General features: G+C 60.0%; 53 protein-coding genes and 1 tRNA gene (2 of these 54 cut by a window edge). 30 read left to right on the top strand and 24 right to left on the bottom strand.

Annotated elements, in window-relative coordinates:
- The 5 genes from can to ftsY form a co-directional block, all read right to left on the bottom strand.
- Positions 1-120, bottom strand: the 5' portion of a protein-coding gene (gene can, locus G5221_RS08600) for a carbonate dehydratase (RefSeq protein ID WP_005339998.1). It extends 540 nt beyond the left edge of the window; only the first 120 of its 660 coding nucleotides appear in the window; it begins with the start codon at positions 118-120; the stop codon falls past the left edge of the window.
- A 125-nt stretch (positions 121-245) separates the two neighbouring features.
- Positions 246-1,100 carry an RNA polymerase sigma factor RpoH gene (gene rpoH, locus G5221_RS08595; RefSeq protein WP_005339997.1) on the bottom strand — a complete coding sequence of 285 codons (855 nt, stop codon included), beginning with the start codon at positions 1,098-1,100 and terminating at the stop codon, positions 246-248.
- Positions 1,101-1,551: 451 nt separating this feature from the next.
- Complete coding sequence (gene ftsX / locus G5221_RS08590; protein WP_005339996.1) at positions 1,552-2,505, bottom strand: permease-like cell division protein FtsX; 954 nt, start codon at positions 2,503-2,505, stop codon at positions 1,552-1,554.
- Positions 2,505-3,173: a cell division ATP-binding protein FtsE gene (gene ftsE / locus G5221_RS08585; protein ID WP_005339995.1), complete on the bottom strand. Its 669-nt coding sequence runs from the start codon at positions 3,171-3,173 to the stop codon at positions 2,505-2,507. The genes ftsX and ftsE overlap by 1 nt, the downstream gene beginning before the upstream one ends.
- A 58-nt stretch (positions 3,174-3,231) precedes the next feature.
- The gene (ftsY, locus tag G5221_RS08580; RefSeq protein WP_421263103.1) at positions 3,232-5,157 is read right to left on the bottom strand and encodes a signal recognition particle-docking protein FtsY; all 1,926 of its coding nucleotides are present in this window, start codon (positions 5,155-5,157) and stop codon (positions 3,232-3,234) included.
- A 110-nt stretch (positions 5,158-5,267) separates the two neighbouring features.
- Between ftsY and rsmD the strand changes: the two genes are divergently transcribed.
- Complete coding sequence (rsmD, locus tag G5221_RS08575; protein WP_124930360.1) at positions 5,268-5,897, top strand: 16S rRNA (guanine(966)-N(2))-methyltransferase RsmD; 630 nt, start codon at positions 5,268-5,270, stop codon at positions 5,895-5,897.
- Positions 5,881-6,192 (top strand): DUF1145 domain-containing protein, encoded by a 312-nt coding sequence (locus G5221_RS08570; RefSeq protein WP_042052536.1) that lies wholly within the window; start codon positions 5,881-5,883, stop codon positions 6,190-6,192. The genes rsmD and G5221_RS08570 overlap by 17 nt, the downstream gene beginning before the upstream one ends.
- 852 nt (positions 6,193-7,044) lie before the next feature.
- Here G5221_RS08570 and G5221_RS08565 read toward each other — a convergent pair.
- From G5221_RS08565 to G5221_RS08545, 5 genes are all read right to left on the bottom strand, one after another.
- Entirely contained in the window at positions 7,045-8,031 is a 987-nt protein-coding gene (locus tag G5221_RS08565; RefSeq protein ID WP_421263102.1) for a helix-turn-helix transcriptional regulator, read from the bottom strand.
- A 290-nt stretch (positions 8,032-8,321) separates the two neighbouring features.
- Positions 8,322-8,708 carry a SirB2 family protein gene (locus tag G5221_RS08560; protein WP_421203295.1) on the bottom strand — a complete coding sequence of 129 codons (387 nt, stop codon included), beginning with the start codon at positions 8,706-8,708 and terminating at the stop codon, positions 8,322-8,324.
- Positions 8,705-10,561: a monovalent cation:proton antiporter-2 (CPA2) family protein gene (locus G5221_RS08555; RefSeq protein ID WP_005357666.1), complete on the bottom strand. Its 1,857-nt coding sequence runs from the start codon at positions 10,559-10,561 to the stop codon at positions 8,705-8,707. Before G5221_RS08555 ends, G5221_RS08560 begins: the two co-directional genes overlap by 4 nt.
- A 67-nt stretch (positions 10,562-10,628) precedes the next feature.
- Positions 10,629-11,225 (bottom strand): NAD(P)H-dependent oxidoreductase, encoded by a 597-nt coding sequence (locus tag G5221_RS08550; protein ID WP_005339958.1) that lies wholly within the window; start codon positions 11,223-11,225, stop codon positions 10,629-10,631.
- 101 nt (positions 11,226-11,326) lie between these two features.
- Positions 11,327-12,169 carry a LysR family transcriptional regulator gene (locus tag G5221_RS08545; RefSeq protein ID WP_164537854.1) on the bottom strand — a complete coding sequence of 281 codons (843 nt, stop codon included), beginning with the start codon at positions 12,167-12,169 and terminating at the stop codon, positions 11,327-11,329.
- A 142-nt stretch (positions 12,170-12,311) separates the two neighbouring features.
- On the opposite strand from G5221_RS08545, the gene G5221_RS08540 reads away from it, so the two are divergent.
- The 6 genes from G5221_RS08540 (at position 12,312) to G5221_RS08515 (ending at position 20,357) form a co-directional block, all read left to right on the top strand.
- Positions 12,312-13,034 (top strand): SDR family oxidoreductase, encoded by a 723-nt coding sequence (locus G5221_RS08540; protein ID WP_164537855.1) that lies wholly within the window; start codon positions 12,312-12,314, stop codon positions 13,032-13,034.
- Between the two features lie 88 nt (positions 13,035-13,122).
- Entirely contained in the window at positions 13,123-13,446 is a 324-nt protein-coding gene (locus tag G5221_RS08535; protein WP_204420131.1) for a hypothetical protein, read from the top strand.
- A 46-nt stretch (positions 13,447-13,492) separates the two neighbouring features.
- On the top strand, positions 13,493-13,924 hold the full coding sequence (locus G5221_RS08530; RefSeq protein WP_005339953.1) for a DUF411 domain-containing protein: 432 nt from the start codon (positions 13,493-13,495) through the stop codon (positions 13,922-13,924).
- 234 nt (positions 13,925-14,158) lie between these two features.
- Positions 14,159-16,312, top strand: coding sequence for a S9 family peptidase (locus G5221_RS08525; protein WP_421263101.1), 2,154 nt, complete (start codon positions 14,159-14,161; stop codon positions 16,310-16,312).
- 414 nt (positions 16,313-16,726) lie between these two features.
- Positions 16,727-17,698: a TAXI family TRAP transporter solute-binding subunit gene (locus G5221_RS08520; RefSeq protein WP_204382487.1), complete on the top strand. Its 972-nt coding sequence runs from the start codon at positions 16,727-16,729 to the stop codon at positions 17,696-17,698.
- Between the two features lie 103 nt (positions 17,699-17,801).
- A complete protein-coding gene (locus G5221_RS08515; RefSeq protein WP_227341536.1) occupies positions 17,802-20,357 on the top strand; it encodes a TRAP transporter permease in 2,556 nt (851 codons plus the stop codon).
- A gap of 75 nt (positions 20,358-20,432) precedes the next feature.
- On the opposite strand, the gene pmbA is transcribed toward G5221_RS08515, so the two are convergent.
- On the bottom strand, positions 20,433-21,776 hold the full coding sequence (gene pmbA / locus G5221_RS08510; RefSeq protein ID WP_040068810.1) for a metalloprotease PmbA: 1,344 nt from the start codon (positions 21,774-21,776) through the stop codon (positions 20,433-20,435).
- Between the two features lie 114 nt (positions 21,777-21,890).
- On the opposite strand from pmbA, the gene yjgA reads away from it, so the two are divergent.
- A complete protein-coding gene (gene yjgA, locus G5221_RS08505) occupies positions 21,891-22,415 on the top strand; it encodes a ribosome biogenesis factor YjgA (RefSeq protein WP_005336359.1) in 525 nt (174 codons plus the stop codon).
- 391 nt (positions 22,416-22,806) lie between these two features.
- Positions 22,807-23,589, top strand: coding sequence for a gamma-glutamyl-gamma-aminobutyrate hydrolase family protein (locus G5221_RS08500; protein WP_421263100.1), 783 nt, complete (start codon positions 22,807-22,809; stop codon positions 23,587-23,589).
- A 12-nt stretch (positions 23,590-23,601) separates the two neighbouring features.
- Here the strand turns inward: G5221_RS08500 and G5221_RS08495 are convergent, their stop codons facing one another.
- Positions 23,602-23,985, bottom strand: a complete 384-nt coding sequence (locus tag G5221_RS08495; RefSeq protein ID WP_040069030.1) for a hypothetical protein — start codon at positions 23,983-23,985, stop codon at positions 23,602-23,604.
- A 145-nt stretch (positions 23,986-24,130) separates the two neighbouring features.
- On the opposite strand from G5221_RS08495, the gene G5221_RS08490 reads away from it, so the two are divergent.
- Together G5221_RS08490 and G5221_RS08485 are read left to right on the top strand one after the other, a co-directional pair.
- A complete protein-coding gene (locus G5221_RS08490) occupies positions 24,131-25,657 on the top strand; it encodes a mechanosensitive ion channel domain-containing protein (RefSeq protein ID WP_421263099.1) in 1,527 nt (508 codons plus the stop codon).
- A gap of 45 nt (positions 25,658-25,702) precedes the next feature.
- Positions 25,703-26,101, top strand: a complete 399-nt coding sequence (locus G5221_RS08485; protein ID WP_421263098.1) for an STY0301 family protein — start codon at positions 25,703-25,705, stop codon at positions 26,099-26,101.
- 76 nt (positions 26,102-26,177) lie between these two features.
- Here the strand turns inward: G5221_RS08485 and G5221_RS08480 are convergent, their stop codons facing one another.
- The 6 genes from G5221_RS08480 to lptM all read right to left on the bottom strand — a co-directional run bounded on the left by G5221_RS08480 (position 26,178) and on the right by lptM (position 31,138).
- The gene (locus G5221_RS08480) at positions 26,178-26,888 is read right to left on the bottom strand and encodes an HAD-IA family hydrolase (RefSeq protein ID WP_421263097.1); all 711 of its coding nucleotides are present in this window, start codon (positions 26,886-26,888) and stop codon (positions 26,178-26,180) included.
- A gap of 32 nt (positions 26,889-26,920) precedes the next feature.
- A complete protein-coding gene (xerC, locus tag G5221_RS08475; protein ID WP_421263096.1) occupies positions 26,921-27,898 on the bottom strand; it encodes a tyrosine recombinase XerC in 978 nt (325 codons plus the stop codon).
- Positions 27,891-28,571: a DUF484 family protein gene (locus G5221_RS08470; protein WP_043821859.1), complete on the bottom strand. Its 681-nt coding sequence runs from the start codon at positions 28,569-28,571 to the stop codon at positions 27,891-27,893. Before G5221_RS08470 ends, xerC begins: the two co-directional genes overlap by 8 nt.
- A 91-nt stretch (positions 28,572-28,662) precedes the next feature.
- Positions 28,663-29,493 carry a diaminopimelate epimerase gene (gene dapF, locus G5221_RS08465; RefSeq protein WP_005336371.1) on the bottom strand — a complete coding sequence of 277 codons (831 nt, stop codon included), beginning with the start codon at positions 29,491-29,493 and terminating at the stop codon, positions 28,663-28,665.
- Between the two features lie 185 nt (positions 29,494-29,678).
- Positions 29,679-30,929 carry a diaminopimelate decarboxylase gene (gene lysA / locus G5221_RS08460; RefSeq protein ID WP_139460894.1) on the bottom strand — a complete coding sequence of 417 codons (1,251 nt, stop codon included), beginning with the start codon at positions 30,927-30,929 and terminating at the stop codon, positions 29,679-29,681.
- A gap of 32 nt (positions 30,930-30,961) precedes the next feature.
- Positions 30,962-31,138 carry an LPS translocon maturation chaperone LptM gene (gene lptM, locus G5221_RS08455; RefSeq protein ID WP_323915137.1) on the bottom strand — a complete coding sequence of 59 codons (177 nt, stop codon included), beginning with the start codon at positions 31,136-31,138 and terminating at the stop codon, positions 30,962-30,964.
- A gap of 73 nt (positions 31,139-31,211) precedes the next feature.
- Here lptM and cyaY point away from each other — a divergent pair, with 73 nt between their 5' ends.
- Both cyaY and G5221_RS08445 read left to right on the top strand, forming a co-directional pair.
- Positions 31,212-31,526 carry an iron donor protein CyaY gene (cyaY, locus tag G5221_RS08450; RefSeq protein WP_069554181.1) on the top strand — a complete coding sequence of 105 codons (315 nt, stop codon included), beginning with the start codon at positions 31,212-31,214 and terminating at the stop codon, positions 31,524-31,526.
- Entirely contained in the window at positions 31,523-32,176 is a 654-nt protein-coding gene (locus G5221_RS08445) for an alpha/beta hydrolase (RefSeq protein ID WP_421263095.1), read from the top strand. Before cyaY ends, G5221_RS08445 begins: the two co-directional genes overlap by 4 nt.
- Positions 32,177-32,242: 66 nt before the next feature.
- Here G5221_RS08445 and G5221_RS08440 read toward each other — a convergent pair whose 3' ends face one another.
- Positions 32,243-34,762: a class I adenylate cyclase gene (locus tag G5221_RS08440; protein ID WP_421263094.1), complete on the bottom strand. Its 2,520-nt coding sequence runs from the start codon at positions 34,760-34,762 to the stop codon at positions 32,243-32,245.
- Positions 34,763-35,085: 323 nt separating this feature from the next.
- Here G5221_RS08440 and hemC point away from each other — a divergent pair, with 323 nt between their 5' ends.
- The 4 genes from hemC to G5221_RS08420 are packed head-to-tail and all read left to right on the top strand — an operon-like array spanning position 35,086 to position 38,966.
- Positions 35,086-36,015, top strand: a complete 930-nt coding sequence (hemC, locus tag G5221_RS08435; RefSeq protein ID WP_139478429.1) for a hydroxymethylbilane synthase — start codon at positions 35,086-35,088, stop codon at positions 36,013-36,015.
- Entirely contained in the window at positions 36,012-36,746 is a 735-nt protein-coding gene (locus tag G5221_RS08430) for a uroporphyrinogen-III synthase (protein ID WP_421263093.1), read from the top strand. Before hemC ends, G5221_RS08430 begins: the two co-directional genes overlap by 4 nt.
- Entirely contained in the window at positions 36,743-37,792 is a 1,050-nt protein-coding gene (locus tag G5221_RS08425; protein WP_421263092.1) for a uroporphyrinogen-III C-methyltransferase, read from the top strand. The genes G5221_RS08430 and G5221_RS08425 overlap by 4 nt, the downstream gene beginning before the upstream one ends.
- Positions 37,793-37,802: 10 nt before the next feature.
- On the top strand, positions 37,803-38,966 hold the full coding sequence (locus G5221_RS08420) for a heme biosynthesis HemY N-terminal domain-containing protein (RefSeq protein WP_421263091.1): 1,164 nt from the start codon (positions 37,803-37,805) through the stop codon (positions 38,964-38,966).
- 70 nt (positions 38,967-39,036) lie between these two features.
- Here the strand turns inward: G5221_RS08420 and G5221_RS08415 are convergent, their stop codons facing one another.
- Positions 39,037-39,288, bottom strand: coding sequence for a YkgJ family cysteine cluster protein (locus tag G5221_RS08415; protein ID WP_005336384.1), 252 nt, complete (start codon positions 39,286-39,288; stop codon positions 39,037-39,039).
- Positions 39,289-39,422: 134 nt separating this feature from the next.
- Complete coding sequence (glpX, locus tag G5221_RS08410; protein ID WP_005336386.1) at positions 39,423-40,433, bottom strand: class II fructose-bisphosphatase; 1,011 nt, start codon at positions 40,431-40,433, stop codon at positions 39,423-39,425.
- Positions 40,434-40,651: 218 nt separating this feature from the next.
- Between glpX and G5221_RS08405 the strand changes: the two genes are divergently transcribed.
- The 8 genes from G5221_RS08405 (at position 40,652) to G5221_RS08370 (ending at position 51,020) form a co-directional block, all read left to right on the top strand.
- On the top strand, positions 40,652-41,713 hold the full coding sequence (locus G5221_RS08405) for a porin (protein WP_421263090.1): 1,062 nt from the start codon (positions 40,652-40,654) through the stop codon (positions 41,711-41,713).
- A 120-nt stretch (positions 41,714-41,833) separates the two neighbouring features.
- Positions 41,834-42,754: an ABC transporter substrate-binding protein gene (locus G5221_RS08400; RefSeq protein WP_216952722.1), complete on the top strand. Its 921-nt coding sequence runs from the start codon at positions 41,834-41,836 to the stop codon at positions 42,752-42,754.
- A gap of 33 nt (positions 42,755-42,787) precedes the next feature.
- Entirely contained in the window at positions 42,788-43,666 is an 879-nt protein-coding gene (locus tag G5221_RS08395; RefSeq protein ID WP_421263089.1) for an EamA family transporter, read from the top strand.
- Between the two features lie 435 nt (positions 43,667-44,101).
- The gene (yjeM, locus tag G5221_RS08390) at positions 44,102-45,568 is read left to right on the top strand and encodes a glutamate/gamma-aminobutyrate family transporter YjeM (RefSeq protein ID WP_421263088.1); all 1,467 of its coding nucleotides are present in this window, start codon (positions 44,102-44,104) and stop codon (positions 45,566-45,568) included.
- 258 nt (positions 45,569-45,826) lie between these two features.
- Positions 45,827-46,738 (top strand): D-alanyl-D-alanine endopeptidase, encoded by a 912-nt coding sequence (pbpG, locus tag G5221_RS08385; protein WP_110303977.1) that lies wholly within the window; start codon positions 45,827-45,829, stop codon positions 46,736-46,738.
- Positions 46,739-46,960: 222 nt separating this feature from the next.
- The gene (locus G5221_RS08380) at positions 46,961-47,998 is read left to right on the top strand and encodes an acyltransferase (RefSeq protein ID WP_421263087.1); all 1,038 of its coding nucleotides are present in this window, start codon (positions 46,961-46,963) and stop codon (positions 47,996-47,998) included.
- Positions 47,999-48,289: 291 nt separating this feature from the next.
- Positions 48,290-50,332: a TonB-dependent receptor gene (locus tag G5221_RS08375; protein WP_120416099.1), complete on the top strand. Its 2,043-nt coding sequence runs from the start codon at positions 48,290-48,292 to the stop codon at positions 50,330-50,332.
- Positions 50,333-50,396: 64 nt separating this feature from the next.
- Positions 50,397-51,020: a PepSY-associated TM helix domain-containing protein gene (locus tag G5221_RS08370; RefSeq protein WP_216952718.1), complete on the top strand. Its 624-nt coding sequence runs from the start codon at positions 50,397-50,399 to the stop codon at positions 51,018-51,020.
- Between the two features lie 237 nt (positions 51,021-51,257).
- Here G5221_RS08370 and G5221_RS08365 read toward each other — a convergent pair.
- Positions 51,258-51,343: transfer RNA gene (locus G5221_RS08365), tRNA-Leu, on the bottom strand.
- Between the two features lie 143 nt (positions 51,344-51,486).
- Between G5221_RS08365 and G5221_RS08360 the strand changes: the two genes are divergently transcribed.
- Positions 51,487-52,020, top strand: coding sequence for an RDD family protein (locus tag G5221_RS08360; protein WP_421172973.1), 534 nt, complete (start codon positions 51,487-51,489; stop codon positions 52,018-52,020).
- A 66-nt stretch (positions 52,021-52,086) separates the two neighbouring features.
- Here the strand turns inward: G5221_RS08360 and lptG are convergent, their stop codons facing one another.
- Both lptG and lptF read right to left on the bottom strand, forming a co-directional pair.
- Complete coding sequence (gene lptG / locus G5221_RS08355) at positions 52,087-53,157, bottom strand: LPS export ABC transporter permease LptG (protein WP_421263086.1); 1,071 nt, start codon at positions 53,155-53,157, stop codon at positions 52,087-52,089.
- Between the two features lie 26 nt (positions 53,158-53,183).
- The gene (gene lptF / locus G5221_RS08350; protein ID WP_005342794.1) at positions 53,184-54,296 is read right to left on the bottom strand and encodes an LPS export ABC transporter permease LptF; all 1,113 of its coding nucleotides are present in this window, start codon (positions 54,294-54,296) and stop codon (positions 53,184-53,186) included.
- Positions 54,297-54,468: 172 nt separating this feature from the next.
- Between lptF and pepA the strand changes: the two genes are divergently transcribed.
- The 3 genes from pepA to G5221_RS08335 form a co-directional block, all read left to right on the top strand.
- Positions 54,469-55,977, top strand: a complete 1,509-nt coding sequence (gene pepA / locus G5221_RS08345) for a leucyl aminopeptidase (RefSeq protein ID WP_005336423.1) — start codon at positions 54,469-54,471, stop codon at positions 55,975-55,977.
- 174 nt (positions 55,978-56,151) lie between these two features.
- The gene (locus G5221_RS08340; protein ID WP_005336425.1) at positions 56,152-56,607 is read left to right on the top strand and encodes a DNA polymerase III subunit chi; all 456 of its coding nucleotides are present in this window, start codon (positions 56,152-56,154) and stop codon (positions 56,605-56,607) included.
- A gap of 64 nt (positions 56,608-56,671) precedes the next feature.
- Positions 56,672-57,500, top strand: partial view of a valine--tRNA ligase gene (locus G5221_RS08335; protein WP_421263085.1) — the 5' end (the start) only. Its footprint extends 2,024 nt past the window's final position; 829 of the gene's 2,853 nt are visible here — the first part of the coding sequence; the start codon lies at positions 56,672-56,674; its stop codon lies off the right edge, out of view.

Genomic DNA, 57,500 nt, shown 5'->3' with positions numbered 1-57,500 from the left:
GATCCAGAGGTATTCGGGGGCCTGCTGGGCAGAAAGAGTGGCAAAGAAAGCGGGATCTTCGGCTTTGATCCGTTCGGCCCACTCACGGTTGTTGGTAAACAGGTCGTTCAACAGTTTCACTTCTGCTCTCCCTAATGTGGCAGTGGCGGCAACATAACACACTCAAGGGTAACCAAAGCAAGGCCGACCAGATCCTTGCGAAACAAAAACAGGGCCATCAGGCCCTGTTTTTATGAGAGGAAGCATCAGGCTTCCATGGCATCTTTCAGCTTCTTGAGTGCGTTTTTCTCAAGCTGACGCACACGCTCGGCAGAGACGCCGTAGGTATCGGCCAGCTCCTGCAGAGTGGTCTTGCTGTCATCATCGAGCCAGCGGGCGCGGATGATGTGTTGGCTGCGCTCATCCAGGGTGGCGAGGGCAGAGCTCAGACGACGGGTGGCATGATCGTCCCAGTTGTCATTCTCGATGGTCGCGGCCAGATCGGAGGATTTATCCTCCAGATAGTGAACCGGAGCGAAACCGCCCTCTTCTTCATCATCACCAACCAGATCGAACGCCTGATCGTAGTTGGCCATCCGCGCTTCCATCTCGGTCACGTCAGCGGCAGAGACGCCGAGATCGGCCGCCACGGCCTGAACCTCTTCGTGGTTCAGCCAGCCCAGACGTTTTTTGGATTTGCGCAGGTTGAAGAAGAGCTTGCGCTGGGCCTTGGTGGTCGCCACCTTGACCATGCGCCAGTTGCGCAGGACATATTCGTGGATTTCGGCCTTGATCCAGTGCACTGCAAAGGAGACCAGACGCACGCCGACCGTCGGGTCGAAGCGCTTGACCGCCTTCATCAGGCCGATGTTGCCTTCCTGAACCAGATCGGCCTGAGGCAGGCCGTAACCGGCATAACTCTTGGCGACATGAACGACAAAGCGCAGGTGCGACATAACCAGCTGACGAGCAGCCTCGAGATCGCCATCCTGCTGCAAACGCTCAGCCAGTTCACGCTCTTCCTCTGCGCTCAGCACAGGAATAGAGTTTACTGCCTGGATATAGCCTTCCAGACTACCTTGCGGAATCAGAGCCATAGTGCGCTGCAATGAAGTTCCCATCTGTTACCTCTTACTTTTCAATCGAATCAGTCTAACACCCTGAGAGGGTCTGTCTACTGACCGGATGCCATTCTGCGGCGTGTATCAAAGAACATGCCCAGTTTTAGACCGGCTTATCTTAAGCCTGCAGGATGAATCATGAATGAACAGTCAAAAAAAGGGGGTCACAATGAAGGACCCCCGAAAAGTAGCATGCTAAGTCCATTGTTGCGGAGCTCGCAACCTTCACATGCTTGCCAAGTCTGACGAGCAAGGCAGAGGGGCCACACCCGTATAAATGCTTCAGCTTTAATAGACTGCTTATAAATCAGAAGGTTCACTGGATCTCGCGAAGATCCGGAAGATCATTGTTATTCAGAATACTCTGACTATGGGGGCCAAGCCAGAAACGGCCCCTCTTTTACTTGATCCGACTCTCAAAATCCAGCGATTTACTTTGATGACAAAGTAATCAGGATGGTTCGATGTCGCGAATGTGGCGATGGACCGAGAACCAGGAGGCAATCAGCCCCAGCAGAGCGCCCAGCAAGATCAGATTGATCCCGTCTACCGCCCCCATGCCAACCAGCCGGAAGTTACTGTTATACAAGCCCGCTAGCTCCTTCACCACCCCTTCGCTCCAGATCACCATCACTTCGGTCAGCCACCAGGCCAGCATGCCGCCGATGACCCCGAACCAGATACCGGTATAGAGGAAAGGACGATGAATAAAGGAATCGGTCGCCCCCACCAGCTTGAGCACTTCAATCTCGGAACGCTGGTTGAGGATGTTGAGACGCAGGGTATTGCCGACGATCAGCAATACGGCGGAGAGCAACAGCACCGCGATACCGGTAATGGTGTGGCGCAGCAGGTTCATGATCCCCTGCAGCCGGGTCAGCCACTGCAGATCCAGTTTGCCCTGTTCGACCCCCACCTCGTTGTTGAGCTTGCTGAGCAGCTCGGCGGCCCCTTCAGGGTTCTGCCAGCGTGGATCCGGAATGACGCTCAGCACAGGCGGTAGCGGGTTGCTGTCCAGATAATCGAGGGCATCGCCAAAGCCTGAGATCTCGCGAAACTCCCGCAACGCATCGTCACGGCTCAGGTAGGTGACCGAATCCACCTCGGGATAGAGCAGGATCCGGTGCTGCAGATCGAGAATGCTCTGCTCCGGCAGATCCTTGCGCAGGTAAAGAGAGATCTGGGAACTGCTCTGCCAGCTCCCCTCCACCACCTCGGCGTTTTTCAGCAGCACGTGGAAGCAGGATGGCAGCGCCAGACTGACGCCAAGCACCGCCAGCGTCATCAGGGAGGCGAGCGGATTGCGCCACAACTCTCCGAGACTGGCAAACGCCTGCCGCACATGGTCAACCCCGTACATCATCAGACGGCGCAGCGGCGGTTGTTTATGACGAACGATAGCCATCAGAGCTCCTCCCCGGCCGAATACATGCGACCCGCCTTGAGGGTCAGGGTGCGATAGCGCATGCGAGCGATCAGCCCCAGATCGTGGGTGGCAATCAGTACCGAGACCCCAAAATTGTTGAACTCCTGAAATAGCCGCATGATATCCATGGATAGCTGGGGGTCCAGGTTGCCGGTCGGTTCATCCGCCAGCAGCAGCGGCGGCTTGTTGACGATGGCACGGGCGATGCCGACCCGCTGCTGCTCACCACCGGAGAGCATGCGCGGCTGGTAACGCTCCTTGCCGAGCAGCCCCACCTTGTCCAGCGCCGCCGCCACCCGCTTGTTGATGTCCGCATGGCTGTAACCATCGATCACCAGCGGCAGCGCCACGTTGTCGAACACGGTTCTGTCCATCAGCAGGCGATGATCCTGAAAGATCATCCCGATCTGGCGGCGAACATAGGGGATCTGGCTGCGCTGGATATGGCTGACATCATCGCCATGAAAGAAGACGCGACCATCGGTCGGACGCTCCATCACGCTGATCAGTTTGAGGAGGGTACTCTTGCCCGCCCCCGAGTGCCCGGTTAGAAAGGCCATCTCTCCCTTGCGCAGGTGAAAGCTGACCTTCTGCAACGCCTGATGGCCACCGCTGTATACCTTGCTGACCTTGTCAAAACGAATCATAACGGTTCCCTGACATTGACAAACCCCGACCGAAGTCGGGGTATGGAACACTTAATCATCACGGCTGAGCTGACTCATCGCGGCTGAAGAGCGCCTCGATGAAATCGTTGGCAACGAAGGGACGCAGATCGTCGATCCCCTCGCCCACCCCGATATAGCGGATCGGGATCTGGAACTTGTCGGCCACCGCGAAGATGACGCCGCCCTTGGCGGTGCCATCCAGCTTGGTGAGGGTGATGCCGGTCAGGCCAACCGCCTCGCTGAACAGCTTGGCCTGGCTCAGGGCGTTCTGGCCGGTGCCGGCATCCAGCGTCAGCATGATCTCGTGGGGGGCCTCTTCATCCAGCTTCTTCATCACCCGTACTACCTTCTTGAGCTCTTCCATCAGGTTGCTCTTGTTCTGCAGGCGACCGGCTGTGTCGGCGATCAGCACGTCAGCCCCGCGGGAGCGGGCGGCCTCGATGGCGTCATAAATAACGGAGGCGGAGTCGGCACCGGTATGCTGGGCAATCACTGGAATGTTGTTGCGCTGGCCCCATACCTGCAGCTGCTCGACCGCAGCGGCACGGAAGGTGTCACCCGCTGCCAGCATCACGCTCTTGCCTTCAGCCTGGAACTGCTTGGCCAGCTTGCCGATGGTGGTAGTCTTGCCGACGCCATTCACGCCGACCATCAGGATCACGTAAGGCTTCTTGCTGGTGTCGATCATCAGCGGCTGCTCGACCTTGGCCAGCATCTCGCCCATATCCTGTTTGAGCAAACCGTAGAGCGCCTCGGCATCCTTGAGCTGCTTGCGATCCGCATGCTGCACCAGCCCCTCGATGATACGAGTGGTGGTATCCACACCGAGATCGGCGGTCAGCAGCTGGGTTTCCAGCTCTTCAAACAGCTCATCGTCGATCTTCTTGCCACGGAACAGGCCGAAGAAACCGGAACCGATATTCTCCTTGGTGCGAACCAGACTGCGTTTGAGGCGAGCAAAGAAGCCCTCCCGCTGCGGTTTGTCCTGGGTGTCGTCGTCCACCTTGGCGGCCAACGGCAGGGCAGCCAGTGCGGCAGCCTCAGCCTCCATCGCGGCGACCAGGCGCATATCTTCCGCTCGCTGGGCCTCTTTGGCGATACGGGCTTCTTCCGCAGCCTGAGCTTCAGCGGCAATGCGAGCTTCTTCCGCGGCGCGAGCTTCAGCAGCAATGCGAGCTTCTTCCGCAGCACGGGCTTCGGCAGCAATACGAGCCTCTTCCGCAGCGCGAGCTTCAGCAGCAATACGAGCCTCTTCAGCCGCACGGGCTTCAGCGGCAATACGAGCCTCTTCCGCAGCACGGGCTTCGGCGGCAATACGAGCCTCCTCTGCAGCGCGAGCCTCGGCGGCAATGCGAGATTCTTCCGCGACGCGAGCCTCGGCGGCAATGCGAGATTCTTCTGCGGCGCGAGCTTCGGCGGCGATACGAGCATCTTCTGCAGCGCGAGCCTCGGCGGCGATACGAGCATCTTCTGCAGCGCGAGCCTCGGCAGCAATACGAGCCTCCTCTGCAGCGCGGGCTTCGGCAGCGATACGTGCCTCTTCCGCAGCGCGAGCTTCGGCAGCAATACGAGCCTCTTCGGCTGCCTTGACCTCAGCGGCTTGCGCTTCTGCGGCAGAGCGAGCGGCTTCAGCGGCACGCTCCTCTGCGGCGATCAGCGCTTCGTTGACGATCACCGGCTCCAAATCGGAAGCGCACTCCTCCACCACCAGTGGGCCGTGGTCGTCCAGCTCGGTCGGCAGGCAGCAATCATCTTGCAAAACGGAATTCTGTGCGCTGGCAGGCACTTCGGGGGCAACGGCCGGCGTACTATCGGAAACAGTGGTATCGGAAACGGGAGCGGGGGTAGCAGTGACCTCGGGCTCAACGGTAACGGGGGTGGCTTGGGGTGTCTGTGGTTGGACAGCCTCAGCCTCTTCTTTCTTGCGGCCGAAACCCAGCCAGGAAAACAAACCTTTTGCCATCTAAAAATACTCACATCAAAGGCTGACTGCTAAGATAGCCGTCCCTTGGCGGGTCGGCATAAAAATGAACCGCCTTATACTACCACTTTATTTTCTGACGATGAAACGCGATGCCCAGAGTGAAATCCAGCCGTAGCAACCCGAGCAAGAGTCCTGCCCCGCAAGGAAAATCGGGCTTTGTAAGAATCATCAGCGGCCAGTGGCGAGGCCGCAAATTGCCGGTCAAGGATGTGGAGGGGCTCAGACCCACCACGGATCGCGTCAAGGAAACCATCTTCAACTGGCTGGCCCCCCATATTCGCGGCACCCGCTGCCTGGATCTGTTTGCCGGCAGCGGCGGACTCGGACTGGAGGCGCTGTCGCGCTATGCCGAGCAGGTGACCCTGATCGAAATGGACAAAGGGGCCGCCGACCAGATCAAGAAGAACCTGACCGCTCTCGGCAGCAGTCAGGGTCAGGTGATCCAGTCAGATGCAGTGAGCTGGCTGCAAGGCCCGGCCACGCCGTTTGATCTGGTGTTCCTCGATCCGCCGTTTCGCCGCGAGCTGCTGCCGCAAGTGTGCGAACTGCTGGAGCAGCGCGGCTGGCTGGCAGCGGACGCCCTCATCTATCTGGAGCGGGAGAAGGAGATGGCCGATCTGGCGCTGCCCGCCAGCTGGCAACTACTCAAGGACAAACAGGCCGGTCAGGTCTGCTATCAACTCTATCTAAGGGAGGTAAACAATGAAGCGAGTCTTTAATCTGTTGGCGATGGGGCTGATATTGTTCTTCTGGTTTGGTGTGCTGATGAGCCTGATTGCCCCGCTGCCCGGCAAACTCAACGGCTTTCTGCCGGTCTGCGGCGTGATCGTCGCCCTGCTGCACTGGCTGCAGGCCAGCATGATCAAGGCAGCTTGCAAACGCTACTTCGCTGTCACCAAGGCCGAGTTTGTCACTGTGCTGATATTTGGCGTGTTTGGCATGGTCGACATTCGTCAGCGCCTGCAAGAGATCGTCAACGCCGCCCAGCGCGGCAATCTCTCGGACAAACCATAAAGAAAAGGGGACGGCGGTAGCCGTCCCCTAGAGTCGTGTCGTCCTGTCCGTAGAACTGCAATGCTCCCTGCAATCCCTGACGTTATCCTAATCCTTTGGAATATCCCCTTTCCAATCCGTTGGCGTGTCCTGCGGCGTTCCTGGCCTGGCAATTCATCCTGAACTGCTTCCCTGTCTCCATCCTGGAGGTGTCCATTACCACGTCCTGTGGGGTTCCTTGCGTCTTCCTGACAGATAACCATCCGGGTTATCTCACTTCATCCTGAAGTATTCCTCTCGCATCCGGCGAGGTCCTGTTCATCCTGAAGAACGAGGTTCCGTTCGTTCTACTCCCATCCCGAGAGTGTCCTGCCGCATCCCGCGGTGTTCCTTTATTCATCCGTAACGATAATCATCCTGATTATCGAGCTCATCCTGAGGTGTTCCTTGTCCACATCCTGCGGACTATTCCATCTTTATGCGCTGCCCTGCATCCTGCCGGACCAGCTCCGTCCTTGTGAGACCCATACTAAGGAAATGCGCCCCCCGAACAAGGGCCATCCGATGATAAAGATCCGATGCAGCTCTCATCCCAAAAAACAAACTTAAAAACTAACCCTTTAATATCAGTTATTTATTTAGTTTCACGGGAAAGTTCGATCATTCTGGCATGGCTTCGCGTACGGCTCAAAGCGCCAGCCTCTTACAGTCGCTATGGCAGATCTCTTACACGGGTTTCGCCCCCAAAAACGGGGAAGGAAAACGGTTCAATCCTGACGTTAAGACTTAAAAATTAGTTGAATAAATATGCTTAAAAAAACCGCAAAAAAAAGCCGAGACCAGGCTCGACTCTTCAACATTCCAATTTTTTAATCAGCTCAAGCGGTTGGCCGGATTGAGATAGGCCTTGCGCAACGATTCCGGTGCCAGCACCTCCAGTTCACCGCCGATGTTGTTCAACCAGCTGCGAAACTCCGGGGTGTCCTGCACTTCGGTCTCCACCACCACGCTGCGCTTGTCATAGCGGGTCATGCGCGGATTGTTGCCGGGGATCTGGTTATCCACCAGCGACGGGCTGTTGGCATCGATCCGGCCGACGAAGCGGATCGGGCCGCTCACATCCTGATAGCCCTGATCGCGGATCAGCTTCTGGATATTGAAATCCTTCGGCTGGGTGGCGCTGAAGTTGGTCAGCTCCACGTTCTTGATATGGTCAAACGGGATGCCGTAAACCTTGGGATCCAGCTCGGATAGTGTGCAGAGCAGGATCGGCCCGTCCGGCTGATTGAGAATGCCGAGCGGGTTGATACGGTCGTAGCAGAGCCACACGGTGCGCTCTTTGATCACGCGCTGGATCTCGGCACTGAACTTGCGACCACGCCAGAGCGCATCGCGGATCAGGGTGCTGCGACGGATCTCCGGGTTGCCGGCAAACGGGCGCGGTGACTGGTGGACACTCTCCAGCCAACGTTCGGCCAGTTCACTCTGGCTGTCGCGGATCACCTGGCTCGCCTTGTCGACCAGCGGATTCAATTCAGTCAGTACACTCGCCGGCAACAGTTGGCTCGCCTGATCACTCCATGTTTTCAGGGCCACCGCCAGCGAGAGCGGCATGATATTGGCAAAGTCGTTGAGGCCGTGGCGCTCGAAGCACCAGCCATGGGGTTTGCTGCGCTCGTCCGAGGTGAGGTCGAACAGTCCCATGCCGGACATCTCCTCCAGGTCCCGTTGCACGGTACGCAGACTGACGTGGATGCCTTCCTCTTCCAGTTTTACCTGGAGTTGGCTGGCGGTCAGCTTGTAAGGGCGGTGCGGGATGCAACGCGCCAAGGTCAGTTGTCGTAACAGCTTCTTGCTCATGGTGCTTGCCTTCACTGGTTTAGCGTTGACTGTATGCTAGTCGTGACTTGCGACAGTCTATGTCGTAAGTTTTGTAGCGACAACTGTCGCCATTTTCATACAAAACTACACATGCATTTGATTTGTAAGAAAAAATATTAATAAGGACGGCTAACTTGACGTTTTCAGACAAGCTAAGCGCATCGAAGAAAACTAAATGGAGAGGCAGGCTAACATAGAGGGGCTTAGGATTTTTCTGAATCTGTTCTTTTGAGATAGCCGGAGGGAGGCAATCCTCCCTCCCAGCCAAATCACGTCAGCCACGACCAGGCTGACTTGGTGATGGCCGCACCGACCATGTAGCCAAACACCGCCAGTGCCGCCACACCGGCCACCAGCTTCTGACCGCGGGCCGGGCGCTTGAGCGCCATGACACCCAGACCGATATAGAGCACCAGTGCAATCAGCTTGGCCATCAGCCAGGGTTGTTGACCCGGGCTCAACTGCAAGGCCACCGCCAGCAACACCCCAAACAGCAGCAGGAAGGTGTCGTTGATATGCGGCAGGATCTTCAGCCACTTCTGCTGCAACCGATCGCTGCCGGCCAGCGCCAGACTCCAGCGATAGATAAAGAGCAGCAGACTGACCAGCGCCAGCGTCATATGCAGGTGTTTAAACATGGGGTAATAGGCAATCATTTTGCTTCCTTGTCGTCGTCGGGTAACCCGCTGTTCCAGTTATGGGCATGGATACGCTCCTGCCCCTCCTCGTCGTCTTGCAACAGATCGGAGAGGATCTCCCGGTATTGCAGGCTCTTGTTGATATAAGTGTGCTCGTCGTCCAGATAGTTGACCTGCTCGCGCAACAGCCAGTTATCGTGCTGCTTGAAGGTCTGCCCCGCCCGCCAGGCCTGGTTGGCACGAAAACCGAGCTGGGTCAGGGCTTCCACCCCCAGATCGACCGCCGAGCCCAGGGTTTCCCGGTGAACGCTCTCGACCCCGTGGCGCAGGATCTCGTGGGCGTGGGGCCGATCTAGCGCTCGCGCCAGGATCTTCAGGTGCGGGAAGTGCTTCTGCACCATCTCGATCACCGCCAGCGAGGTAGCCGGATCGTTGATGGAGAGCACCAGCAGCTTCGCCTTGTGCGCCCCGGCAGCATGGAGCAGATCGATCCGGCTGGCATCGCCATAGAAGACCTGATAGCCATACTTGCGCAGGGTCTCTATCTGGCTGGCATCCTGCTCGAGGATGGTGGTACCGATGCCGTGACCGTGCAGCAGACGCCCCACGATCTGGCCGAAGCGGCCGAAGCCCGCGATGATCACCGGATGCTCCACCAGCTCAGGTTGCTCATGCTGCGGCGCGTCGCTCTGGTTACGGTAATCGAACCAGGGCTGGATCACCCGATCGTTGAGGATCAGCAGCAGCGGGGTGAGCGCCATGGAGAGCGCTACCACCAGCGTCAGCAGCGAGATGGTCTCACCGGGCAGCACCCGGTTCTGGGCGGCAAACGAGAAGAGCACGAAGGCAAACTCACCGCCCTGTGCGAGCGCCAGCGCGAAGGTCCAGCGTTGACTCGGCGAGATGCGGATGATGAAGCCGAGCGCCATCAGCACCAGCCATTTGAGCACCATCAGGCCAACCACCAGCGTCGGGATGAGAAAAGGGTGTTCGGCAAACAGCCCGAAGTCGATCCCCGCCCCCACCGACATAAAGAACAGGCCGAGCAGCAAGCCCTTGAACGGCTCTATGTCGGCCTCCAGCTCATGGCGATATTCGCTGTCGGCCAGCACCACACCGGCGAGGAAGGAGCCGAGAGCGGGCGAGAGCCCCACCGACTCCATCAACACGGCGATAGCGATCACCAGCAGCAGGGCGGCGGCGACGAAGATCTCCCGCATGTGGGACTGGGCGATGGCACGAAACACCGGCCGCATCAGGTAGTGGCCACCCAGCACTATGCCTGAGATGGCCGCGACTACCAGCAGGCCGTGCTGCCACCCCGCCAGCTCGGAGCCACCATTGCTGGCGACCGGCGCCATGGCCAGCAGTGGCAACAGCGCCAGGATCGGAATGACCGCAATATCCTGAAACAGCAGCACCGCAAAGGCGGAGCGACCGCTCTCGCTCTGCATCAGCTTGCGTTCCTGCAGGCTCTGCAACACGATGGCGGTCGAGGAGAGCGCCAGAATCAGGCCGATGGCCAGCCCCTGTTGCAGCGGCAAACCGATCAGGTGCGCCACGCCGGTCAGTGCCGCCGTGGTGAGCAGCACCTGCAGGCCGCCGGTGCCGAGGATCGGCCCCTTCAGCTGCCACAAGAGGGCCGGACGCAATTCAAGACCGACCAGAAACAGCATCAGCACCACGCCAAACTCGGCGAAGTGCATCACATCCTTCTGCTCCCCCACCAGCCCCAGCAGAAAGGGGCCTATGATGATCCCCGCCAGCAGGTAGCCGAGCACCGAACCGAGCCCCCAGCGCTTGGCCAGCGGCACCGCAATAACCGCTGCCGAGAGATAGATAAAGGCATCAAACAGGATCCCGTGGCCCATCAGTCAGCCCTCCGTGTGAACATCTGGTCCGGCTCATAAGCTCGGCCAACAAGCTGCCCATGTGTCATCAGAGCACCTCCAGCAAGTCGCGCAGATAAGGACGCCCGGCCAGCTGCTCTGGGGTCAGCTGATCGTCACGCAAGGCGCAAAGCAGCTGACGGTAATCCTGCCCACAGCGGCGCAGAGCGGCGGGATCCTTGATCTTGTGAAAGGAGTGCAGCACGAAAGGGGGCAGCCAGTTCATGCCGCACAAGGTGGCAGCCTGCTGAAATGGCAGCAGAAAATCGAGCAACGGTCGGCTGTTGTAACCCTCGCTGCAGTAGGACTCCGGCGCCCCGCCGGTGGTGATGGCGCTCAGCCACTGCTTGCCCTTGAGGGCGTGGGCTTCAGGGCCGTAGGCATAGCCATACTCCAGCACCAGATCCATCCACTCTTTCATGATGGCCGGGCAGGAGTACCAGTAAAACGGGTGCTGGAAGACGATGATGTCGTGCTCACAGAGCAGCGCCTGCTCCCGCTTCACATCGATAAACATGTCGGGATAGTGCTGATAGAGGTCGTGAACCGTGACCCCCTCCAGCCCCTCAATCGCCTGCAACAGCTGCTTGTTGGCCCGCGAGCTCTGCAGCGCGGGATGGGAAAAAATAACCAGAATGCGTTTCATGACCACATCACCCGAACAAAGCCTTGCGGTGCAAGGCGAGGTAAACAGAAAAGGGGAGTCTGGGGAGCTGCATCGTAAAGGTGCACAGGAGAGCGACCTTATCAGGAAGCGCCATAGCCTGCCAACTCGGGGATCAGCTCCCGCAGCGCCGGATTGAGGGTCTGGTGGGCGGGATAGCAGAGCCCGATCCGGCGAAACATCCGCGGCCCGCTCACCGGCAGGGTACAGAGCCCCGCCTCATCCTCGACCAGCCCGTCCGGCAGAAAACTGATGCCGACCCTCGCCAGCACCAGCGCCATCACCAGCCCCTTGCTCTCGGCCTTTGCCACCAGATTGAGGGTAAGGCGGTCACAGGCCAGCAGGCCGATAGTCTGCTGATGGGCCTCACAGGGTGGGCACTCAATAAAATCATAATGTTGCAGCTCGGCCAGCTCGATCCTTTCGCGACTGGCAAGGGGATGGTCGACCGGCACGCAGAGCACGTAATCCTCCTCCCACAGCGGCAGGAAGATCTCGTCCTCCCGGCGCAAGGCATCCAGCGTCAAACGGCAGTCGGCGGGTGTGGTGTAGTCGGAGAGGGTGAGATCCAGTTGCGGCAACACGCGCTGTACTTGCTGCAACAGCCCGGCCACCCGGCGGCGACTCAAGTCCGGCATGATGGCGATATTAAGCCTCGCACGCGTCGCTTTCTGGCGAAACAGCTCCGGCAGACGGCGCGCCTCCTCCACCAGCTTGACCGCGTGAGGATAGAGATAGTGGGCCGGATCTTTCGCCACCACCCCCTTCTTGCCCCGGACAAACAGGCTGTCACCGAGCGCCTCTTCCAGCTGGCGCAGCCCCGCCGAGAGGGAGGGCTGGCTGACGTGGCAACGCTCGGCCGCCGCCGTGATGTTCTTCTCTTCATAGATGGCGATGAAGAAACGCAGCAATCTCAAGTCCAGCATAAACCAACCATAGTTTTTTCAGATGATAACCAGCGGAAAACAATATTTATCACTTATAGATGCAGTGACTATAGTGATTGGGTTCCGTGCTGGCCAGCCACCTGTTTGCTCAAACCGACTCTTGAATCAGAAGGAAAGACCCATGTCCAAATCTCTCGTCGTGATCACCGGTGCCTCCGCCGGGATCGGTGCCGCCATCGCCCGAGCCTTCTCTGCCGCCGGTCATCCGCTGCTACTGCTGGCCCGCCGGGTCGAGCCGATGCAGGCACTGAACCTGCCCGATACCCTCTGCATCGGGGTCGATGTAACCGACACCGCAGCCATGAAGGCCGCCATCCAGCAGGCAGAAGCCAAATTTGGCCCGGTCGGCTGCATGGTCAACAACGCCGGCGTCATGCTGCTGGGTCAGGCAGATGTGCAGGATCCCGCCGAATGGCAGCAGATGCTCAACATCAACGTGATGGGGGTGCTGAACGGCGTCCACGCAGTGCTGGCAGGCATGAAGGAGCGCCGCAGCGGCACCATCATCAACATCAGCTCCATCGCCGGTCGCAAGACCTTCCCGAACCATGCTGCCTACTGCGCCACCAAGTTCGCCGTGCACGCCCTGACCGAAAACATCCGGGAAGAGGTGGCCGATGTCGGCGTGCGGATGGTGACCATTGCCCCGGGTGCGGTCGAGACCGAGCTGCTCAGCCACACCACTGACGAGAGCATCAAGGCCGGTTACCACGACTGGAAAGATCAGATGGGCGGCGTCATTGCGCCGGAAGTGATCGCCGATGCCGTGCTCTACGCCTGGAACCAGCCTGCCAACGTCTGCGTGCGCGAGATCGTGCTGGCGGCGACCCGTCAGCAACCTTAATCCTGGCTGACTGACACCATGGGGAGGGCTTGACCCTCCCCCGGGGCACAGAGTTACCATGTGCCCCTTGTTATTTTCGAGTCATTCCATGGTTCTCACCCGTCGCCAACTCGCCCACGCCCGTCGCTGGCTCCCCCTATGGAGCCTGGTGCTGGTGTTGATGTCGTTTGGCAGCCGGGCCGCAACCGACCTCTGTACCCTGACTACCCACTGCAGCCAGAGCGAGCGTACCCTGGAAAAAGCGATGCCCTGCGGTAGCTTTACCACCGCCCTCTCGATGACGCTGGTAGGCAGCGACAGCCTGACGGTAGCCGTACTGGAACCGGATACCCCCGACTTCGCCTCCCCCTCTCTCTTTATGCCGGACGCCCCGTGCGAGCGGCTCGAACGTCCCCCACGCACCCGGACCTGAAACGCATCCCGTATCGGGCATCTTTTCTTTCAATCTGAGGTGAGTGATGTACAAACCCCTGTTACTGGCCATGCTGGCCGGTACCGTCAGCTTTTCGGCCCTCGCGGCCGAGAAGATGACCGTCTACAAATCCAAATATTGTGGCTGCTGCCAAAGCTGGAACGAGCACATGGAGCAGAATGGCTTCGAACTGGAGGTCATCGAAACCGAACAGCTCGGCGCAGTGAAGCAGCAATACGGTATCGCGCCGGAGCTGGCTTCTTGCCATACCGGTATCGTAAATGGCTATGTGATCGAGGGGCATGTACCGGCCGCCGATGTGCAGAAGCTGCTCAGGGAAAAACCGGCGATCCGTGGCCTGACCATTCCGGGCATGCCCCAGAGTGCGCCGGGCATGGATATTCCGGGCCATCCCTATGAGGTACTGAGTATCAGCAACGAGGGCGCGACCAACCGCTGGTCGAGCTACCCAGGCTGACGAAAACTGGTCATGAGAGGGCACTCCCATATCATGTGAGGCACACCTGAGCGGACTCTTGCCGCTCATGGCCAGAAAGAGGGCCGCTATCGCGAGATAGCGGCTTTTTTTGATTACATTTCCTGCAATAACAAGGGATTGCTTGCAACCACCGGCAACAAGGGGCAGATTTAACGCCAATTCATGGAGCCGATGCTCAGGTCCACCAACCCTTTCCAGCGCCAAGGATGCGACATGTTTACCTTTTCCCGAGGAGTTCTGCTGCTAGCCTTTCTGACAGTTCTCCCCCCCACTTATGCCAATGAAGAGCCCGCCATGCTGACAAGCGAACATCCAATCCAGCCGCCCGTGGCCGCCAAACATCCCCGCACTCTGAAAAAACACGGGGATACCCGCATCGACAACTACTACTGGCTGCGTGACGACGAGCGGCAGAAGCCCGAGGTGTTGGACTATCTCAAGGCCGAGAACGCCTATACCGAGGCCATGCTCAAGCCGACCCAACCCCTGCGCGAACAGCTTTACAAAGAGATGGTCGCCCGCATCCCCCAGCAGGATGAATCGGTGCCCTATGTGAAGAATGGCTACCGCTACCAGACCCGCTATGAGCCGGGCAAGGAGTACGGGATCTATTCGCGCACCAAGCTCGGTGAAGAGCAGGCGAGTCTGCTGCTCGACAGCAACCTGCGGGCGGAAGGGCACGAGTTCTATGCCCTCGGCGCCCTTGAGGTGAGCCGCAACAATCGCTGGCTGGCGGTGGCGGAAGATTTCCTCTCCCGCCGTCAGTACCAGATCCAGTTCCTCGATCTGGAGAGCGGCCAGTGGGCCACCGACAAACTGGAAAATACCTCCGGCAATCTGGTGTGGGCCAACGACAACAAGACCGTCTTCTATGTGCGCAAGCACCCGCAGACCCTGCTGCCCTATCAGGTCTATCGCCATACGCTCGGGACGGATCCGGCCACGGACAAGCTGGTCTACGAGGAGAAGGATGACTCCTTCTACATCAGCCTCTACGCCACCACCTCGGAAGATTTCATCGTCATCGCCCTCTCCAGCACCACCACAGGCGAAGCGCGGCTGATCGATGCCAACCAGCCGGAGCACGCCCCCCGCCTGTTCCTGTCCCGCCAGGTGGATCACGAATACAGCCTGGATCACTACCGCGGCCGCTTCTATGTGCGCTCCAACAAGGACGGCAAGAACTTCGGCCTCTACGAGACCAAAGAGAGCCCGGTCGATCGCTGGAAGCCGGTGATTGCCCCCAATCCGGAGGTGCTGCTGGAGAGCTACGCCCTGTTCAAGGATTGGCTGGTACTGGAAGAGCGCAACAAGGGGCTGACCCGACTGCGCCAGATCAACTGGCAGAGCGGTGACGAGAAGGAGATCGCCTTCGACGATCCCGCCTATGTCACCTGGCTCGCCTACAACCCGGAGCCGGATACCAGCGCCCTGCGCTATGGCTACTCCTCCATGACCACCCCCGCTTCTACCTATGAGCTGGATATGGCGAGCGGCAAGCGCACCCTGCTCAAGCAGCAACCGGTGGCAGGCTTCAAGGCCGACCAGTACGCCAGCGAGCGACTCTGGGTGACCGCCCGCGACGGCGTATCGGTGCCGGTGTCACTGGTCTATCGCAAGGACAAGTTCAAGAAAGAGCAGGCCGATGCGCCCAAGAATCCGCTGCTGGTCTATGGCTATGGCTCCTACGGCGCCAGCATGGATCCCGACTTCAGCAGCTCGCGCCTGAGCCTGCTGGATCGCGGCTTCGTCTACGCCATCGCCCATATCCGGGGTGGTGAAGAGCTGGGCCGTCACTGGTACGAAGATGGCAAGTTGCTGAAAAAGCAGAACACCTTCAATGACTTCATCGATGTCACCAAGGCGCTGGTTGAGCAAGGCTACGGTGCCAAAGATCAGGTCTACGCCATGGGCGGCAGCGCCGGTGGCCTGCTGATGGGGGCGGTCATCAATCAGGCGCCCGAACTCTATCGCGGCGTGGTAGCGCAGGTGCCGTTCGTCGATGTGGTCACCACCATGCTGGACGAGTCCATTCCCCTCACCACCGGGGAGTATGACGAGTGGGGCAACCCGAACCAGAAGCGCTACTACGACTACATGAAGAGCTACAGCCCCTACGATCAGGTCAAGGCACAAGCCTACCCCAACCTGCTGGTCACCACCGGACTGCACGACTCTCAAGTGCAGTATTGGGAGCCCGCCAAGTGGGTCGCCAAGCTGCGCGAGCTGAAGACGGATGATAACAAGTTGTTACTGAACACCGACATTGACGCCGGCCACGGTGGCAAGTCGGGCCGCTTCAAAGCCTACGAAGATATCGCGCTGGAGTACGCCTTTATCCTGGATCTGGCCACCCCGGCCAACTGATCCATTATGACCCCGGCCCTTGTCACACAAGGGCCGCATAAGAATCCCCTCCTAGTTTTTCCCTCTTCCATTTCCCTTCATATCAAATTAATCTTCGGCTAGAAAATGAATGATCAAGGTCATGTTTCTCAAGATTAAACTCCGTGATTTTGCCATTTCGTTTGATTTATGTTGGGTGAATGTGCTTAATCGGAGTGCTTGCAACTTTTTATTTGGCCCCTCAGGGGCCAATTTATCTTCGACCGACAGGAGGTCGGTAGCCTCACCACAGGATGAGGGTGACCGCCGGAAAAGGGGGCAATCAACTCCCCCGCTTTCGCGCAACGAGAAGAGCGGGCAAGCCCGGCGCAGAACGGGATTGCCATCAATTTATCCGGGGATCGGATAAACAAAATCAAAGAAAAGGGAGAAAAAATGAAAGGATTAACTTTGGCATGCGCCCTGTCGGCGGCTCTGGTCGGTGTTTCATTCGGTGGTCCGGTACAAGCGCAGGAGCGCTTCGTGACCATAGGCACCGGCGGTCAGACCGGCGTCTACTATGTCGCTGGCCAGTCCATCTGCCGCTTCCTCAATCGCGGCGCCGCCGATCACCAGATCAAGTGCAACGCCCCAGCCAGTGGCGGTGGTGTTGCCAACGTCAACGGCATCCGCAGCGGTGAGTTCAACTTCGGCATCATGCAATCCGACCACCAGTTCAAGGCGATGAAAGGGCTGCCACCGTTCCAGGCCGAAGGGGCCATGGACGATATGCGCGCCGTCTTCTCCCTGCAGAGCGAGGTGTTCACCATCCTGGCTCGCCGCGATGCCAAGATCGCCAGCTTCGACGACCTGAAAGGCAAGCGCGTCAACATCGGCAACCCGGGCTCCGGCCAGCGTGACACCATGGAAGAGATCATGGCGGTCAAAGGCTGGAAGAAGGGTGACTTCGGTCTGGTCTCCGAGCTGAAGCCGGCCGAACAGGCCTCCGCCCTCGGTGACAACAACATCGACGCCATGAGCTACTTCGTCGGTCACCCGAACGGCGCCATTCAGGAAGCTTCCACCACCACAGATGCAGTACTGGTACCTGTGACCGGCGCCGACATCGACAAGCTGCTGGCCGAGAAGAGCTACTACAGCAAGGCCGAGATCCCGGGCGGCATCTACAAGGGCAGCGACAAGCCGACCCCCTCCATCGGTGGCAAAGCGGTGCTCTCCACCAGCGCCAAAACCGATCCGGAAGTGGTCTATCAGCTGGTCAAGTCGGTGTTCGACAACCTGGATCGCTTCAAGCGCCTGCACCCTGCCTTTGCCGACCTGAAAGAGGCCGACATGATCAAGGTGGGTCTCTCTGCACCGCTGCATGAAGGGGCTGCCCGCTACTACAAAGAGCGCGGCTGGATCTGATTGAAGGCCCCGGGGCCTTTGTCACTCTCTTCGACACCCGTCCGCCGCCTGATTGCGGGGGCGGGTGTCGCTCTTGTTGTACTCGTTGGCACAAGTTAACCCTATGCAAGATAAACAACTCTCTACCGAGGAACTGATCGCCCAGGATGTGGGCGCTCGCCTGCCGCTGGGCATCATGGGCTGGCTCATCACCGCGCTGGCGCTGGCCTGGTCCCTGTTCCAGCTCTGGATCGCCTCGCCACTCCCCTTCATGGTGGGGTTTGGCGTACTCAATGACACCGAAACCCGCTCCATTCACCTCACCTTCGCCCTGTTGCTGGCTTTTCTGGTGTTCCCGGCATTTCGCTCCTCGCCGCGGGATCGGGTTCCCCTCGGCGATATCGCCCTCGGTCTGATCGCTGCTGGCGCCGCCTCTTACCTGTTCGTGATGTATGAAGCACTGGCGCTGCGTCCCGGCACCCTCACCACCGCCGATCTGGTGACCGCCTGCATCGGCATTCCGCTGCTGCTGGAAGCGGCGCGCCGCGCCCTGGGGCCGGCACTGGCGGTCATCGCCATCGTCTTTCTGATCTACAGTCTGGCGGGCCCCTGGATGCCGGGACTGCTGGCACACCGCGGGGTAGGTTTCACCGCGCTGGCCAACCACCAGTGGATCACCACCGAAGGGGTGTTTGGCATTGCCCTTGGCGTCTCCACCAGCTTCGTGTTCCTGTTCGTGCTGTTCGGCGCCCTGCTGGAACGGGCCGGTGCCGGTCACTACTTTATCCAGCTCGCCTTCAGCCTGCTCGGCCACCTGCGCGGCGGCCCCGCCAAGGCGGCAGTGGTCGCCTCCGGCCTGACCGGTCTGATTTCCGGCTCGTCGATTGCCAACGTGGTGACCACCGGTACCTTCACCATCCCGATGATGAAGAAGGTGGGCTTCAGTTCAGAGAAAGCGGGGGCGGTGGAAGTAGCCTCCTCGGTCAACGGCCAGATCATGCCACCCGTGATGGGGGCTGCGGCTTTCCTGATGGTCGAATACGTGGGCATCCCCTATGTGGAGATCATCAAGCACGCCTTCCTGCCTGCCACCATCTCCTACATAGCGCTGCTCTACATCGTCCATCTGGAGGCGCTGAAACTGGGCATGCAGCCCATCGGCAACCATCAACCCAAACCCTGGCTGCGTCGCCTGACCGGTTTTGCCTTTGGCGCGGCCCTCATCAGCGGCCTGTCACTGGCGGTCTACTATGGCCTCGGCTGGCTCAAACCTGCACTGGGTGACTACGCCCTGCCGGGGATCTCGGTACTGCTGGCTGCCACCTATGTGGCCCTGTTGAAGATCGCCGCCAGCAATGAACCGCTGCCTGCCGAAGATCCCGACAAGCCGCTCACCGAATTGCCCAACACCCGCGCCGTGCTGCTCTCCGGCCTGCACTTCCTGCTGCCGGTGGTGGTACTGGTGTGGTGCCTGATGGTGGAACGCCTCTCGCCGGGGCTGTCGGCCTTCTGGGGGACCGTGATGCTGGTGATCATCCTGCTGACCCAGCGCCCGCTGCTCAACTGGCTGCGCAAGGACGGCAAGCACGACTACGGCACCGTCGCTGACGGCGTGGTGGATCTGCGGGAAGGGCTGGTCGCCGGTGCCCGCAACATGATCGGTATCGGCATTGCCACCGCCACCGCGGGGATTATCGTGGGTGCGGTCTCCCAGACCGGGGTCGGTCTGGTGCTGGCGGATCTGGTGGAGTTCCTCTCCATGGGCAACCTGCTGCTGATGCTGCTGCTCACCGCCCTGTTGAGCCTGATCCTCGGCATGGGGCTGCCCACCACTGCCAACTACATCGTGGTGTCCAGCCTGCTGGCACCAGTGGTGGTGACGCTGGGGCAGCAAAACGGGCTGATCGTGCCGCTTATCGCAGTGCACCTGTTCGTATTCTACTTCGGCATCATGGCGGATGTGACGCCGCCGGTGGGACTGGCCTCCTTCGCGGCAGCGGCTGTCTCCAAGGGCGACCCCATCAAGACCGGGATCACGGCGTTTTACTACAGCCTGCGTACCGCAGCGCTGCCGTTCCTGTTTATCTTCAACACCGATCTGCTGCTGATCGACGTGGACTTCGCCCACGGGGTGCTGATCTTCATCGTGGCGACCATCGCCATGCTGATCTTCGCCGCCGCCACTCAGGGCTGGTTCCTGGTGAAGAGCCGCTGGTACGAGAGCGTGCTGCTGTTGCTGGTCGCCTTTACCCTGTTCCGCCCGGGTTTCTGGATGGACATGGTGCACGACCCCTATCGCGAGACCCCGCCTGCCCAGCTGGCCCAAACCATGGGGGAAGTGGAGGCGGAGAGCACCCTGCGGCTGCGGATCCTCGGTGAAGATGCAGTGGGCAAGCCACGCAAGTTCACCCTGCTGGTCGCCGTACCGGATGGGGCAAATGGCGAAGAGCGGCTGGCCAATCTGGGGCTGAGCCTCTATGAGCAAGATGGCAAAACGCTGATCGACAACGTCGCCTTTGGCAGCCCGGCCGCCACCATGGGGCTGGAGTTCGATCAGGAGATCCTCACCGTCAAGGCGCCCACCGATCGCTGGCGCAAGGAGTGGATGTGGATCCCGGGCTTCCTGCTGTTCGGGGTGATCGTCTGGCTGCAGCGTCGCCGCAGCGTCAAGGCCGGTTAATCCGCCAGGCAAATAAGACAGAGGGCCGCGATTGCGGCCCTCTTTTTATGGATATCGATCTCGCTGCAGCGGCGATCAGTGACCCGCCAGCTTCATATTCTCTACCAGCACCGAGCCGGTCTTGAGACTGGAGCGCTCATCCTCGTCACGACCTACCGCCACGATATGGCTGAACATCTCGGCCAGATTGCCGGCGATGGTGATCTCCTCGACCGGATAGGCTATTTCGCCATTCTCGACCCAGAAACCGGCGGCGCCGCGGGAGTAATCGCCATTGACGATATTGACCCCCTGTCCCATCAGCTCGGTCACCAGCAGACCGGTGCCCATCTCTTTCAGCATGCCCTGAAAATCCTGGCCGGTATTGGAGACCTGCCAGTTGTGGATGCCACCGGCGTGACCCGTGGTGGTCAACCCCAGCTTGCGGGCAGAGTAGGAGGTAAGCAGCCAGCTCATCAGCTCGCCGTTACGGATGATATCCATGTCGCGGGTACGCACCCCTTCCCCATCAAACGGAGTACTGGCGAGCCCGCCAAGCAGGTGGGGGAACTCCTGAATGGTGAGCCACTCTGGCAGGATCTGCTTGCCCAATTTGTCGAGCAGGAAGCTCGACTTGCGATAGAGGTTGCCGCCACTGATCGCCATCACCAGATGGCCCCACAGACCGGAGGCTGTGTCAGGGTGGAACAGCACAGGCGCATGACGGGTAGAGATCTTGCGGGCGCCGAGGCGGGAGACGGTACGCTCCACTGCCTCATCGGCGATGCGCTGCGGGCTCCAGAGCCCGTCGAGGGTACGGCTGGAGGAGTAGCCGTAATCACGCTGCATATCGCCATCCTGCTCGCCGATCAGCACGCAGCTCAGCGAGTTGCGCGACGCCGCATAACCTTTGACGAAGCCGTGGCTGTTGCCATAGACCTTGATGCCAAGATGGCTGGAGAAACCGGCACCGTCGGAGTGCTTGATGCGGGCATCGCGGCCCAGAGCGAGTCGCTCGCACTCGATGGCCAGCTCGATGCCGCGCTGGGGATCCAGTTCGATTTGGTGGCACAGTTGCAGGTCGGGGGCATCCCAGGCCAGCAGCTCGGCGTCCGCCAGACCGGCGCAATCATCCGCAGAAGTGTGGCGGGCAATCTCGATGGCCGCTTCAACGGCGGCGCGAATGGCGGGTTTGCTCAGATCGGTGGTCGAGGAAGATCCCTTGCAACCATCGCGATAGACGGCGATGCCGAGGGCGCCATCTTTATTGAATTCAATGCTTTCCAGTTCACAACCCCGGGTGTTCACCGACAACCCGGTCTGCTTGCTGATGGAGACTTCGGCCAGCGAGGCGCCCAGTCCTTTGGCTATCTCCAGGGCTTCGGCAACCACGGCCTCGAGATGGGCTTGATCCTGGCGGATTTGGTCTTGCTGATCCATAACTCACATCTGTATGAAAGAAGGAAAGGGGGGTAAGCATATCAGACCCCTGCGCCCAGCGGGAGAAGCTGGTAACATATCCGCCAAACGTGAATGACAGGAATCAAGAGACCGATGAGTCAATATCAAGACGACAACGAGTTCGAAGACTGGGGCCCCAGCAAGAGCCAGCTCAAGCGCGATGCCGAAGCATTGCAGAAAATGGGGGAAGAGATCGTCTCCCTCAGCCACAGCGAGCTGGAAAAAATCCCGTTGGATGAAGAGCTTGCAGAAGCTGTCGAGCTGGGTCGCAAACTCAAGCCGAAGAAGGATGAGTCCTTCCGTCGCCATCTGCAGTTCATCGGCCGCCTGATGCGCAGCCGCGATATCGAGCCGATTGCCGAAGCGCTCTCCATCATCAAGAACCGTCACTCCACCGTGAATGCCCGCCTGCATCGGCTGGAGCAGTGGCGAGAGCGCCTGATCACCGAAGGTGACAGCGCCCTCAACGAGCTGATGTCCCAGTTCCACGAGCTGGATCGCCAGAAGCTGCGCCAGCTGATCCGCTCCGCCAACAAGGAGCGGGAGCTGAACAAGCCGCCGGTCGCCTACCGCGAGATGTACCAGTATCTGCGCGGCGAGATCGAAGACCTGCTGTGACCCCAGAAACACGCCTCCCCTCGGGGAGGCGTGCTTCTATTGATGCCTTCTCCCCTCTCCCCGCCATCCCTGCGCGTTTAATATATCCACCATTTTGCTACCCCAGCCATAACGGCCCATCTCAACAGCCCCGTTAAATCGCCGCTTCAGAGCAGACCAAAACAGATGCGTTAACAATTTGGTATCATTTTGTTTGACATATTGAACGGCCTTGGCAGACTGAAGAGAGGATCCAGGCTGTCGCTGCCCAGGCTGACCAACGATTCTGCCACCCGGCCCGACGCGGGATCCCATGACCATGCCTTGAGGCATGCCCTTGCCCTGCCGGTTTGCAAGGGCCTGCCCAAGGCGCAGGATGAGACTTCAACGCCAAGGATAATCAAGGTGCCCTATGCCAAATCCCCAGCCTCCCGCCACCCGTAAACCTGTCGTGCTGATGACCATGGGCGCCCAGCCCCGCAACGGCCACGCCTATCAGGTGATGACCCACAAATACATCATGCCGCTGGTGGAGATAAGCGGCTGCGTCCCGCTGCTGGTACCCACCTGCTGCGGCACCGCCGATCTGGAGCAGTATCTGGATCTGGCTGACGGCATCTATCTGAGCGGCGCCGGCTCCAACATCGACCCGGCCCTCTACGGCCAGGAGAACCTCACGCCAGAAAAACAGCAAGACAGGGATCGCGACCTGTTCGATCTGCCCCTCATCAAGGGGGCGCTCGCCCGTGGCTTGCCGATCCTCGGTATCTGCCGCGGCATGCAGGAGATCAACGTGGCGCTGGGGGGAGACATCCATCAGAAGGTCTATAACGAGCCGGGTTATGACGATCACCGAGAGGATGCCGACGATCCGGTCGACGAGCAGTATGGGCCGAGTCATCAGATCAAACTGCTGCCGGGCAACTGGTTTGCCGAGCTGATGGGGGAAGAACAGATTCCAGTCAACTCCCTGCATGGGCAGGGCATCAACCGGTTGGGGAATGGTCTGGAGCCGTTGGCCCACGCAGAAGATGGGCTGATCGAGGCACTTCATGCTCCCGCACTGTCACCCTTTTTGCTGGCAGTACAGTGGCATCCGGAGTGGAAAGCCAATGAAAACCCCCACTCCATCAAGATCTTTCAAGCCTTTGGCGATGCCTGCCGCCAACGCAGTGCATTGATGGCAGCGAGTTAACCCCTCATCGATTCAGTCGCCAAACCCGCGCGCCTTGAGCTTGGGCAGCCCACCCCGCTCGGGGCGCAGGGTACGGCAGATATCCATCCCCTTGAGCCCGCGCTGGATATGATCAGGCGAATGGCCAAACACCATGCCGTTGCTGCGGTAGAGGTTGTTGTCATCCAGCTCGAACTTCTCGCCACCGATCAGCAACTGCTCGCGGCCATTGACCGTGTCGCCCCGCTTGATGGGCACCTTCATATCACTCAGCACCTCGCCGGTGGCACACCCCTCGCGCCAGCGCGCCTCGCTGGAGAAGGGGGTAATGGCTATTTCACGCCAGGAGCCATCCCGGAATTCGACCCGATACTTCTCGGCCAGCAGGTCGCAGCCCGCCAATGGCAACAGGGCCATCAAACAGATGATTTTCTTTGAAAATTTCACTCAATCGCACTCCTTTGCCCGGTTCTGCACAGGATAAATAAATTGCCGCCCCAACGCACCATTTCCCCGCGCCGCAGCAGCTATGCTGGAAATAAAACCACAATAAGGTGCTGCTATGGCTGGCGAAAACCTCACCGCGCTACCGACGCTGATCTGGATTGGCGAACACCCGTTCTGGACCCAGCTCACCCTCTCCCTGATGCTGATCCACTTCTGGCGCCGTCCGGGACAGCGACGGGAGCTGCTCTCCGAGCTCAGTTTCGTGATGATTAGCGCAGTAGTGATCCTGCTGATCCAGCTGGAAGGGGGCTGGTTCAAACTGCCGCTGCCCCATCAATTGCTGATCGAGATCTCCACCCTGCTGGCGGGCCTGATATTGGTAAAAGTGTGGGGGATACTGCTGTTCGAATTTCTTCTGCCCCTCTGCCAGATCCGCATCCCGCGGATCATCGCCGATATCGTCATCACCATCGGCTATATCGGCTGGGGTCTGTTTCGCCTCTACGCCTCCGGCATGGCGCTCGGGGAGATAGTCACCACCTCGGCGGTGATCACCGCGGTCATCGCCTTCGCCATGCAGGACACCCTGGGCAATCTGCTGGCCGGGGTCTCCATTCAGCTCGACAACTCCATCGCCATCGGGGACTGGCTGCAAGTGGACACCACCCAGGGCCGGGTAGTGGAGATCAACTGGCGTGCTACCACCATCGAGACCCGCAACTGGGAAACTGTGGTCATCCCCAACAGTCATCTGCTCAAACAGCGCTTCACCGTGCTCGGGCGTCGCCGTGGCGAGCCGCTGCAGTGGCGACGCTGGGTCTGGTTCGATCTGACCCTGGATACCCTGCCGACCCAGATCATCGCCCTGATCGAGAAATCCCTGCGGGAGACCAAGCTCCCCTGCGTCGCCAAGCATCCGCAACCGGATTGCCTGCTGATGAATGTCGAGGGGGGGATTGCCCGTTATGCGGTGCGCTACTGGCTGACCGATCTGGCTCGCGACGATCCGACCGACTCCATGGTACGCAGCCTGATCGATGCCGCCCTGCGTCGCAACGATCGCCGCCTCACCCCGCCGATCTTCAATGTCTTTATGGCCAAGGAGAAGCAGCACCTGGATGCCCGCCACAAACGCCACACGGTCGAACGCACCGCGACCCTGCGCAAGCTGCCGCTGTTTGCCATGTTGCAGGAGGATGAGCTGATCAGACTGGCGGACCAGGTGAAGTTTGCCCCCTTTGTCAGCGGTGACATCATGCTGGAGCAGGGAGAGGTCTCCAGCTGGCTGTTCGTACTGGTCAAAGGTGAAGCCGAGATGCTGATTAATCTGGAAGGGAAAGAGTTGAAACTGGGCACTCTCGGCGCAGGTGACTTCTTCGGGGAACTGAGCCTGCTCACCGGCGAACCCAGTACCTTCACCGTGCGGGCGGTGGCCACCGTCGAAACCTATCGCATCAATCAGGCAATGTTTCAGGAGCTGGTGATGCAGCGCGAGGCGCTGGTCGAGCCCCTCTACCGGGTGCTGAGCGACCGTCAGCAGGAGCAACAGGCACTGCTGGAACGAGAGGCAGAGTCAATGAAACGGCCACCACAACAGCTTGATCTGCTTGATAAACTGATGAAGCTGTTCGGGGGCAGATGACGTAGCATGGCATCTTGTTGAGGACGTGAAGAGAGAACAGCAGCCATGTTACTGACAACCCTGGCCCTTGCCGCCAGCCTGCAATTTGATTGTCCTGCCACCATCGAGGCTCGCCAGCAGCTGCTGACCCCGCAGCAGGGCTGGCAGGCCGTGACCCGCAACGACAACGGCAAACCTGGCGAGCGCCTCACCCATCGGCTGGATCGTCTCTCCCTGTTTGACGGAAATCCCGATGAGCGGGTTCAGCTCAAACCGGATAATGGCGACAGCGACGAGATCCACTACTGGAGCCAGCTCGATGGCAGCCTGCGCCCACTCTATCTGGTCTGCCGCTATCAGAACAGCGCCATCACCCTGCAGCAGGCGCTGCCCGTCGGCATCAGTTACTGCCGCGTCAACCAGCGCGACCGCTACACCCTGCTCGGGCTGGTTTGTCGCAAATAGCGGGCGTAACCCCTTGCCATATATCGCTATTCGATGACAGCCATTACCGCCTGAGCCGGGCCACCCGCCAGCGCCATCAGAGCAGCAGCTCAGCCAGATCCTCCAGAGCCGTCAGCTCCACGTCCGGCAACAGTTGCAGCTGTTGCCACGGTTGCTGCCGTTCGTTGAGCCAGGCGGCGCGAAAGCCGTGCAAACGGGCCCCCAGCACATCGGTCTCGGGATGATCCCCCACATGGAGGATCCGCTCCGCAGGCAGCTTGAGGGCACTGCGGGTCTGCTCAAACATATCCGGCGCCGGTTTCATTCTGGCGCCCGCCCCCGCCTTGCAGACCAGCGTGAAGTAGCGATCCAGCCCGGCCTGAACCAGATCCAGATTACCGTTGGTGATGACCACCAGCGGGTAGCGTTCGGCCAATCTGGCCAGCAGCTGATGAGTGGACTCGCTCACATCGATCTTCGAGCGCTCTGCCAGAAACGCAGCAAAGACCTGCTCCGCCTCGCGACTGGCCTGCTGGTCGGCCATCCCCCCCTCGACCATGGCGGCGCGGATGGTCTGCTGGCGCGCCAGGCTGACATCGTGGCGCAGCCCGGGGTTGGCCAGCAACACAGCGCGTTTTAGCTCCAGCCAGCGTGGCTTGTCGAGCATGGCTGTCGCCAGATATTCGCTGCGCAGATGGTTCAGCATCCACTGCTCGGCCCGCACGATGGCGGGGCCGTTGTCATAGAGGGTGTCATCGAGGTCAAACGAGATGGCAGCAACCGGCTGCCAGCGGCGATAGAAGTGCATGGACTCTCCTCTGCAACGGGGCTCAGGGCCCGTTATTCATCGTCCTGCGCATCCGGGTCACGCTTGGCCCTGGGGTGGGCGCTGTCGTAAACCTTGGCCAGATGCTGGAAGTCGAGGTGGGTATAGATCTGGGTGGTAGAGAGGTCGGCATGTCCCAGCAGCTTCTGTACCGCCCGCAGATCGCCGGAGGACTCCAGCATATGGGTGGCGAAGCTGTGGCGCAGCTTGTGGGGATGGACGTGGGCGTTGAGCGCCTGCTTGTTGCCCCAGCCATCGAGGCGGGCCTGCACCGAGCGGGCCGACAGCCGCTGCTTGCGACTGGAGACAAACAGTGCCTCGCTCTCGTCCCCGGCCAGCAGCGGGCGCACCTTGAGCCACTTCTGCAGCCACTCGACCGCCATCCGGCCGATGGGCAGCACCCGCTCCCGCGAGCCCTTGCCGGTCACCTTGAGCTGGCGGTCGTCGAGCTTCAGATCCACCAGATTGATCCCCACCAGCTCGGCCAGACGCAGCCCTGAGGAGTACATCAGCTCCATGATGGCGCGATCCCGCACCGCCAGCGGATCCTGCTCGTCGGTGATGTTGAGCAGCTGGTGCATCTCGTCCACATCGAGGTTTTTCGGCAGCGGCCGCCCCTGTTTGGGGGTGACGATGCCACGGGCCGGATTGGCGGTCAGCCGCCCCTGTCGCACCTGCCAGTCGCAAAAGCTGCGCAGGGCCGAGACCTTGGTGGAAAGGGAACGAGGAGCAAGGCCCGCCTTGTGCATCCGGGTCACCAGAGTGCGCACCTGACTCGCCTCGAGCCGACCCCAATCAGTGAGCCCGAGGGCCACCAGCTCGGCGGTCATCGCCTCCAGATGGGCTTGATAGTTATTGCGGGTATGAGGGCTGAGCTGACGCTCGACCCTCAGGTATTCGATAAAGGCCGCCAGCTCTTCCGCCAGTGCCGCGGGCAGTGGCGGTGCGATGACGGGTGCTTTGGCAGGCGCCCTGGCCGGTGTTCTAGCCATGAGTCAACTCGGGCAGACGCAGTTGCAGCAGGCGCCCCAGTTGGCCCAGTAGCAGGGTGTCGTTGTGGGGAGTAAAGTGGCCGGGATCCGAGCTGGCGAAGGCCAGCACGCCGAGATCGCCGAGCCGCATCAGGGCCACCGAGTTGACCAGCACATCGTGGCCAAACAGCGCCTGCTTCTCGCTCTGGCTCAGGCGGCCAAAGTAGTAATCCTGCCCCGGCAGACGTTGACCCAGCAGGGATTCGAGCTGCTTGCCCTGCGCCAGAAAGCGCTGCTCGGGCCCGCTCAGGGTAAACTTCTTGGGATTGAGCCAGAGCCGCAGCCCGGTCAGGCGCAGCCGCTGGACAAAGGCCTTGCCCATCACGGCACTCACCTCGAACAGGGTCTGGCAACCGTACAGCTCGCCGTAGAGATCGGCATAGACCCGGAAGATCCGCTCGTTCTCGCTGGCGATCCCCATCAATTCGGTGATCTCCTGCTCCAGCTGTTCGATCCGCTCGCGCTGACGCTCCAGCTGGCGCTCGACCAGCGAGACCGACCCTTTGCGTTCATGGGGAATGCGGATCCGGTCCAGCACGGCGGCATGGCGTTGGAAAAACTCGGGATAACGGGCCAGGTACTCCAGCACAGTGGCTTCATCCACCGATTGCTCCTGCCGTTTGAGTTCGCTCATAAATTGGTTGATCCATCAGAGAAATGGGGCTTGCTGCCCCGACATCATGGGCAAAGGGGGCCAGCGCCCCCCGTACCTGAACCTTTATCGGCTAAACCTCTATCTGGCCGTCAAACACATGCTCGGCGGGACCTGTCATATAGACCGGCTGGCCCGGCCCCTTCCAGGCGATGGTCAGCTTGCCGCCCGGCAGGCTGACGGTGACCCGCTCCTTGAGCTTGCCCTGACTGATGCCAATCACCGCCGCCGCACAGGCACCGGTGCCGCAGGCCAGGGTCTCGCCACAGCCCCGCTCGAATACACGCAGCTTGATCTCGGTGGCATTGACCATCTCCATGAATCCAACGTTGACCCGCTCGGGAAAACGCTCGTGGCGCTCCATAATGGCACCGAGCGTCTCGACCGGTGCATCGGCGACCGAAGGCACCTCGATGACGCAGTGGGGATTGCCCATGGAGACCACGCCACACATCACGGTATGCTCCTGCGCCCGCAGCAGATAGGTTTTCTCTGCCTTCTGGGCCCGGAACGGGATCTTGCCCGGCTCAAACTGGGGCACACCCATGTTGACCGTGACCTGGTTCTCCCCCTCCAGCTGCAACACGATGCGACCCCGGGCGGTACTGACCGCGATGCGATCCCGGTTGATCAGCCCCTTGAGACGCACGAAACGGGCAAAACAGCGGGCGCCGTTGCCGCACTGCTCCACCTCGCTGCCATCGGCATTGAAAATGCGATAGTGAAAGTCGAGTTCAGGGTCATAGGGCGGCTCCACCAGCAGCAGCTGGTCAAAGCCGATCCCGAAGTGGCGATCTGCCAGCTTCTTGATGACGTCATTGCTGAAAAATACCTTCTGGGTGACGCCATCCACCACCATGAAGTCGTTGCCCAAGCCATGCATCTTGGAAAAATCTATCAACATCGTGCATTCCTGTGCTGTTAGGGCTGTAAAAACTCACCGAACCAAGGGTCGCCAAGCGCCATGAAGTCGTTGTCCAAAGCCCCATGCACCCTGGAATAATCTATCCACATCGTGCATTCCTGTGCTGTTAGGGCTGTAAAAACTCACCGTCAACCGTTATGAAATCATTGTCCCAGCCTGCGCCATCAGGGCAGCAGGTGCTCACCGCGCCAGAGATCGGCCAACTGCTCACGCTCGCGGATCAGGTGCGCCTTGGCACCATCCACCAGCACTTCGGCTGCGCGCGGACGGGTGTTGTAGTTGGATGACATGGTAAAGCCGTAGGCTCCGGCCGAACGCACCGCCAGCAGGGAGCCCTCGGCAATGGCCAGGGTGCGCTCCTTGCCGAGGAAGTCGCCGGTCTCGCACACCGGGCCCACCACGTCATAGAGCGCGGGAGCATGGCCGGCACGGCTATCCACCTCGATGATGTTCATCCAGGCGCCGTAGAGCGAAGGGCGCAGCATGTCGTTCATGCCGGCATCGATCAGCGCGAAGTTGCGGGTCTCGCCCGGCTTCAGGTACTCGACCCGGGTCAGCAGCACGCCGGCATTGGCGACGATGGCGCGGCCCGGCTCGAACAGCAGGGTCAGATCCCGGCCCGCCAGCTTCTGCTTCAGCGCTTCGGCATACTCGGTCGGATGGGGTGGCTGCTCGGAACCGTAGTTGACCCCCAGACCGCCGCCCACGTCCAGATGGTGGATATGAATCCCTTCCGCCGCCAGACCGTCGATCAGCCGCAGCAACTTGTCAGCCGCTTCCATAAAGGGATTTAATTCAGTGAGTTGCGAGCCGATATGGCAATCGACCCCGACGATCTCGATGTTCGCCATCGCGGCCGCCTTGCGATAGATGGCTGGCGCCAGCTCGATGGGGATGCCGAACTTGTTCTGTTTGAGGCCAGTGGAAATATAGGGGTGAGTACCGGCATCGATATCCGGATTGACCCGCACCGAGACGCGAGCCTTCTTGCCCATGCTGCCCGCCACCCGATTGAGGCGCTCCAGCTCGGCTTCCGACTCCAGATTGAAGCAGAGGATCTCTTTATCCAGCGCAAGGCGCATCTCCGCTTCGCTCTTGGCGACCCCGGAGAAAACCACCTTGGCCGGATCACCACCCGCCGCCAGTACCCGCGACAGCTCGCCACCGGAGACGATGTCAAACCCCGAGCCCAGACGGGCCAGCAGGTTGAGCAGCGCCAGATTGGAGTTGGCCTTCACCGCATAGCAGATCAGATGGGGAATATCGCCAGCGGCCTTGTCGAAGGCGTGCCAGTGGCGCTCGAGGGTCGCACGGGAGTAGACGTAAAGCGGGGTACCGTACTGCTCGGCAAGCTGTTGCAGCGAGGTTTGCTCGGCCTGAAGCTGGCCGTCGGCGTCGTAGTTAAAGTGATCCAAGGGGGCGGTTCCTTCCTAGAATGGGTGCGGCATTAGTGCGGCGCGGCCTCGGTGGCAGCCTCAGTGGTCGCAGGCGGTGCTGCTTGCGGTGTACTCTGGCTCTGTGGCTGCTCGGGGGGCGGCATATAGAGCGGCCCCTTCAGACCGCACGCGGCCAGCCCGAGGGACAGAAAAGTGGCAAGCAGACACTTGGTGAACTGAGTGATCATAATGGTTCGCTGCGAAAAAATTTTTGGCCCTCTATAATCGCACTCACATTGTTAAAAGCAACAGGATAAACCGATGAAGGATCACGAGTATCACGCCCTGACAGACGCCTTTTTCCAATATGTGGAAGACACGCTCGACGAGGGGTATCCGGATATCGACTGCGAACGCAACGGCGGCGTATTGACCCTCTCTTTCGAGAACAAGACCAAGGTCATCATCAACAAGCAGGAGCCACTGCACCAGATTTGGGTCGCCACCCGCGAGAACGGCTTCCACTTCGAACTGCAGGGTGACACCTGGATCGACAACCGCTTCGGCCACGAGCTCAAGGCGCTGCTGAGCCAATCCTGCACCGCCCAGGCGGGCGAAGAGGTGGTGTTCCCATGATTGACCTGCACCCGCAGGGCGCCCGTCATGCGGTGATCTGGCTACACGGGCTGGGTGATTCCGGCGCCGGTCTCGCCCCACTGGTGGACGCGCTGGATCTGCCCGCCGACTTGTCGGTGCGTCACCTGTTGCCGGATGCGCCGGAGCGCCCCATCACCATCAACATGGGCTACAAGATGCGCGGCTGGTACGACATCAGGAGCTTCGAGGATCCCGCCGAGCGGGCCGTGGAGTCCCATGTCCGTGAATCAGCCGACCAGATTGCCGCATTGCTCGATCAGCTGGTGGCCGACGGGTTTGCCCCCGAGCATATCGTGCTGGCAGGTTTCTCACAGGGCGGGGTAATTGCCTCCTTCACCGCGCTGCGCTATCAGGCAACGCTGGCGGGCCTGCTCTGCATGTCCACCTATCTGGCAGCTCCCGACAAATTGCTCGGCGAGATGAGCGAGGCCGCTCGCACCCTGCCCATCTGCTACATGCACGGCATCTATGACGATGTGGTGAGCCTGTCGCTCGGTTGGGATGCCAAGAACCGGCTGGAAAGCGCCGGACTCGCCCCCGAGTGGCACGAGTACCCGATGCGTCACGAGATCTGCCGTCCGCAGCTCGGCGACACTCGCAGCTGGCTGCTGGCCCGCCTCGGCGCGTGAGCCCTTCCGGCAAAGCAAACGGCCTGCATCTGCAGGCCGTTTTTTATGGCGATTCCAACTGACGGGTCAGCCCACTTCCCGAGTGGGCGGCACCTGTTCGCGCAGAGTGCCCTGACTGCGATAGGGGATCACATCCAGCTCGCCATTCACCTGTACTATCTCGTAGTACTGGGGCAGGTTGAAGTTGATGAACTGGCCGTCATCACTGAACCGCTCGTGATTGGAGGTATAGAAGCGGTTGACCCCCGCCACCAGCTCATCCTTGTTGCCGGCGAAGTGCTGGTAGATCTCCACCCGGTTTGCCTCATCGAGGATATAGATGTTGGTGCCCGCATCACGGGTATCGAAGAAGAACTGCACCAAGCCTTCGCTGGCGTAGGCATCGACGATGCTCGGCAGATGCTGGCTGTGGGTCTTGTCGAGCCGCAGCGGCAGGTGATCCAGCTTGTTGTGGGAGATGTGACGGTAAAAATCGATGGCGTTTTCCAGCTTCTTCACCGACACCCCGCGCCGCTCGAAGAAGATGCCGTACTTCTCGCGGCCAAGGGCCATGGTCTTGACCAGCTGTTGCTTGTCGCGGGCAAGGCGCAGGTCGATACACTCCGCCACCAGCGTCTGGAAGCGGGAGCGCACCAGAGAGCGGAAGTGCTGGCTGTAGCAGAACACCTCGATCATCTCGGGGGCGGCAGCATCCTGATGCATCTTGCCGAGGATGGTGGTGAGGGCATCGACCACGGCTTCATCCCCTTGGAAGTGCAGGGTACGGATCTCGCTCCAGGAGTTGCGATAGACCAGATCCACCGAGCCGACCAGACACTCCTGATTGCGACCAAACGAGAAGACATCCACGGTGTTGGCGTCAAATTCGATCACCTGACCGACCCAGTGACTGGTCGGGTCCATCTCCAGATTGAGGAAGATGGAGAGCTGACGGATCTCGCACGGCCGACTGAGGGCCAGGTTGGTGGCCAGCGGGTACTTCTCGGGGAAGCAGCCGGAGAGATCGCGGCAGAACTGGTGCAGATTGTCGATGTGCAGATCCGAGCCCTGATTGAACAGGTGCACCCGCGACTGGGGGGTCAGCAGATCGTTGAAGTAGGCCCAGGAGACCAGCTTGCTGATGTAGCCGTTGAACTCGAGCGGCGCGCGACCAATGATGTCCACCGGCTCCAGCGAATGTTTGTAGAGATACCAGCCGGCGCGGTTGAGGCGACCGTGGGGCACCTGCACGAAGCTAAGGTCGGGCTCGCTCAGATCCGGCGCGATCTTGAGGTTCACCCGCTGCACCTTGCCCGGCAGGCTCTCGAACGCGGCGTATAGTTTACGCGACAGGATGCCGATATCTTCCGGGTTGATCGACTCGCTGATGTTGTTGCGACGGGCGAACTGGATCAGGTTGCGGTAGCTCTGCATCAGGGCCTCCAGCAACTCGGCATGGGCGATCTTCACCTCCTCGACCTTCCACTCGTGGCGATGATCGAGGTGGTACAGTTTATCCTGGCTCCAACCCCAGTAGGAGACCAGTTGGCTCATCTGCTCGCGGCGCCACTCGGGAGAGTGATCATCCTTGGGATGACTGAGGCCATCGCACACCTTGAGGTAGAAGCAGCGGCGCACCAGATCGAGTCGCGCCATGTCGCCGATGGACTTGAGGTAATTGGTCACCTTGTCCAGCATCAGACAATAGTTGTCGAGCCGGTAGTGCATCCCCTCGTTGTGCTGAAACCAGTCGCGGCTGATCATCGATAGCAACCGGGTGTTGGGGTACTCGTGGGAATAAGCCTCCATCAGCACCGACTTGAGCACCGCCTTATAGGGGGAATCGATCCCCTTGTAGAGCTGCCACAGGGCAGAGCCGAAATACTCCTCCGCCGGAATCCGGTCAAAACTGCCGAGATCGAGCCAGTCATCCTGCCTGAGCTTGCCACTCTCGAACAACCCGTTCACATAGTCGTCGTAGTGATCATCACACTCGACAGGAACCAGATACCAGATGAGTCGCTTACCGGCGATGCGCATGGCGCTGCGGTAGAACTCGTCAAGCAGCAGCAGGTGCTGGGCGCTGCCACAGCTCTCTCCCTGCATCTCGGCATCGTTGGTCTGGCGGAACTTGTCTTCGGGGATCAGGAAGAAGTTGAGGTCGACCCCGCGCTGCTCCGCCCACTTGGAGAGCAACCGGCACTTCTGCTCCAGCAGGGCGAGCCGCTCCTGCGACAAGCCAGCCACGTGGCAAACCCAGATATCGAGATCGGAGTGACAGCACTGGCCGATGGAGGAGGTGCTGCCCATGGAGTAGAGCCCCTGAATGGCTCGATCATGGGTTGCTAGGCCGCTCTGACAGTTGGCGTTGCGACAGAGGTCATCGATAAAGGCTTGCTGCTCGGCGCTGGCGCTGAAGCTCCAGATGCCATGAGGAACATCACCGGAGACATAACCGGGGAGCAGGGGGTGATTGAAGTGCAGCATGACGGGCAGCAGTTGGAATACCTGCTGCCCGTAGCGACTCATGAGACCTAACGCCCGTTGCGTCTTGAGACGGGTAATGTCGTCATAACGCGCAACCAGCGTATCGATGTGTTCCTGCAATGCCCTGCCTATCACCTAAGTGAAAATGACGCACCAAAAGAGGGATACGTCAAAAAAGTGTGATCATGTTAACAATGCAAACAGCGGTGGTAAACAAGCCTTCAGCTAAACACCAGATTATTTCTGGTATGACCACATCAAGTATCAGGGGAAATCATTAAATTCCAATACATTCAATGAATTAATCAACACAAATTGCTTAATGAAAATCATTTTCAGCATGCATTTTTGAGCTTGGCCCCGCTTTTGCCGGCTCCGCCATGAAAGCCCGGGCAAAGGGTGGTAATATCGATTTCCTTCTAAAAATGAAACAACTGATTGATATGGCAGCCCGAACCCTGAAAATTGCCACTCGCAAGAGCCCGCTGGCCCTGTGGCAGGCCAACTTTGTCAAAGACCGGCTCGAAGCCCTGCACCCACAGTTGCAGGTCGAACTGGTGCCCATGAGCACTCAGGGTGACAAGATCCTCGATACCCCGCTGGCCAAGGTCGGTGGCAAGGGATTGTTCGTCAAGGAGCTGGAGACCGCCATGCTGGAAGGACGGGCCGATATCGCCGTTCACTCCATGAAAGATGTGCCGGTGGAGTTCCCCGAGGGACTTGGTCTGCACACCATCTGCGAGCGGGAAGATCCCCGCGACGCCTTCGTCTCCAACCGATTCAAGGCTATTGCCGAACTGCCGCAAGGGGCCGTGGTCGGCACCTCCAGCCTGCGCCGCCAGTGCCAGCTGCGCGCCGCCCGCCCGGATCTGGTGATCCGCGACCTGCGCGGCAACGTCAACACTCGCCTCGCCAAGCTGGATGCCGGTGAGTACGACGCCATCATCCTCGCCGCCGCCGGTCTGAAACGACTGGAGATGGCGCATCGCATCACCGCTTTTATCGAGCCGGAACAGAGCCTGCCCGCCAACGGTCAAGGCGCCGTCGGCATCGAATGCCGCCTCGACGATACTGAGCTGCACGCTCTGCTGGCGCCGCTGGAGCACGCCGAGACCCGCGCCCGGGTGCTGACCGAACGCGCCATGAATCGCGCCCTGCAAGGGGGATGTCAGGTGCCTATCGGTGCCTACGCACTGGTCGACGGCGAGCAGATCTGGCTGCGCGGTCTGGTGGGCAGCCCGGATGGCAGCCAGGTAATCCGTGACGAGATCCGCGGCCCGCTGGCCGATGGTGAGGCCCTCGGCGAGCAACTGGCCCAGCGCCTGCTTGCCGCCGGTGCCGACGAGATCCTCGCCGAGGTCTACCGCGCATGACCCCGCTGGTGGTGCGTCCGGCCGCCCAGGCCGCCGAGCTGGTGCAGTTGCTGCGCCAGCACGGCCATGCACCGCTCTGCTGCCCGCTGCTGGAAACCGTGGCGGGCAGCGAACTCCCTCTCCTGCCCAACCTGTTGCGCAGTGCTGACGCGGTTATCGCCGTCAGCATCCATGCCGTTCATTTTGCACACGATTTTCTGTTGCAAACTGGTCAGACCTGGCCACATATTGAGTACTTTGCGGTGGGTCAGGCCAGCGCAGATGCGTTTGCAGCCATCGGCATCACGGCAAGTTGCCCGGATGACCCGCGTAGCGAAGGGCTACTGGCCCTGCCCGCCCTGCAGCAGGTAGCAGACAAACGGGTACTGATCCTGCGCGGCAATGGCGGGCGGGATCTCATCGCCAGCACACTGGTCTCACGCGGTGCTCTGGTGCACTATTGTGCGGCCTATGAGCGCCACTACCCCGAGCTGGATGGGGAGACATTAACCCGCCACTGGCAGGCAGCTGGGCTGGACAGCCTGCTCATTACCAGTGGTGAACTGCTGCAACGGCTGCTGGAGCTGGTTCCCGACCACCAGAGGCCCTGGCTTTTTGACCGCCTGCTGGTGGTCCCCAGCCCGCGCGTGGCCGAGATGGCCCACTCCGCGGGCTTTATCCATATCACGATTGCCCAAGGTGCATCCAACCAGGCCCTGACGGCCGCACTGGAACTGAGGAAGATGGAATGACAGAACAACAAGAATCCCAGGTAAAACCCCAGCCGACCGCTGCGGTCAATGGCAGCAAGAGCCGCTCCGGTGCCGTACTGGGAGGGATCGCCATCCTGCTGGCCCTTGGCCTGACCGGCGGTCTCTATCTGCACGGTCACAAGAATGCCGTTGCCCAGCAGGCCGAACTGGCCCAGCTCAAGCAACAGCTGGCGAGCGCCCTGAGCAAGATCGACCAGACCAGCAGCAAGGATGCCGAGCAGCTGGCCGCGCTGGCTCAAACCCAGCAGCGGCTGCAGGGGGAGATGCAGGGTCTGCAGAACCGGGTACTGGATCTCAACGACAAGCGCCCCAACGACTGGATGCTGGCCGAATCCGAGTATCTGGTACGAATGGCGGGCCGCAAGCTGTGGCTGGAGCATGACCTCGTCTCCGCCATCACCCTGCTCGGCAACGCTGACGAGCGCATCGCCGCCCTCAACGACCCCAGCCTGATGCCGATCCGCAAGGCGCTGGCCGAGGATATCGCCAAGCTCAAGGGCATGCCGCGCATCGACCGCGAGGGGCTGACCCTCAAGCTGGCTGCCCTGTCCGACCAGATCGAGCTGCTGCCCCTCTCCACCGTCAGCATGCCGGAAGCCAAGGCCGAGCCGGATCAAGCGGTCAGCACCAATCCCGACGAGTGGGAGAGCAACCTGAAGAAGAACTGGGTCAAGTTCACCGAGAACTTCGTCACCATCCGTCGCCGCGATGGCGCGGTCGAGGCGCTGCTCTCGCCGCAGCAGGAGATCTTCCTGCGTGAAAACCTCAAAACCAAGCTGTTGCAGGCCCAGCTCTCCGTCTATCGCGAGCAGCAGGCGCTCTACGAAGACAGCTTGGACAAGGCCCAACGCTGGCTGACCCAGTATTTCGACACCGACAACAGCGCCACCCGCTACATGCAGGGCGAGATCGACAAGCTAAAGGGTGAGCAGATCCAGATCGACTATCCGGCCCAGTTCAAGACCCAGGCCATGCTGGAGCAGGTGCTGACCGAACGCCTGCAACGCATTCTGGCCAGCAGCTGAGGAGGGCACCATGATCCGTATAATCATTCTGGTTGCCGTGATGGTCGCAGGGCTGATCTTTGGCCCGCAAGCCTCCGGTAACAAGGGCTATGTGCTGATTGCCCTTGGCAATTACACCATCGAATCCTCCGTCACCAGCGCGGTGATCCTGGCCGTGCTGTTCTACGGCGCCCTGCTGATCGTCGAGTGGCTGCTGGGACGGGTATTCGGCCTGCGCCGCAAGACCCTCGGCTGGTACGGCTCGCGCCGCCGCCGCAAGGCCAATCAACAGACCATCGCCGCCACCCTGGCGATGGCCGAAGGGCACTACAGTCAGGCTGAAAAGCTGATGATCAAGGGGGCCAGCAACAGCGACACCCCGCTGCTCAACTACCTGAGCGCCGCCAAGGCGGCACAGGCCCGTGGTGACGACGCCCGCCGGGATCAATACCTGCAAAAAGCGCAGGAGGAGAACCCCAAGGCAGAGCTGGCGCTCACCCTGACCCAGACCCAGCTGCAGATCGAGCAGGGCCAGTACGATACCGCGCTGGCGATGCTGGAGTCGGTCTACGCCCTCAACCCGCGCCACCCCATGGTGCTGGATCAGCTGCGTCAGGTGCATCTGGCCCGTCAGGACTGGAGCGCCCTGTGCGACCTGATACCGGCGCTGCACAAGGTGGGCAAGCTGACCCCGAAACAGGAAGAAGATCTGCTGCAACAGGCCTGGTGTGGTCGCCTGCAACAGGCTGCAGGCAGCCTCGAGACCCTCAAGGCGGTATGGCAGGATCTGCCGCGTAAGCTGCGCCTTGAGCCAGAACTGCTGGCCTGCTACGGCGATCTGCTGCGCCAGCTGGGCGCCGATGGCGAGGCCGCCACCCTGTGGCAGGAAGCGCTGCGCAAACAGCCGATGCCCCAGTTGCTGGCTCGCCTGCCCAAGCTGAAACTCGACAGCTACCAGCCGCTGCTGGCGCTGCTGCAAAAGCAGCAGGGGCAACCGGAAGTGGACACCGCACTGGCCCAGCTCTATCTGCTGGCCGGTCAGCTGGACGATGCCCAGAAGCTGCTGGAACAGGAGGTGGAGCGGGCGCCGAGCGCCGCCGCCTATCACGCCCTCGGCCAGCTGATGGACAAGCGCCGCCTCACCAACAAGGCCAACGAATACTATCGTCAGGCACTGGAGCTGGCGGGGATCTGATCCCCGGCGAAAAGAAACGCGAGAGGCCGCATGATGCGGCCTCTTTTTTTATCTTTTCGCCCTGCCCTCGTCAGGTGGTGAGCCGCTCCAGCTCGCCGATCAGCCAGATGGCCTCGGCGCGATGGCTGCCACACACATCCATCATGGGGCGAAAACCGCCGCACACCGCCGGCCGCTCCGGTTGACCGAAAATCTTGCAGCCAAGGGCGCTATCGAGCTGGATACAGGGGACACCTGCCGGTTTGCCATCTGGCATACCGGGAATGGCACTGCTGATACTGGGGGCGATGCAACAGGCCGCGCAGCCACTACGACACTCCATAGACTCCACTCCTTTGAGACGGTCTGAACCACCATAGCCGAAGCGGCGGCACAAACGTAGCTGGCGCACAAGAAAAAGCCCGACCGCACGGGCGATCGGGCTTCAGACAACACAGCCGGTTCAGCGAGCCATCATCACAGGATGATATCGCGTACCACGCTGTCTTTGCGCTCAAGGTAATGGATCGACTTGATACGGCGAATGGTGCGCGACTTGCCACGGATCAACAGAGTCTCGGTGGTCGCCATCACGCCATCGCTGGTGATGCCATCCAGCAGATCACCCTTGGTGATGCCGGTGGCGGAGAAGATGACGTTGTCATTCTTCGCCATGTCTTCCAGCTTGAGCACCTTGTTCACATCGATACCCAGCGCTTCGCAGCGGGCAATTTCCTGCTCGCCCAGCGCACGTACTTCTGGACTGTCGCCCTTGACGCGATGACGCGGCACCAGACGGGCCTGCATGTCGCCATCCAGCGCACGGATCACCGCCGCGGAGATCACCCCTTCCGGTGCGCCGCCGATGCCATACAGCATGTCGACTTCGCTGTCCGGCAGACAGGTGAGGATGGAGGCGGCAACGTCACCATCAGGAATGGCGAACACCCGCACGCCCAGACCCTGCATCTCCTTGATTGCCTTGTCATGACGTGGCTTGGCCAGGGTAATGACGGTCAGACGGGAGAGCGGCTTGCCCAGCGCCTTGGCCACGGACTTCAGGTTCAGCTCGAGAGCCTGATCCAGGTCGATGGCGCCTTTGGCCTTGGGCCCGACGATCAGCTTTTCCATGTACATGTCGGGCGCTTTCAGGAAAGAACCCTTGTCGCCCACCGCCAGCACGGCCAGCGCGTTGGCCTGACCCATGGCGGTCATGCGGGTACCCTCGATGGGATCGACCGCGATATCCACCGCGTCGCCGTGTCCGGTACCGACCTTCTCGCCGATATAGAGCATCGGCGCTTCATCAATTTCACCTTCGCCGATCACAATCTCACCATCGATCTCGATCTGGTTGAGAATGTGGCGCATGGCCGCTACGGCCGCCCCATCAGCGATATTCTTGTCACCACGTCCGAGCCACTTGTAGCCAGCCAGTGCAGCCGCTTCCGTCACTCGGGAAAACTCGATTGCCAGTTCACGTCTCATCGCATATCCAACCTATGGAGCTCGAAAACGGGCGGCATTCTACCACAAGGGCAAACCTTTGCGCACAAAAGTAGCTTCCAGGTGCATAAATGTAGCCAATTCATCCAATTGCAACCCAATTGCCATCGACTCTTCATCCAGTTGTCACCCCGCTGTCATGCATCTTCCCTAGGATGGCCCCGTCTTCAAAACAAAAGCTTGCAACACAAGGGATTAAGATGAAAAAGCTGACTGTAGTGGCACTGGGTCTGACAGCCGCCTTCCAGGCGCAAGCCGTTGAGGTGTATAAAAATGATACCGCCATGCTGGACCTGTATGGCCGCATCTACGCCGGTCAATTCTTCGGCGACAAGAAAGAAAACGTCGATACCGCCAACCCGAATGGCACCAAGGATTACAGCGCCAAGCAAGGGGCTAACCAGTTTGTCCGCTTCGGTGCCAAGGCCGAGACCCAGATCCAGAGCGGTCTGAAGGCGCTGGCCCAGTACGAAGTGCAGATGTACATCAACGACAGCGAGAAGACCATCAGCGAGAGCTCCGACAACCTGCGCACCCGTCTGGCCTTTGCCGGTGTGGGCGCTGACTGGGGTACAGTGACCTTCGGCCGCCAGAAAGGTGCCCCGGGTTTCCTGGCGGACTGGACTGATGTCTCCCTCTCCGACGGCTACGGTAACGAAGCGCTGGGTGCAAAAACCGACACCTTCGCCACCAACCGCGCCGGTTCCGTACTGAAATACTCCGGCCTGTTCAATGGCTTCCAGCTCGACACCAGCTACAAGTTCGACGGTGGTGACACCGAAGAGACTACCAGCAAGGATAGCGACGCGGCCTACGGAGCAGCCGTGGCCTATACCTTCCCTTTCAACCTGTCGCTGGGTACCGCCTATAACGTCGGCCTGCGCGACAAGAGCGGTGAAGAAGATGCAAAACTGTGGCTGATCTCCGCCAAGTTTGACAACAAGGCCGCCTACGCCGCCCTGAGTTATGCCGATGGCAGCGACTTCCTGGCGACCGGCACCGATCACACCGGTTGGGAAGCCGCGCTGGGCTACAACTTCGAGAATGGCTTCGGTCTGATGGCGCTGTGGAACAAACAGGAGCAGGACAAGGCTGGCACCAAGAAAGACAATGTGGATTACTACACCCTGGGAGCCCAGTACAAGTTCAACAAGAACCTGCGGGTGATTGGCGAGTACCGCATCAACAATCTGGACAGCGTTGCCGGCAAAGCGACCGCCAACAAGGATGACTTCCAGCTGGCTGCTCGCTACGACTTCTAATCGAGGTTTTCCGGATCCCAAAAGCGCGATGGCTTGCCATCGCGCTTTTTCGTCGCTGTTGCTCAGAAAACCACAAACTGGCCTAGGCTCAACAGTAGATGTATCGCCGGAGAGATGATCATGGTCAGGCTGCTTTTCGTCCTGCTCTTGCTGCTGGCTCTTCCCGCTCACGCCCTCAATATCGCCATGGTACTGTGGCGTGGCGAAACCGCCGCCGAGGCGGGCTTTCGGGCCGAACTGACCCGACTTGGCTATCAGACCACCATCACCGTCTACAATGCCAATCAGGATCGCACGGCGCTGGCGACCATGCTACGTCAGCAGATGCTGCCGAAACTGGCCGAATACGACTACATCTACACCTTCGGTACCACAGCCACCACCATGGCAAAGAGTTTGGTCGCCAATCGCAAGCCCATGATATTCAATGTGGTTTCAGATCCTGTCGGGGCAGGTTTTCTCTCGGAAGACAAAGCCCAGAACAGCATGGTGGCCGGGGTAAGCAATATGGTGCCGATGGCGCTGCAACTGGCCAATGCCAGCAAGTACCTCCCATCGGATAAGCGGCTGCTGCTACCCTTCAACCCGCGGGAGCAAAACACCCTGCTGGTGGCCGACATGCTGATCAACGCGGCCAAAGGCTACCAATGGCAAGTCGCAACCTGGCGTATAGCACCGGATCCAAAGCGACTGGAGAACGAGTTGAAGCGGCTGCAACAGGATGCCAAAAACGACATCGTCTTTCTGGCCGCAGACAGCTATCTGCTCTCCATCGCCCCCCGTTTGCTGAATGCACTCAACGCAGCTGCCATCCCTACCATCTGCAGTGCAGAGCTGTTCGTCGAGCACGGCTGCAGCGTTGGCACCATCAGCAGCTACGAGGCGCTGGGCAAGATGGCCGCAGTAATCATCCATCGCCACCAGCAGGGAACGCAGTTGCAGGATATTCCGCTGCAGACAGATCCCCACCCCAAACTGGTGCTGGGGCAACTGGGCAGCACCACCAAGCAGGAGAAGAACCCCGAGAAACCGAAGCTTTGATAAAGATCTCTGCCAATCAGGCTCCAGGCGGGTATGCTGTTGGCCCCCATCGCCCGAGAGCCTTTTCCCATGAGCACCACCGTCTTTTTTGCCGTTCTGCTGGCAGCCCTGCTTCACGCCAGCTGGAATGCGCTGGTCAAAATTGGCGAAGAGCGGCTGGTGGGGGTGTCACTGGTGGCGATCTTTTCAGGGCTTATCGCCGCCGTGGCGCTGCTGCCCATGGGACTTCCCTCTGCTGCCGAGCTGCCCTGGCTCGGCCTCTCAGTCCTGCTTCATATCGGTTACTGCCTGTTTCTCAGCCATACCTACAATCAGGGCGATTTTGGCCAGATCTATCCGCTAGCCCGTGGCAGTGCCCCGCTGCTTGCCATGGTGTTAAGTGCCCTGCTGCTGGGGGACTACCCCGGTTACGGCGGCATCGTCGGCGCCTGCGTGCTGATCATGGGGGTCTTGCTGATGGCCTGGCGAGGTGGGCAGCAGCGCCTTGACAGCAAGGCAGTTCGGGCGGCCCTGATCACGGCCATGTTTACGGCGACCTATACCCTCTCGGATGGAGCCGGCGCCCGCGCAGGGGGTGAACCGGTACGCTACACACTCTGGCTCTTTGCCTGCACCGGGCTGGCGATGCTGCTGGTGCTGATCGTCCACCAGAAACGCAACGCATGGCGCCAGATCCGTCGCCATGCGATGGCGGGAATGGCAGGAGGTGCCATGTCACTGCTCGCCTACGGGATTGTTATCTGGGCCATGACCCAAGCCCCCATTGGCGTGGTCGCGGCTCTGCGCGAAAGCAGTGTGCTGTTTGCCATGCTGCTCTCGGTCTGGCTGCTGAAAGAGCCGCTCGGGCGCATGCGGCTGACGGCGGCGGCCATTATCACCGGCGGCGTGCTGCTGACCCGGCTGGGAGGATAAGCGCTGTCGCCATTGGTGCAGATTTATCTGACAGGATGGCGTAATTCACTCCGCCAAATATGCCGAATACCAATAATGGAAATAAGTGTCGGCCCGGGCGTAAATGTTTACATCCGCAACGTATCAATTAACTGGCAGGTCTGTTTATTTCAACCGCAGCTTCATTTGGGAAACTTACCTGCCAAGCAGCATTAATGATAAAATCGTTCACAGTTAATTTTCGGCAACGCTGACCAATACCGCGCATGGCACAGACCATGCCGCTCCGCCCATACATTCATTGACCGCCTGACGGGTAAGCCAGCCCGGTCAGAGATGACTCGATCGCGCCCGCCACAGCAGGATGGCATGGCGCTACCGCGTTATTAATGGGTCCGGTTTCGTCTGTTTAATTTTTGATTATTTTAAATCCAGCACCATCAGGGAGTTTTTAATATGTCAGCAAAAAAGCTGAAGTTGGGCGCCTTTATATTGATGATATTAACATCGGTATTTGGCGTCACTAATATCGGGATCGGTTTTTACCGAATGGGATATGCCGCCATTCCGATGTTCGTGATCGGCGGACTGTTCTTCTTCATCCCGTTCATTTTGATGATGATCGAATTCGGCACCGGCTTTCGCAAAGAGGCGGGCGGCATCTTTACCTGGATGCGCCACTCGGTCTCGACCCGATTCGCCTTTATCGGGCTGACCATGTGGTTCGCCTCCTACGTCATCTGGATGTTTGGCAAGGCGCTCTCTATGTGGGTGCCCCTCTCCTTCATGCTGTTTGGCCGCGACATCACCGTCATCCCGGTCACCCTGGGTACCGGCATCGACTTTGGCCCCTTTATTCTGGGTGTGGTCGCCATCGCGCTGGTTGCCACCGTCACCAAGCTCATCACCCTGGGTAGCGCCCGCTTCGCCAAAGTGGCGGCCATCGGCGGTCTCTCCGTGGTGGCACTCAACGTGTTGCTGCTGGTCGGTGGCGTCTTCACCTTCGCGGTGAGCGGCATGACCCTGCAGGAGCCCCTCACCCAGGCATCACTGGCGGCCTCTCCCAATGCCGCATTCAACGACATCATCCCCTTCCTCGGCTTCATGGTATTCGCCATCTTCGCCTACGGCGGGGTCGAGGCGATGGCCGGGGTGGCTGACGAGCTGGAAGATCCGGAGCGTGACCTCAAGCGCGGCATCTTCCTCTCCGGCGCCTTCATCGTGCTCTGCTACATCATCGGCTTTCTGGCGGTCGGCGCCATCATGCGCTGGAGCGACTTCCCGGCCAAGGGGATCACCTCTCTCTCCGCCCTCTTCATCATCATGCTGGAGCTGGGGCGCCATCTTGGTGGCGAGTGGCTGGGACAGGTGTTCATGCGCTTTGCCGGATTGGGCATGTTCCTGAGCTATCTGGGTGCCTTTATCGCCCTCTCCTACGCGCCGCTGCGCCAGTTCATCACCGGCACCCCGAGCTACTTCTGGCCGGAGCGTTTCCAGCGCGAGAACGAGAATGGCGTGCGCATTGAAGCCCTCAAGGTGCAAGCCTGGGTGGTCTGTCTGTTCATTGCCGCCAAGTCCATCTTTACCCTGATCAACCCGGAAGGGGCCGCCGCCCTCTATGAGCTGATCATCACCATGACCAACGTCGGCATGACCCTGCCCTACATGTTCCTCATCTACGCCTGGTATCGCTATCGCAACAACCCGGCGCTGGGCAAGGACCTGATCTTCTTCAAGAGCGCGGGTTCCGTGCTGCTGGCTACCATCATCAGCCTGATCCTGGTCGCCTTCGGCAACGTCTTTACCGTGGTCGCCCCCTTTATCTCCGGCGATATCTCCACCGGCGTCTGGACCATCATTGGCCCGCTGCTGTTCGTGGTGATCGCCATGCGCTTCAAGATCAAGCAGGAAGATGCCCACTAAACGATAAGCAATGCTCCATGCCAATCGGGACCGTTCTGGTCCCGATCTTTTTAGCGTCGGCTTCCGCTCGCCATCACGGCCAGTCCATAGTTTCAATGCAAAAAAGACTCCATAGAGACCTCTTTTGCGCTCTCCTCGCCGTCAGAGCACGCTCAACGCCGTAAATTATCAATATCAAGGTGAGAATGATTGTGAAGCGCCAGTTCACGACATATAACTTAGCGAGATATCCCTGTACTTCGTCCGGTAGAGCTGATCATGATGATGCGTTCCCTCCTTCCCCTGTTGCTTGGCGCAGTAATGCTGCCGGCCACTATGGACAGTGCCCATGCCAACCCCTTTTCCGCCAGCAGCAAGAGCAGCAGCGGCTTTCTCGAGCGACGGGATGTGCCCAACCTCAGCTCAGCTGCCTTCGTGGTGGCCAACCACAGAACCGGCGAGGTGATCTCCGAGCGCAACGGCAACCGGGTAATGCCCATCGCCTCACTCACCAAGCTGATGACGGCGCTGGTAGTGCTGGATGCCAACCTGCGCCTCAACGAAATGCTCACCGTGACCAATGCCGACATCGACCGCATCAAGGGAACCGGTTCACGACTGGCCATCGGCTCCAGGCTCAGCCGCGCCGAAATGCTCCATATCGCCCTGATGTCCTCTGAAAACCGCGCCGCCTCGGCGCTGGCCCGCCACTATCCCGGCGGCCAGCGTGCCTTTGTCGAGGCGATGAACGCCAAAGCCCGCATGCTGGGGATGTGGAATACCCGCTACGCCGACAGCACAGGGCTCAACCCGCGCAATGTCTCCACCGCGCAGGATCTCGCCAAACTCGCCGCCGCAGCGGCCTCCTATCCGCTGATCCGCCAGTACTCCACCGACGAGCAGAGTTATGTGCGCACCAACAAGCGTCAGCTGCACTACCTCAACTCCAACCGGCTGATCCGCGAAGGGCAATGGGAGTTCACTCTCTCCAAGACCGGCTATATTCGCGAAGCGGGCCGCTGTCTGGTACTGGGCACCAAGGTCAATCGTGAGCCGGTGATCATGGTGCTGCTCAATGCCGAGACCACCAACGATCGGGTCGCCGACGCCAAGCGGATCAAAACCTGGCTGGAGAGCTCGGGCAGAACCACCCTGGCAGCCAACCAGAACAACATGCTAACTCACCAGTAAGCTCGAGATCCCCAACCAAGCGAGGCGCCCGCCTCGCTTTTTTTATCTGCATGAGCGCACCTAAAAACGGGAGCTTGCTCCCGTTACAGGTAACACCTTCCGCCATCCCGTTACAAAACGTAACTACTCAACAGCGTGATTCACACTAATAGAATCAATTGGTTGTAAGTTTTCGGCAAGAATTTTAGCGTGCCATCACAACCCCTGTAGCGACGAGCCACCATGCGTATTTCCAGTATCGAGTGCGGGCGGGTACTGGCCATTCTGGCCGTGATGACCATTCACGTATCCCCCTTCGCCAATCCCTTCAATCCCGCCCTGTGGGGAAGCGGATCCTGGCTCTGGCTGAGCGGCACAATCAACCAGTTATGCCGCTTTGCCGTGCCGCTGTTTTTCCTCTGTGCCGGTTACTTTCTGCAGCCAAGGCTGAGTCGCGAAGCGCCGCTGACCGTGGCCTGGCGCTACTGCCGCCCCTTGCTGCTACTCTGGCTGGTGTGGAGTCTGGTCTACCTGCTAGTGCCGTTCAATCCGCTTGCTGCCGTGCAGCAAGGCTATCTGGCCTCCCTGCGCGGGCAGTGGCAATTCCAGCTCGGCGACCCCCTCAATGGCTGGCTGGTGGGCGGCATGATCCACCTCTGGTTCCTGCCAGCACTGATCATGGCGGTGACCCTGCTGGCACTCTGCTACCGCCTTGGCAGACCAGCGCTCGCCCTCTGGCTGGGTCTTGGCCTCTACCTGCTGGCGCTGCTGGGGGGCTCCTATGCCAAGCCGCTGCTGGGCGCCGAGTGGCCACTGCTCACCCGTAACGGCCCCTTCTTCTCCCTGCTGTTTGTGGCGCTTGGTGCCCTGCTGCGCCAGCGTCAGTGGCAGCCCGATGCCCGCACCGGCTGGCAACTGCTGCTGGCTGGGGTGACGCTCTATGGCTGTGAAGCCTGGGCGCTGCAGCACTTTGCCGCAGTGCCGCTCACCCGCCACGACTTCCTGCTTGGCTCCCTTCCCTGGGCTCTCGGCCTGTTTGGCCTGCTGCTGGCCAACCCCGAGTGGGGCAAGGGCAGCTGGCTTGAACGTCAGGCCCCCAAAGTGCTCGGGATCTACTGCCTGCACATGATGCTGGTGGTCTGGCTCTTCGTGTTTGGCCCGCAGGCCGCATCCATCCTGTGGGAGATCGCCAAGGTGCCGCTGCTGCTGGGATCGTCTCTGCTGGTCTATCGCCTGCTGGCGACTATCCCCCTCACCCGCCGACTGCTGAGCACTCGCTGAGTCCGATATCCGGCCCGTCCTATCGGGCCGGATATCGCTTCACATTTCGCACCTTTTTCTTCCGCTACGCCCTTCTCCCTCGCTTCGTTCTCGCGGTTTGCTGTAATGGCTCTGCTTTTCAGCCGAGCTCTGCCGACCACACAACACGCACCCAAAGCCCCCTCCATTTTCACCTTGCCAGACAAATGAAAATCAATATCATTGGCATCCCGCTTAAGCGGGTCAGGCTAATTATAATTAAATCAATATGTTCGAGCCGTCAGGTCGACATTCAAAGAGTCAATATTGAATATGCAGCACCCTCACTTTCGCAGAACGCTGGTCTCGCTGGCACTGCTGGGCACCGGCTTCACTGCCCAGGCCACCGATGAAACCATGACTGTGGTTGGCAAACGCTCCCAGCATCAGGAAGTTGCCACCGCAACCCGTACCAATACGCCAGCCAAGCTGGTTCCCCAGACCATCGACAGCGTCAAGGTCAGCGAGCTGACCGCCTTCGGCCAACCTACGCTGAGTGAAGCCCTGAGCGGCATTCCCGGGGTCAACGCAAGCGGTGATACCCGCTTCGACGGGGTCAATATCCGCGGCTTCAGCGCCAGCAACGACTTCTATCTCGACGGATTCCGCGACGACATGCAGTACACCCGGGATCTCGGCAACATCGAGCGGGTGGAAGTGCTCAAGGGCCCGGCTGCCGTGCTCTACGGCCGCGGTAGCACGGGGGGCATCGTCAACCGGGTCAGCAAGAAGCCGCAAAAAGGGCAGGAGTCCAGCGTCACCGCCCGGGTCGGCAGCTTTGACAGTCAGCGACTGGCCGCCGACCTCAATGGCGAGGCGAGTGAGCAGGTGCAACTGCGCCTCAACATGGCGCAAGAGGACAAAGATAGCTTCCGCAACGGCGTGAAGAGCAAGCGCACCCTGCTGGCCCCCTCCGCCAACTGGGAGATCAGCGACAACCTCAACTGGCTGGTGCAGTACGAGCGCAACGAACATGACCGCACCCCGGATCGCGGCATTCCCGGGGTCAATGGCCGTCCGGCCGATGTGCCGCGAGAGTATGTCTACAGCGATACCAGCCGCGACTTCATCGATGACGTGGCACAATCCACCCGCTCACGCCTCTCCTGGGATATCAACGATCAGTGGCAGTTGCGCCAGCAGCTCGGTTACTCCACCCTCGACAGCCAGTTTGACAACACCTATGTCACCAGCGTCAAAGGGGATCAGGTGACCCGCTCCCGCTGGCAGCAGGATCTGAAAGCGAAGAACCTGATCAGCAACACCGAGGCAGAAGGTCTGTTCCAGACCGGCCCGGTGGAACATCGCCTGCTGGCCGGCTTCGAGCAGAACTGGCAGGAGCGCACACCCAAGCTCTACCAGAACGCCACCGCCATCCCGTCCGGCAACCTCTACGACCCGGGCTCACTGCCTACCTACAATGGCGCCATGAAGCTCTCCAGCGACGCCAAACACAAGGTGCGCGGCAATGGCCTCTATCTGCAGGATCAGCTCAGCCTGGGTGACTGGCATCTGGTGGGCGGGCTGCGCCGTGACGACTTCACCGTCACCAGTCGCCGCTACGACCTCAACAAGGAGGAGAGCGTCTCGGTCAACAGCCTGAGCCCGCGCCTCGGTCTGGTGTGGAATCCCCTCGAGGATCACGCCTTCTACACCTCCTACAGCAAGACCTTCACTCCGGTGGGCGGCGAGCTGATCGGCATCACCCCGGGCGACAAAAACAACGGGCTGGAACCCCAGCACACCCGCCTCTACGAAGGTGGGGTGAAGAGTGACTGGCTGAACGGCAAGCTGGCGACCACTCTCTCCCTCTATCGACTGGAGATGTACAACAAGCGCACCAAGGATCCGCTGGATCCCACCAAGGTGATCCTCACCGGCCTGCAGCGTACCGAAGGGGTCGAACTGAGCGCCCGCGCCGAGCTGACCGACGAGATCTATCTGCGTGGCGGCTTCGCCATTCAGGATGCGGAGCAGGTCAAGGCGGATGCGGATCTGCAGGGCAAGCGCCCGATGAACGTCTCCCGCCAGAATGGCCAGTTCTATCTCGGCTACAAGAGTGGTGAGCAGGGCTGGTTCGGTGAAACCGGCGTGACGGCGGTGGGCGATCGCTTTGCCGACAACGCCAACACCACCACACTGCCCGGTTACGCCCGCTTCGATGCGCGCGCCGGTTATCGCTGGCAACAGTGGGAAGCCGAGCTGAGCGCCGAGAACCTGACTGACCACGAGTACTTCGTCAGCGCCACCAGTGCCACCCAGATCATGCCGGGCACACCCCGTCAGCTGAGCCTGACCGGTACCTACCGTTTCTGATCTCTGTGACAACCACCCCGACTGGCCAGCCCCTGCTGGCCAGTTTTTTTATGAAGCAACCACGATGAAACGCAGAAGAGTTCCCCTTCACAACAACAAATGGGTACGCCGCCTCCATGCCTGGGCCGGTTTTTTTACCCTCGCCCTGATGCTGATGTACGGCATCACCGGTCTCTGGCTGCAACACCGTGCCGTGTTGCCCATCCCCGGCCCCCACACCGACAAATCGAGTGAAGAGATAGTGCTGGAGGCGCCGCTCGCCAGCCCGGAGCAGCTGAAAAGCCTGCTGCAACAGCGCTATCCCGATACCTTTGCCGACGGGCGAACCATGATCACCCCGGCCCAGACCCTGCCCACCCCGAACGGCCCGCTCACCCTGCCCGCCAAGTGGGAGATGCGCGGTGTCACCCTCAGCCAGAGCGTGGCCGCCAGCTATGTTGAGGGTACCCTGCTGGTACGTACCGACCTGCAACTGGCCAACTTTGCCGCCAGCCTCAACCGGCTGCACCGCGGCATAGGCACCGGCCTCGGCTGGCAGCTGTTTGGCGATATCGCCGCCCTGGCCCTGCTGCTGCTCGCCCTCACCAGCCTGTTTATGTGGACCAAGCTGCACGGCACACCCAGAGCCATCATCGCGCTGACGCTCGCAGGCAGCCTCGGTACCCTGCTGTTTGCCCTGCTGGGATAGTGCGGCAACCATGTTCTGATGCAGCAAGGTTTGGAAAAAACCGCAATAGAGACAGGCCGCTGGCGGTGATGCCGTCAGCGGCTATATCAAGGAAATGAAATAACGGATAGCGGGAAAAGAGAAGGGATACCAAGAGGTAACTGGAAGTACTGCCTGCTCAGCAGCAACCCACCAATGCGCAGGAACGCCAAAAAACAAAAGGCCATCATTGCTGATGGCCTTTTGTCATGAATTTGATGGTGCCCGGGGTCGGACTCGAACCGACACGGTTATTCACCGGCGGATTTTGAATCCGCTGCGTCTACCGATTTCGCCACCCGGGCAACTGCGAGGGATTATACGAATGGCGCGATGCCATGCAAGGTGTTTTTCGATTGAACACTCCCGTTTGTTCATTTATTCAACGCCTTGCTGATGCGGGGCCAGTTACATAGAATGCCGCCATCATCTTAATGGAATAAAAACGATGGCCAAGCCTAAAAAAGTCCAACAAAAATCCCCCTCTCCCGCCACTCAGCCATACCCGTCAGCAGGTCTGCTGCGTCGCCTCGGCGCCCTGATCTATGATGCGCTGGTGGTGACTTCGCTGCTGATCATCGCCGGCTTTATCGGCATGGGGGTCGCCAAGCTGCTGCTGGTCACCGGCATGGCCAGCGTACCGGCGGGTGAAGATACCGTCTGGTTGCTGACCCGCCACCCCCTGAGCCTGATCTACACCCTGTGGCTCGCCTTCGTCATCTGCGGTTTCTACACCTGGTTCTGGACCCGCGCTGGCCAGACCGTCGGCATGCGCGCCTGGCGGCTGCGCATTCAGAACGAAGATGGCAGCCATATCCGTATTACCCAGGCGCTGATCCGTCTCGCCACTGCCGCCTTTGGTCTGGGCAACCTGATGTGCCTGTTCAACCGCAAGCGCCCACGGGCGTTCCAGGATATCTGGGCCGAATGCGAAGTGATTGTGCTGAGCAAAGAGGCAAATCTGGAATTGTTGAACAAGTAATACCGGATCAATGCAATAACGAAAGAGGGCACCAGCAGGTGCCCTCTTTGTATTACCACGTGTGAATTACTGCTTGCGGCTGAGGATGTAGAAGGAGATGCCGCCAAACAGCAGGCTGGGCGCGACAGCCGCCAGAATGGGCGGTACCGCATAGACCAGACTGATGGGGCCAAACACCCGATCACTCACATAGACGGCAAAGCCGGTCATGATCCCCATCAGCATCCGCGCGCCCATGCTCACCGAGCGTAGTGGGCCGAAGATGAAGGAGGAGGCCAGCAGGATCATCGCCACCACCGAGAGCGGTGACAGCAGTTTGCGCCACATCTCCAGCTTGTAGCGACCGGCATCCTGCTTGTTGGCATCGAGATAGCCGATGTAGTCGAGCAGACCGGAGACCGAGAGGTTCTCGGGGTCGATACTCACCACCCCCAGCTGCTTGGGCGTCAGCTCCGAGCTCCACTCCATCTTGTCATGCTGTTCGCTGCGGATCTGCGCCGGGTCGTCGAAGCGGGTAACCTGGGTCTGCTTGAGCAGCCAGTGATGCCGTTCAAATACCCCCTCCCGTGCCTGCACCACGTCGATCAGCTTGCGCTCGGGGGTGAAACGATAGAGGGTGATGCCGGTCAGGGCGCCATCGTTGCGCACCCCGTTGATATTGACGAAGTTGTTGCCATCCCGTGCCCACACCCCGTAGGCCGAGACGGTAAGCCGCCCTTCCGACATGGCGCCGGCACGAATATCATCCGCCATTCGCTTGGCAACGGGGGCCACATACTCCCCCATTAGCAACACCAGGATCATCAACGGGATCGCAGTCTTGAGCGCTGCCATCACGATACTGATCTTGGAGCGGCCCGCCGCCTGCATCACCACCAGCTCGGAGCTGGTCGCCAGCTGGCCCAGACCGATCAGACCGCCCAGCAGTGCCGCCAGCGGGAAGAAGAGCACCGCCTCCTTGGGCATGGAGAGCAACACATAGTAGAGAGCATTGAGCATGTCGTAGTTGCCCTCTCCGACAGACTTGAGCTGTTCCACATACTTGATGAGCGCCGCCAGACCAACCAGCGTGAGCTCACACAGCAGGATCGACATAAAAATGACCCTGCCGATATATCTATCGAGAATGCCAAACATCAGCGGTAGTTCCTATGTGGGCTTCATCATTTTGATTTGTTTATGAAATATTTGCTCTTTACCCCGTTCCACCAGCTGGTGCCCTGCAAATTGAGGGGCAGGCCAATAAACAGCAGATAACCGAGCGGAACCAGGAACATCCCCGGCCAGTAGGGCAACCGGCCACTGTCGATAGCCGAGCGGGCAGCACTGAGCAGCAGGAAGTAGGAGAGATAGAGCATGATGGCCGGCAACAGCTTGGCGTAGCGCCCCTGACGGGGGTTGACCCGAGCCAGCGGAACTACCAGCAGGGTGAGCACCGGAATGGAGAGGGGCAGCGAGATACGCCATTGCAATTCACCCATCATGTCGTTTTCCTGGGTACCCAGCAGCTCCATGGTGGGTTTGGCCGCCGCCTTGCGGTTGGAGCGCTCCATCTCCTGCTGACGGATCACCAGACCATACTCGCGAAAATCGGAGATCTGGAACTGCTTGCCGGAGAAGTTGCCTTCATAGCGGGAACCATCCTTCAGAGTCAGCCACTGCAGACCATTCTCATCGATCGTCACCACCCCTTCGCTGGCCACCACCACCGAAGGGGGGTTGCTGCCTTCAGCCCGCTGCAAGATGAAGATCTTCTGCAGCTTCGAGCCGTTGTCGTTCAAATCCTGGATATAGGCAACCAGGCGCCCCTTATCGAGCTCCATAAAGCGGCCCGCCTGCAGGAAAGAGATCCCCGGATCCGACTTGAACTCGTCGATCACCTGATACTCTCGCTCCTTGGCCTGCGGGGCGATCCAGCCGGTGTTGAACGCTGCGACTGCAGCGGTCAGCAAGGCCAGCAACATGGCGCTGCGCATTACGAAACGGTGGCTGAAACCCACCGCATGCATCACAGTCATCTCGCTTTCGGCGTAGAGGCGACCATGGGCAAACAAAATGGCTAAAAAGAGACTGATAGGCAGCATCAACAGCGCCATATTGGGCAAGTTGAGCAGCAGCAGGGTGGAGACCAGACGTGTCGGCACCTCGCCATCGGCGGCATCACCGATGATCTTGATAAATTGTTGGCTGACAAAGATAAGCAGCAATACGAATAACACTGCCAGCTGGGTTTTCAGGGTTTCCCTGAACAAATATCGGAAAACGATCACAGTCATTCCCAAGTAAACTTGTGTTTTTAGTCGAATGCCTGAAAAATAGGGCCGTATATTGGATTTTTACCAGTTTGAACTGCGGAGCCTGTGGCTGTTCGCTCCGCCTCTGATACCCCAACAAGCACCGCATTATTCAATAAAAGGTGCCTTTTGTCTTTAGGATGTAGGAGATTCCATGGAGTTCAGTGTAAAGAGTGGCAGTCCAGAGAAGCAACGGAGCGCCTGCGTCGTAGTCGGCGTATTTGAGCCGCGTCGCCTCTCTCCGGTTGCCGAACAACTGGACAAGATCAGCGATGGCTATATCAGTTCGCTGCTGCGCCGTGGCGACCTGGAAGGGAAACCAGGCCAGATGCTGCTGCTGCATCAAGTACCGGGCGTGCTCAGCGAGCGCGTACTGCTGGTCGGATGCGGCAAGGAGCGGGAACTCGACGAACGCCAGTACAAGCAGATCATCAACAAGACCATCACCACCCTCAACGAAACCGGCTCCATGGAAGCGGTCTGCTTCCTCACCGAGCTGCACGTCAAGGGTCGGGATACCTATTGGAAGGTGCGCCAGGCGGTAGAAACCACCAAGGCGGGCCTCTACAGCTTTGATCAGTTCAAGACCAACAAGGCCGAGCCACGTCGCCCGCTGCGCAAGCTGGTATTCAACGTGCCGACGCGTCGGGAACTGACCATTGGTGAAAAAGCCATCGCTCACGGTCTGGCCGTGGCCAAGGGTGTGCGGGTCTGCCGCGACGTGGCGAACATGCCGCCCAACGTCTGCAACCCGGCCTATCTGGCCTCCCAGGCCCGTCGTCTGGCCGATGCCTACGACAACATCACCACCAAGGTGGTGGGCGAGCAGGAGATGGCCGAGCTCGGCATGAACTCCTACCTGGCGGTGGCCCGCGGCTCCGATAACGAAGCCATGATGGCCATCATCGAATACAAGGGTCATCCGGATGCCAAGCCCATCGTGCTGGTCGGCAAGGGTCTGACCTTTGACTCCGGCGGCATCTCCATCAAGCCGGCCGACGGCATGGACGAGATGAAGTACGACATGGGTGGCGCCGCCTCCGTGCTCGGTACCATGCATGCGCTGGCCCAGCTGCAACTGCCGATCAACGTCATCGGCGTGCTGGCAGGCTGCGAAAACATGCCGGGTGGCAACGCCTATCGCCCAGGTGACATCCTCACCTCCATGTCCGGCCAGACCATCGAAGTGCTCAACACCGATGCGGAAGGTCGTCTGGTACTGTGTGATGCGCTGACCTATGTGGACCGCTTCGATCCGGAAACCGTGATCGACGTGGCGACCCTGACCGGTGCCTGCGTCATCGCGCTGGGCCACCACACCTCGGGTCTGCTGGCCAACCACAACCCGCTGGCCCACGAGCTGCTCAACGCCTCCGAGCAGGCGGGTGATCGCGCCTGGCGTCTGCCGCTGTTCGACGAGTATCAGGAGCAGATCGACAGCCCGTTCGCCGACATGGCCAACATCGGCGGTCGTCCGGCCGGTACCATCACCGCGGCCGCCTTCCTGTCACGCTTCACCAAGAAGTACAACTGGGCCCACCTGGATATCGCCGGGACTGCCTGGAAGAGTGGCAAGGATAAAGGCTCCACCGGTCGTCCGGTGCCCCTGCTGACCCAGTTCCTGCTGAACCGGGCTGGCGTGGATATCGAAGAGAAAGAGTAACTCTCCGGCCCCTGCCGATGGCTGCATCGGAAGGGTTGGCGTTACCCTGAACCACAAGGAAGAGGCCCGCCTCTTCCTTGTTTCATTCTTGAATCAGTGAGCTGCGGACGGGAAACGCCCCGTCAGCCTCATGAGGCGGTCAACAGTCCGTCACCGCAAAACGGGATCAACCTGATGAGCCAAGTGACCTTTTACCTGATGAGCGAACAGGATGACGCGCAGGCCTCTGCGGTCGAGCGACTGGCCTGCACTCTTGCAGCCGAGTCGTGGGGCGCGGGCCATATCTACCTGTTCTGCGACGATGAGGCTCAGGCTCTGCGCCTGGACGAGCTGTTGTGGCAACTGCCGCCGGAGCGCTTCGTGCCGCACCAGCTGCAAGGCGAAAGCGGCATGGCCCCGGTGGAGATCGGCTATCAGCCACCGAAACGGCGCTACGCCCGCCTCATCAATCTGGCCACTGCGACACCTTTGTTTGCAGGACACTTCGCTCAAGTGGTAGATTTTGTCCCCACTGACGAAACACAAAAGCAGCAAGCCCGCGAGCGCTACAAGCACTATCGCCAGGCAGGCCATACCCTCGAAATGAGGGATCAGCCCGTCCTTGCCGCACCGGATCCGGCGCAGCCCTGACTGCAACCAATTGATCCATAAAGAATCAACACCAGACTCCATCCATCCAGATTACGGCGAGACCATGGAAAAGACTTTTAATCACAACGCCATCGAACAGGCGCTCTACCAGCACTGGGAAGCTCAGGGCTACTTCAAGCCCCACGGCGACACCAGCAAAGACTCCTTCTGCATCATGATCCCGCCGCCGAACGTCACCGGCAGCCTGCACATGGGTCACGCCTTCCAGCAAACCCTTATGGATACCCTGATCCGCTACAACCGCATGCAGGGCAAGAATACCCTGTGGCAGGCAGGTACCGACCACGCCGGTATCGCCACCCAGATGGTAGTTGAGCGCAAGATCGCGGCAGAAGAGGGCAAAACTCGCCACGATTACGGCCGTGATGCCTTCATCGACAAGATTTGGCAGTGGAAGGAAGAGTCCGGCGGTACCATCACCCGCCAGATGCGCCGTCTGGGCGACTCCGTGGATTGGGAGCGCGAGCGCTTCACCATGGACGAGGGTCTCTCCGCTGCCGTGCAGGAAGTGTTTGTCCGTCTTTACGAAGATGGCCTGATGTACCGTGGCAAGCGTCTGGTGAACTGGGATCCGAAACTCAACACCGCCATCTCCGATCTGGAAGTGGAAAACCGCGAGATCAAGGGCCACATGTGGCACCTGCGCTATCCGCTGGCCAACGGCGCCAAGACCGCTGAAGGCAAGGATTACCTGATCGTCGCCACCACTCGTCCGGAGACCATGCTGGGCGATACCGCCGTGGCCGTGAACCCGGAAGACCCGCGCTACAAGGCGCTGATCGGCCAGCACATCCTGCTGCCGCTGGTGAACCGTCTGATCCCCATCGTTGCCGACGAACACGCCGACATGGAGAAGGGCACAGGTTGCGTGA

It is taken from the genome of Aeromonas sp. 602200 (assembly GCF_049173895.1).
Classification (GTDB): domain Bacteria; phylum Pseudomonadota; class Gammaproteobacteria; order Enterobacterales; family Aeromonadaceae; genus Aeromonas; species Aeromonas veronii_A.
This window is presented reverse-complemented; position numbering and strand designations above follow the sequence as displayed.

Coding starts and splice junctions, on each gene's coding strand:
- rpoH (WP_005339997.1), bottom strand. CDS start 1,100: ATGGGAACTTCATTGCAGCGCACTATGGCTCTGATTCCGCAAGGTAGT.
- ftsX (WP_005339996.1), bottom strand. CDS start 2,505: ATGGCTATCGTTCGTCATAAACAACCGCCGCTGCGCCGTCTGATGATG.
- ftsE (WP_005339995.1), bottom strand. CDS start 3,173: ATGATTCGTTTTGACAAGGTCAGCAAGGTATACAGCGGTGGCCATCAG.
- ftsY (WP_421263103.1), bottom strand. CDS start 5,157: ATGGCAAAAGGTTTGTTTTCCTGGCTGGGTTTCGGCCGCAAGAAAGAA.
- rsmD (WP_124930360.1), top strand. CDS start 5,268: ATGCCCAGAGTGAAATCCAGCCGTAGCAACCCGAGCAAGAGTCCTGCC.
- G5221_RS08570 (WP_042052536.1), top strand. CDS start 5,881: ATGAAGCGAGTCTTTAATCTGTTGGCGATGGGGCTGATATTGTTCTTC.
- G5221_RS08565 (WP_421263102.1), bottom strand. CDS start 8,031: ATGAGCAAGAAGCTGTTACGACAACTGACCTTGGCGCGTTGCATCCCG.
- G5221_RS08560 (WP_421203295.1), bottom strand. CDS start 8,708: ATGATTGCCTATTACCCCATGTTTAAACACCTGCATATGACGCTGGCG.
- G5221_RS08555 (WP_005357666.1), bottom strand. CDS start 10,561: ATGGGCCACGGGATCCTGTTTGATGCCTTTATCTATCTCTCGGCAGCG.
- G5221_RS08550 (WP_005339958.1), bottom strand. CDS start 11,225: ATGAAACGCATTCTGGTTATTTTTTCCCATCCCGCGCTGCAGAGCTCG.
- G5221_RS08545 (WP_164537854.1), bottom strand. CDS start 12,169: ATGCTGGACTTGAGATTGCTGCGTTTCTTCATCGCCATCTATGAAGAG.
- G5221_RS08540 (WP_164537855.1), top strand. CDS start 12,312: ATGTCCAAATCTCTCGTCGTGATCACCGGTGCCTCCGCCGGGATCGGT.
- G5221_RS08535 (WP_204420131.1), top strand. CDS start 13,123: ATGGTTCTCACCCGTCGCCAACTCGCCCACGCCCGTCGCTGGCTCCCC.
- G5221_RS08530 (WP_005339953.1), top strand. CDS start 13,493: ATGTACAAACCCCTGTTACTGGCCATGCTGGCCGGTACCGTCAGCTTT.
- G5221_RS08525 (WP_421263101.1), top strand. CDS start 14,159: ATGTTTACCTTTTCCCGAGGAGTTCTGCTGCTAGCCTTTCTGACAGTT.
- G5221_RS08520 (WP_204382487.1), top strand. CDS start 16,727: ATGAAAGGATTAACTTTGGCATGCGCCCTGTCGGCGGCTCTGGTCGGT.
- G5221_RS08515 (WP_227341536.1), top strand. CDS start 17,802: ATGCAAGATAAACAACTCTCTACCGAGGAACTGATCGCCCAGGATGTG.
- pmbA (WP_040068810.1), bottom strand. CDS start 21,776: ATGGATCAGCAAGACCAAATCCGCCAGGATCAAGCCCATCTCGAGGCC.
- yjgA (WP_005336359.1), top strand. CDS start 21,891: ATGAGTCAATATCAAGACGACAACGAGTTCGAAGACTGGGGCCCCAGC.
- G5221_RS08500 (WP_421263100.1), top strand. CDS start 22,807: ATGCCAAATCCCCAGCCTCCCGCCACCCGTAAACCTGTCGTGCTGATG.
- G5221_RS08495 (WP_040069030.1), bottom strand. CDS start 23,985: ATGGCCCTGTTGCCATTGGCGGGCTGCGACCTGCTGGCCGAGAAGTAT.
- G5221_RS08490 (WP_421263099.1), top strand. CDS start 24,131: ATGGCTGGCGAAAACCTCACCGCGCTACCGACGCTGATCTGGATTGGC.
- G5221_RS08485 (WP_421263098.1), top strand. CDS start 25,703: ATGTTACTGACAACCCTGGCCCTTGCCGCCAGCCTGCAATTTGATTGT.
- G5221_RS08480 (WP_421263097.1), bottom strand. CDS start 26,888: ATGCACTTCTATCGCCGCTGGCAGCCGGTTGCTGCCATCTCGTTTGAC.
- xerC (WP_421263096.1), bottom strand. CDS start 27,898: ATGGCTAGAACACCGGCCAGGGCGCCTGCCAAAGCACCCGTCATCGCA.
- G5221_RS08470 (WP_043821859.1), bottom strand. CDS start 28,571: ATGAGCGAACTCAAACGGCAGGAGCAATCGGTGGATGAAGCCACTGTG.
- dapF (WP_005336371.1), bottom strand. CDS start 29,493: ATGTTGATAGATTTTTCCAAGATGCATGGCTTGGGCAACGACTTCATG.
- lptM (WP_323915137.1), bottom strand. CDS start 31,138: ATGATCACTCAGTTCACCAAGTGTCTGCTTGCCACTTTTCTGTCCCTC.
- cyaY (WP_069554181.1), top strand. CDS start 31,212: ATGAAGGATCACGAGTATCACGCCCTGACAGACGCCTTTTTCCAATAT.
- G5221_RS08445 (WP_421263095.1), top strand. CDS start 31,523: ATGATTGACCTGCACCCGCAGGGCGCCCGTCATGCGGTGATCTGGCTA.
- hemC (WP_139478429.1), top strand. CDS start 35,086: ATGGCAGCCCGAACCCTGAAAATTGCCACTCGCAAGAGCCCGCTGGCC.
- G5221_RS08430 (WP_421263093.1), top strand. CDS start 36,012: ATGACCCCGCTGGTGGTGCGTCCGGCCGCCCAGGCCGCCGAGCTGGTG.
- G5221_RS08425 (WP_421263092.1), top strand. CDS start 36,743: ATGACAGAACAACAAGAATCCCAGGTAAAACCCCAGCCGACCGCTGCG.
- G5221_RS08420 (WP_421263091.1), top strand. CDS start 37,803: ATGATCCGTATAATCATTCTGGTTGCCGTGATGGTCGCAGGGCTGATC.
- G5221_RS08415 (WP_005336384.1), bottom strand. CDS start 39,288: ATGGAGTGTCGTAGTGGCTGCGCGGCCTGTTGCATCGCCCCCAGTATC.
- glpX (WP_005336386.1), bottom strand. CDS start 40,433: ATGAGACGTGAACTGGCAATCGAGTTTTCCCGAGTGACGGAAGCGGCT.
- G5221_RS08405 (WP_421263090.1), top strand. CDS start 40,652: ATGAAAAAGCTGACTGTAGTGGCACTGGGTCTGACAGCCGCCTTCCAG.
- G5221_RS08400 (WP_216952722.1), top strand. CDS start 41,834: ATGGTCAGGCTGCTTTTCGTCCTGCTCTTGCTGCTGGCTCTTCCCGCT.
- G5221_RS08395 (WP_421263089.1), top strand. CDS start 42,788: ATGCTGTTGGCCCCCATCGCCCGAGAGCCTTTTCCCATGAGCACCACC.
- yjeM (WP_421263088.1), top strand. CDS start 44,102: ATGTCAGCAAAAAAGCTGAAGTTGGGCGCCTTTATATTGATGATATTA.
- pbpG (WP_110303977.1), top strand. CDS start 45,827: ATGATGATGCGTTCCCTCCTTCCCCTGTTGCTTGGCGCAGTAATGCTG.
- G5221_RS08380 (WP_421263087.1), top strand. CDS start 46,961: ATGCGTATTTCCAGTATCGAGTGCGGGCGGGTACTGGCCATTCTGGCC.
- G5221_RS08375 (WP_120416099.1), top strand. CDS start 48,290: ATGCAGCACCCTCACTTTCGCAGAACGCTGGTCTCGCTGGCACTGCTG.
- G5221_RS08370 (WP_216952718.1), top strand. CDS start 50,397: ATGAAACGCAGAAGAGTTCCCCTTCACAACAACAAATGGGTACGCCGC.
- G5221_RS08360 (WP_421172973.1), top strand. CDS start 51,487: ATGGCCAAGCCTAAAAAAGTCCAACAAAAATCCCCCTCTCCCGCCACT.
- lptG (WP_421263086.1), bottom strand. CDS start 53,157: ATGTTTGGCATTCTCGATAGATATATCGGCAGGGTCATTTTTATGTCG.
- lptF (WP_005342794.1), bottom strand. CDS start 54,296: ATGACTGTGATCGTTTTCCGATATTTGTTCAGGGAAACCCTGAAAACC.
- pepA (WP_005336423.1), top strand. CDS start 54,469: ATGGAGTTCAGTGTAAAGAGTGGCAGTCCAGAGAAGCAACGGAGCGCC.
- G5221_RS08340 (WP_005336425.1), top strand. CDS start 56,152: ATGAGCCAAGTGACCTTTTACCTGATGAGCGAACAGGATGACGCGCAG.